This is a genomic window from Psychromonas antarctica, assembly GCF_022267535.1.
GTDB classification, from domain to species: domain Bacteria; phylum Pseudomonadota; class Gammaproteobacteria; order Enterobacterales; family Psychromonadaceae; genus Psychromonas; species Psychromonas antarctica.
Window position 1 is genome coordinate 1 of record NZ_JAHNZV010000017.1, and the last position, 57,671, is coordinate 57,671.

At 38.9% G+C, this 57,671-nt stretch carries 48 protein-coding genes, 1 pseudogene and 1 riboswitch (1 of these 50 running past the window's edge); of the genes and pseudogenes, 29 read left to right on the top strand and 20 right to left on the bottom strand.

The annotated features are described in order from the left end of the window. Window positions 1-134 precede the first annotated feature (134 nt). On the bottom strand, window positions 135-965 hold the full coding sequence (locus KSO91_RS06465) for a DNA ligase (RefSeq protein ID WP_238742144.1): 831 nt from the start codon (window positions 963-965) through the stop codon (window positions 135-137). A 65-nt stretch (window positions 966-1,030) separates the two neighbouring features. Further along, window positions 1,031-1,882 carry a carboxylating nicotinate-nucleotide diphosphorylase gene (gene nadC, locus KSO91_RS06470; RefSeq protein WP_238742145.1) on the bottom strand — a complete coding sequence of 284 codons (852 nt, stop codon included), beginning with the start codon at window positions 1,880-1,882 and terminating at the stop codon, window positions 1,031-1,033. A 118-nt stretch (window positions 1,883-2,000) separates the two neighbouring features. Between nadC and coaE the strand changes: the two genes are divergently transcribed. From coaE to KSO91_RS06490, 4 genes are all read left to right on the top strand, one after another. Next, window positions 2,001-2,606, top strand: a complete 606-nt coding sequence (coaE, locus tag KSO91_RS06475; protein ID WP_238742146.1) for a dephospho-CoA kinase — start codon at window positions 2,001-2,003, stop codon at window positions 2,604-2,606. Window positions 2,607-2,682: 76 nt separating this feature from the next. After that, on the top strand, window positions 2,683-3,414 hold the full coding sequence (gene zapD, locus KSO91_RS06480) for a cell division protein ZapD (protein WP_238742147.1): 732 nt from the start codon (window positions 2,683-2,685) through the stop codon (window positions 3,412-3,414). 8 nt (window positions 3,415-3,422) lie between these two features. After that, complete coding sequence (gene yacG / locus KSO91_RS06485) at window positions 3,423-3,593, top strand: DNA gyrase inhibitor YacG (RefSeq protein WP_238742148.1); 171 nt, start codon at window positions 3,423-3,425, stop codon at window positions 3,591-3,593. Between the two features lie 13 nt (window positions 3,594-3,606). Continuing rightward, complete coding sequence (locus tag KSO91_RS06490) at window positions 3,607-3,951, top strand: HopJ type III effector protein (RefSeq protein WP_238742149.1); 345 nt, start codon at window positions 3,607-3,609, stop codon at window positions 3,949-3,951. A gap of 33 nt (window positions 3,952-3,984) precedes the next feature. On the opposite strand, the gene yciH is transcribed toward KSO91_RS06490, so the two are convergent. Further along, window positions 3,985-4,311 carry a stress response translation initiation inhibitor YciH gene (gene yciH, locus KSO91_RS06495; RefSeq protein WP_238742150.1) on the bottom strand — a complete coding sequence of 109 codons (327 nt, stop codon included), beginning with the start codon at window positions 4,309-4,311 and terminating at the stop codon, window positions 3,985-3,987. A 167-nt stretch (window positions 4,312-4,478) separates the two neighbouring features. On the opposite strand from yciH, the gene KSO91_RS06500 reads away from it, so the two are divergent. The 15 genes and pseudogenes from KSO91_RS06500 (at window position 4,479) to KSO91_RS17855 (ending at window position 20,589) form a co-directional block, all read left to right on the top strand. Next, entirely contained in the window at window positions 4,479-4,709 is a 231-nt protein-coding gene (locus KSO91_RS06500) for a FeoA family protein (protein WP_238742151.1), read from the top strand. Next, window positions 4,706-6,991, top strand: a complete 2,286-nt coding sequence (gene feoB / locus KSO91_RS06505) for a Fe(2+) transporter permease subunit FeoB (RefSeq protein WP_238742152.1) — start codon at window positions 4,706-4,708, stop codon at window positions 6,989-6,991. The genes KSO91_RS06500 and feoB overlap by 4 nt, the downstream gene beginning before the upstream one ends. Then, window positions 6,988-7,218, top strand: a complete 231-nt coding sequence (locus tag KSO91_RS06510) for a FeoC-like transcriptional regulator (RefSeq protein WP_238742153.1) — start codon at window positions 6,988-6,990, stop codon at window positions 7,216-7,218. Before feoB ends, KSO91_RS06510 begins: the two co-directional genes overlap by 4 nt. Before the next feature lie 115 nt (window positions 7,219-7,333). Then, window positions 7,334-8,452, top strand: coding sequence for a dual-specificity RNA methyltransferase RlmN (gene rlmN, locus KSO91_RS06515; RefSeq protein ID WP_238742154.1), 1,119 nt, complete (start codon window positions 7,334-7,336; stop codon window positions 8,450-8,452). Between the two features lie 190 nt (window positions 8,453-8,642). Next, window positions 8,643-9,425 carry a type IV pilus biogenesis/stability protein PilW gene (gene pilW, locus KSO91_RS06520; RefSeq protein WP_238742155.1) on the top strand — a complete coding sequence of 261 codons (783 nt, stop codon included), beginning with the start codon at window positions 8,643-8,645 and terminating at the stop codon, window positions 9,423-9,425. After that, window positions 9,412-10,362, top strand: a complete 951-nt coding sequence (locus tag KSO91_RS06525) for a RodZ domain-containing protein (protein ID WP_238742156.1) — start codon at window positions 9,412-9,414, stop codon at window positions 10,360-10,362. Before pilW ends, KSO91_RS06525 begins: the two co-directional genes overlap by 14 nt. Before the next feature lie 231 nt (window positions 10,363-10,593). Then, a complete protein-coding gene (gene ispG / locus KSO91_RS06530) occupies window positions 10,594-11,703 on the top strand; it encodes a flavodoxin-dependent (E)-4-hydroxy-3-methylbut-2-enyl-diphosphate synthase (RefSeq protein ID WP_238742157.1) in 1,110 nt (369 codons plus the stop codon). Window positions 11,704-12,341: 638 nt separating this feature from the next. Then, the gene (locus tag KSO91_RS06535) at window positions 12,342-13,559 is read left to right on the top strand and encodes an ammonium transporter (protein WP_238742158.1); all 1,218 of its coding nucleotides are present in this window, start codon (window positions 12,342-12,344) and stop codon (window positions 13,557-13,559) included. A gap of 186 nt (window positions 13,560-13,745) precedes the next feature. Next, a complete protein-coding gene (upp, locus tag KSO91_RS06540) occupies window positions 13,746-14,372 on the top strand; it encodes a uracil phosphoribosyltransferase (RefSeq protein WP_238742159.1) in 627 nt (208 codons plus the stop codon). A gap of 37 nt (window positions 14,373-14,409) precedes the next feature. Further along, a complete protein-coding gene (locus KSO91_RS06545; RefSeq protein ID WP_275113927.1) occupies window positions 14,410-15,693 on the top strand; it encodes a uracil-xanthine permease family protein in 1,284 nt (427 codons plus the stop codon). A gap of 254 nt (window positions 15,694-15,947) precedes the next feature. Next, complete coding sequence (locus tag KSO91_RS06550) at window positions 15,948-17,303, top strand: NfeD family protein (RefSeq protein WP_238742160.1); 1,356 nt, start codon at window positions 15,948-15,950, stop codon at window positions 17,301-17,303. A 35-nt stretch (window positions 17,304-17,338) separates the two neighbouring features. After that, a complete protein-coding gene (locus tag KSO91_RS06555) occupies window positions 17,339-18,106 on the top strand; it encodes a slipin family protein (RefSeq protein ID WP_238742161.1) in 768 nt (255 codons plus the stop codon). A gap of 75 nt (window positions 18,107-18,181) precedes the next feature. After that, window positions 18,182-19,219: a CNNM domain-containing protein gene (locus KSO91_RS06560; RefSeq protein WP_238742162.1), complete on the top strand. Its 1,038-nt coding sequence runs from the start codon at window positions 18,182-18,184 to the stop codon at window positions 19,217-19,219. A 399-nt stretch (window positions 19,220-19,618) separates the two neighbouring features. Further along, window positions 19,619-19,987 carry a hypothetical protein gene (locus KSO91_RS06565; RefSeq protein ID WP_238742163.1) on the top strand — a complete coding sequence of 123 codons (369 nt, stop codon included), beginning with the start codon at window positions 19,619-19,621 and terminating at the stop codon, window positions 19,985-19,987. Window positions 19,988-20,257: 270 nt separating this feature from the next. Beyond that, a pseudogene (locus KSO91_RS17855) lies at window positions 20,258-20,589 on the top strand (oleate hydratase). Here the strand turns inward: KSO91_RS17855 and KSO91_RS06570 are convergent. Further along, window positions 20,581-21,909, bottom strand: a complete 1,329-nt coding sequence (locus KSO91_RS06570; RefSeq protein WP_238742164.1) for an HD-GYP domain-containing protein — start codon at window positions 21,907-21,909, stop codon at window positions 20,581-20,583. The pseudogene KSO91_RS17855 and the gene KSO91_RS06570 overlap by 9 nt on opposite strands. A gap of 292 nt (window positions 21,910-22,201) precedes the next feature. On the opposite strand from KSO91_RS06570, the gene ydiJ reads away from it, so the two are divergent. The 4 genes from ydiJ to KSO91_RS06590 all read left to right on the top strand — a co-directional run bounded on the left by ydiJ (window position 22,202) and on the right by KSO91_RS06590 (window position 28,014). Continuing rightward, on the top strand, window positions 22,202-25,246 hold the full coding sequence (gene ydiJ, locus KSO91_RS06575; protein WP_238742165.1) for a D-2-hydroxyglutarate dehydrogenase YdiJ: 3,045 nt from the start codon (window positions 22,202-22,204) through the stop codon (window positions 25,244-25,246). Continuing rightward, window positions 25,247-25,675: a hotdog fold thioesterase gene (locus KSO91_RS06580; protein ID WP_238742166.1), complete on the top strand. Its 429-nt coding sequence runs from the start codon at window positions 25,247-25,249 to the stop codon at window positions 25,673-25,675. 60 nt (window positions 25,676-25,735) lie between these two features. Then, window positions 25,736-26,569, top strand: a complete 834-nt coding sequence (locus KSO91_RS06585) for a CvfB family protein (RefSeq protein WP_238742167.1) — start codon at window positions 25,736-25,738, stop codon at window positions 26,567-26,569. A gap of 302 nt (window positions 26,570-26,871) precedes the next feature. Then, window positions 26,872-28,014 (top strand): glycosyltransferase family 9 protein, encoded by a 1,143-nt coding sequence (locus tag KSO91_RS06590; RefSeq protein ID WP_238742168.1) that lies wholly within the window; start codon window positions 26,872-26,874, stop codon window positions 28,012-28,014. Window positions 28,015-28,150: 136 nt separating this feature from the next. Here the strand turns inward: KSO91_RS06590 and KSO91_RS06595 are convergent, their stop codons facing one another. After that, a complete protein-coding gene (locus KSO91_RS06595; RefSeq protein ID WP_238742169.1) occupies window positions 28,151-29,527 on the bottom strand; it encodes an alanine/glycine:cation symporter family protein in 1,377 nt (458 codons plus the stop codon). 113 nt (window positions 29,528-29,640) lie between these two features. After that, window positions 29,641-29,738, bottom strand: a riboswitch (glycine riboswitch). 598 nt (window positions 29,739-30,336) lie between these two features. Here KSO91_RS06595 and KSO91_RS06600 point away from each other — a divergent pair. The 4 genes from KSO91_RS06600 (at window position 30,337) to KSO91_RS06615 (ending at window position 34,905) form a co-directional block, all read left to right on the top strand. Next, on the top strand, window positions 30,337-32,580 hold the full coding sequence (locus tag KSO91_RS06600) for a peptidase U32 family protein (protein WP_238742170.1): 2,244 nt from the start codon (window positions 30,337-30,339) through the stop codon (window positions 32,578-32,580). A gap of 84 nt (window positions 32,581-32,664) precedes the next feature. Next, entirely contained in the window at window positions 32,665-33,432 is a 768-nt protein-coding gene (locus tag KSO91_RS06605) for a DUF2189 domain-containing protein (RefSeq protein WP_238742171.1), read from the top strand. A gap of 24 nt (window positions 33,433-33,456) precedes the next feature. Beyond that, the gene (locus KSO91_RS06610; RefSeq protein ID WP_238742172.1) at window positions 33,457-34,113 is read left to right on the top strand and encodes a DUF2987 domain-containing protein; all 657 of its coding nucleotides are present in this window, start codon (window positions 33,457-33,459) and stop codon (window positions 34,111-34,113) included. Next, window positions 34,114-34,905 (top strand): phosphotransferase, encoded by a 792-nt coding sequence (locus tag KSO91_RS06615; RefSeq protein WP_238742173.1) that lies wholly within the window; start codon window positions 34,114-34,116, stop codon window positions 34,903-34,905. A gap of 197 nt (window positions 34,906-35,102) precedes the next feature. On the opposite strand, the gene KSO91_RS06620 is transcribed toward KSO91_RS06615, so the two are convergent. The 9 genes from KSO91_RS06620 to KSO91_RS06660 form a co-directional block, all read right to left on the bottom strand. Further along, window positions 35,103-36,122 carry a polysaccharide deacetylase family protein gene (locus KSO91_RS06620; RefSeq protein WP_238742174.1) on the bottom strand — a complete coding sequence of 340 codons (1,020 nt, stop codon included), beginning with the start codon at window positions 36,120-36,122 and terminating at the stop codon, window positions 35,103-35,105. A gap of 174 nt (window positions 36,123-36,296) precedes the next feature. After that, window positions 36,297-36,848, bottom strand: a complete 552-nt coding sequence (locus KSO91_RS06625) for a hypothetical protein (protein ID WP_238742175.1) — start codon at window positions 36,846-36,848, stop codon at window positions 36,297-36,299. A gap of 703 nt (window positions 36,849-37,551) precedes the next feature. Then, window positions 37,552-40,194, bottom strand: coding sequence for a tetratricopeptide repeat protein (locus KSO91_RS06630; RefSeq protein WP_238742176.1), 2,643 nt, complete (start codon window positions 40,192-40,194; stop codon window positions 37,552-37,554). A 54-nt stretch (window positions 40,195-40,248) separates the two neighbouring features. Further along, window positions 40,249-41,601 carry a PEP-CTERM-box response regulator transcription factor gene (gene prsR, locus KSO91_RS06635; RefSeq protein WP_238742177.1) on the bottom strand — a complete coding sequence of 451 codons (1,353 nt, stop codon included), beginning with the start codon at window positions 41,599-41,601 and terminating at the stop codon, window positions 40,249-40,251. A 26-nt stretch (window positions 41,602-41,627) separates the two neighbouring features. Beyond that, window positions 41,628-42,929: a TonB-dependent receptor gene (locus KSO91_RS06640; protein WP_238742178.1), complete on the bottom strand. Its 1,302-nt coding sequence runs from the start codon at window positions 42,927-42,929 to the stop codon at window positions 41,628-41,630. Between the two features lie 8 nt (window positions 42,930-42,937). Then, complete coding sequence (locus tag KSO91_RS06645; RefSeq protein WP_238742179.1) at window positions 42,938-43,699, bottom strand: AAA family ATPase; 762 nt, start codon at window positions 43,697-43,699, stop codon at window positions 42,938-42,940. Continuing rightward, on the bottom strand, window positions 43,696-45,261 hold the full coding sequence (locus KSO91_RS06650; RefSeq protein WP_238742180.1) for an XrtA system polysaccharide chain length determinant: 1,566 nt from the start codon (window positions 45,259-45,261) through the stop codon (window positions 43,696-43,698). Before KSO91_RS06650 ends, KSO91_RS06645 begins: the two co-directional genes overlap by 4 nt. Window positions 45,262-45,263: 2 nt before the next feature. Further along, window positions 45,264-45,869 (bottom strand): XrtA/PEP-CTERM system exopolysaccharide export protein, encoded by a 606-nt coding sequence (locus KSO91_RS06655; RefSeq protein WP_238742181.1) that lies wholly within the window; start codon window positions 45,867-45,869, stop codon window positions 45,264-45,266. Window positions 45,870-45,923: 54 nt separating this feature from the next. Continuing rightward, entirely contained in the window at window positions 45,924-46,172 is a 249-nt protein-coding gene (locus tag KSO91_RS06660) for an ATP-binding protein (protein WP_275113928.1), read from the bottom strand. Window positions 46,173-46,405: 233 nt separating this feature from the next. On the opposite strand from KSO91_RS06660, the gene KSO91_RS06665 reads away from it, so the two are divergent. After that, window positions 46,406-47,365 (top strand): IS110 family RNA-guided transposase, encoded by a 960-nt coding sequence (locus tag KSO91_RS06665; protein WP_238742183.1) that lies wholly within the window; start codon window positions 46,406-46,408, stop codon window positions 47,363-47,365. 15 nt (window positions 47,366-47,380) lie between these two features. Here KSO91_RS06665 and prsK read toward each other — a convergent pair whose 3' ends face one another. The 4 genes from prsK to KSO91_RS06685 all read right to left on the bottom strand — a co-directional run bounded on the left by prsK (window position 47,381) and on the right by KSO91_RS06685 (window position 53,523). After that, entirely contained in the window at window positions 47,381-49,210 is a 1,830-nt protein-coding gene (prsK, locus tag KSO91_RS06670) for an XrtA/PEP-CTERM system histidine kinase PrsK (protein WP_238742184.1), read from the bottom strand. A 52-nt stretch (window positions 49,211-49,262) separates the two neighbouring features. Next, entirely contained in the window at window positions 49,263-50,513 is a 1,251-nt protein-coding gene (gene wecC, locus KSO91_RS06675) for a UDP-N-acetyl-D-mannosamine dehydrogenase (RefSeq protein ID WP_238742185.1), read from the bottom strand. 28 nt (window positions 50,514-50,541) lie between these two features. After that, complete coding sequence (gene wecB / locus KSO91_RS06680) at window positions 50,542-51,678, bottom strand: non-hydrolyzing UDP-N-acetylglucosamine 2-epimerase (protein WP_238742186.1); 1,137 nt, start codon at window positions 51,676-51,678, stop codon at window positions 50,542-50,544. Between the two features lie 1,248 nt (window positions 51,679-52,926). Beyond that, entirely contained in the window at window positions 52,927-53,523 is a 597-nt protein-coding gene (locus KSO91_RS06685) for a fibronectin type III domain-containing protein (RefSeq protein ID WP_238742187.1), read from the bottom strand. Between the two features lie 306 nt (window positions 53,524-53,829). On the opposite strand from KSO91_RS06685, the gene KSO91_RS06690 reads away from it, so the two are divergent. Next, window positions 53,830-54,960, top strand: a complete 1,131-nt coding sequence (locus KSO91_RS06690; protein ID WP_238742188.1) for a GNAT family N-acetyltransferase — start codon at window positions 53,830-53,832, stop codon at window positions 54,958-54,960. 29 nt (window positions 54,961-54,989) lie between these two features. On the opposite strand, the gene KSO91_RS06695 is transcribed toward KSO91_RS06690, so the two are convergent. Both KSO91_RS06695 and KSO91_RS06700 read right to left on the bottom strand, forming a co-directional pair. After that, a complete protein-coding gene (locus KSO91_RS06695) occupies window positions 54,990-56,996 on the bottom strand; it encodes a heparinase II/III family protein (protein ID WP_238742189.1) in 2,007 nt (668 codons plus the stop codon). A gap of 9 nt (window positions 56,997-57,005) precedes the next feature. Further along, window positions 57,006-57,671 carry the final stretch of an exosortase C-terminal domain/associated protein EpsI gene (locus KSO91_RS06700; RefSeq protein WP_238742190.1) on the bottom strand. Its footprint extends 822 nt past the window's final position, so the window shows 666 of its 1,488 coding nt (coding positions 823-1,488); its start codon lies beyond the right edge, outside the window; the stop codon is at window positions 57,006-57,008.

Sequence of the window (57,671 nt, forward strand, 5' to 3'; positions counted from 1 at the left end):
ACTTTTTGATATTTAATCTAATTTCGCTTCCATTATCCAGAACTGAGGTTAACTATATAGGAGAACTTCTTATCTTTTTTGATAAAGCATGACTGTCTCGGGCTGCGTGATGGTTTATTCTGACTTAGAGTTCGTCACATCGACTCTCTAATACGCATAAAACTGGCAAAACGTGGTACATTATTGACGGTTTTACCGATATATTGATAAGTGATCCTTGAGCCTATTGGTGGTGGATTTTCACGTTCCGAATCAGAAAAACCACTGCCAATTTTAAAGATAATTCCCGCTTCCGTTTTTACCAATAAGGCACCGAGACGACCACTGTTTCTTCCTTTACCGGGAAGGTGCTTTAATACGATAGCCTCCGCATCTTGATATTTTTTTAATTTCATTAAATTGTTACTGCGTTTAGTTTGATAATAGGCAGTCCCTAAATGTAACATAAGTCCTTCACCGCCTTTGTTAATGACCTTATCGAGTAGTAACTGTAATTCACTATTACTGTTCAGTTGTTGCTGTTGGATCATTTTCAGGTAGGGCGAAGGATTGTTTTTTACAATTTTTCTCATCGATGTAATTCGTTCACTAAAATTAACCTTTGAGCTTGGAAGATCAAAAATCATAAACAAGATTTTTTGCCATGCTTTATTATCGTCTTTATGCTGGCGTACAATACCTGATACCTGTGCGAATTGATTACGTTTTATCCATAGCTCCCCATCCAGTGGAATAGCGGGGAAATCTTTGATAAACCAGCGGGGAGCATTAAAAATATTGCCTTGCCGTGAAATTAAGTTTTTACCGTCCCAATAAGCGCGTACACCATCAAGTTTCTCACTTACCCAATAAGCTTTGATATCAATATCTTGATGGTAAAGAGTGGCAAGTTGAATGGGGGGGGTGGCGGATTGAGTCAGAGGAGAGAACAGCAATATAAAAAAAAGTGTTAAAATAGCTGGCATAAATAATCACCCTAGAAAATAATTTGATTAAGAATGAGTCTAGGGTGTTTTTAATTTAATACCAATTATTCAACAAAGCGCATTGAAAGATCAACCGCCTGTATATGTTTGGTAAGTGCGCCGACGGAAATAAAATCAACGCCTGTTTCCGCATAGCTGAGAATCGTTTTACGATTAACATTACCAGAGACTTCCAAATCAGCGTTGTGTCCATTTGTATTGTTAATGGCAACCGCTTCAATCATCATTGGCACGGTGAAATTATCGAGCATCACACGTTGTGCTCCTGCATTGAGCGCCTGCTTTAGCTCCTCAATTGTCTCAACTTCAACTTCAACCCAGCGTTCAGGATGCTGTTCATTAGCTATCGCTATCGCCTGCGCGATACCACCGCAGGCAAGAATATGGTTTTCTTTAATTAAATAAGCATCAAATAATCCCAAACGATGGTTATAACCACCGCCACATAACACGGCATATTTTGATGCGTTGCGTAAGCCCGGTAACGTTTTACGAGTATCGAGTAGTTTACAATCAGTTTTTGCAATGAGATCGATATATAGTTTAACTTTGGTCGCAATACCAGAGAGTGTTTGTATGAAATTAAGGGCCGTTCTCTCACCGGTGAGTAATGTGCGAGCGGGGCCTTCAAGGGTAAAAAGCGTACTATTAGCTTTAACAAAATCACCGTCTTTTACAAACCAATTGATTTTGACGGCATCACCGAGTTGCCTAAAAACTTCTTGAGTCCACGCCTGGCCACAAAAAACAGCATCTTCACGTGTAATGACAAGTGCTTTTGCCTGTTTATCTTCAGGAATTAAATTTGCAGTAATATCGCCTTCAACTGCAGGTAATCCGTTTAAATCTTCATGTAAGGCAATTTTCACACTTTGTGCTATCTCTTGCGCAACCATAGTTAATTCCCATTAAGCAATAAAAAAACAAATATTACCTGTAATGCTTTGCTAATAGCAATGATCTCTGACGTGAACTCTTATAAAATATACAATCATTAATAAGCGAGAGGTGGTTATGACATTGATAATTGGTTTAACGGGCGGCATTGGTTGTGGTAAATCAACGGTATCCTCTTTTTTCTCGGAGTTAAATATTCGCATTATAGATGCAGATCTTATTGCTCGCTTAGTGGTTGCAAAAGGGCAGCCTGCATTAAAAAAAATAGAAGCACATTTTGGTCTCGGCATATTAACCGACGGTACTTTGAATCGTGGTTTATTACGGGACTTGATTTTTCAAGATGATCATCACAAAGCGTGGCTAAATAATCTTTTACATCCGCTTATCCGCACTGAAATTAAGAGGTTATTGGCTGCCGCAGAAGGACCCTATGTTTTATTAGAAGCTCCCTTACTATTTGAAAATAATCTCGATGATTTTAGCGATTACGATCTCGTGGTCGATCTTGATCCTAAACTACAACTCCAACGCGCAAGTGTGCGTGATGGTGTATCGGTTAAAAGTATAAAAGCGATAATGGACAGTCAAATACAGCGAGAGCAACGTTTAGACAAAGCTGACTTTGTGATAAACAATAATGGTGTTTCGCTGCAGACCCTGAAAAACAGGGTTGTTGATTTAGATAAGCAGTTTAGAAGCCTGCAAAAGAAACTAAAATAAGCAGCATTTCTTTTCCAGTTTAGTTACTTTTGCTGTACGCTTAGTGTTTTACTCTCAGATAAATTTAATATAAAAAATGATCGCTTTTGAATACCCATTAAATGAGAAAATCCGTAGTTATTTACGTTTTGAATCGCTTTTTTTACAGATTAAAAAAAGTAAAGATCTGACCACTGAAAACGATTCAATTGCTTTTTTTAAGGCATTATTTGAATTACTCGAATTAAGTGAGCGCTGTGATATCCGCCATGATTTGGTCAAAGATTTGCGGCAGTTATCTGAGCAGATGAATAGCTGGTTAGCGCTTCCTGAAGTCGATTATCAGGCTGTTTCTAAATTAATAATTGAAATTAACGAGTTGATTGATGCTGTCTTGAATATGCCCAAACAATTGCGTTACTTTAAAACGAATCGCTTTTTAACTTCCCTGAAACAGCGATTCTCGATCCCGAGTGGCTGCTGCAATTTTGATCTACCGCAGTTTCATTTCTGGTTGGCAAGTGACTTGGAAAAGCGTCAGCAAGACAGCCAGCGCTGGTTTAGTTATTTCGTCAGTCTGGATCTTGCTTTAGCACTCTTCCTGAAAATTAAAAGATCACAAGGCGTGAGCTCTGAGCTGAAGGCGAGCAATGGGGTTTATCAAGGTGAAGTTGAAAATTGCAGTTTTTTAATTATTAAACTGGAACAAAAACAAGCGGTTTACCCGATGATTAGTGGTCATAAAAATCGTTATTCAATTCGTTTTGTAGATGCTGAAGTTGATAATCAACTTTCAGAGAATATTGTATTTGAACAAATTTGCTGCTAGGAGTTTACATGAAAGTTAATTGTCCAACCTGCCAAAAAGAAGTGCAGTGGAGCAAAGAAAATAGCCACCGTCCGTTTTGTTGTAAACGTTGCCAGCTTATAGACTTAGGTGAGTGGGCGAGTGAAGAGAAGCGTATTAAAGGTGAGCCAGTTCAAGCTGATAATATGATGCAAGATTAAGCAGGGAGTTATTATGCTAATAACTGAATTTTTAGATAAATTATCGACACAACCAGAAAATATAGAGTTTACTGATACGATGGCGGTGATTGAACTGCATTATTCTTTTACTGACACCTCTTTTGTGAATGGTCTGCAGATAAATGCGGCGGGAGAAAATTCTGGCTCATGCAAACTGTTCTCTTTTGCACAGTTGCAAAATTTGAACGAGTCGAAAACCCTTGCTTGTTTTGGCCGCTACTACCGAGAGGATGTATTAGACTTCCCAAATGCGCAGGATCATCAAAACATCCGACAATTTATGATTAATGGTTGGAAAGGGCTGCACTTTGAAAGTCAGGCTCTCAATCAAAAATAAAGAATTAAAGGCGGCAGCTCTGGTCGCCTTTAACTAACCGCCGGCTAATTTGACTTTATAGCCTTTAATTTCTAATAGACTCTTCACAATTTCACGCTGATCACCTTGAATCTCAATCACAAAATCTTTGACACATCCCCCCGTTCCGGTGCGTTTTTTTATCTCTTTAGCCAGTGTTTTAAGCGCTTCGGCATCAATTGCTAAGCCTTTGATTAAAGTCACACCTTTACCTTTTCGTCCTTTCGTTTCGCGATGAATGCGCACAATGCCATCAACTTCGGGCGCCTTTATTTTCGCACTAGGTTTATCGATTTTTCCACGATCAGTGGAATACACAAGATTAAGATCGTTGAAGTCCATACTATTTTCCAGTAGTTATTTTTTCTTAGTTTACCAGAGCGTCATTATATATCGCTAATAAGATTGATTTAAAACATTGTATACCCCTATTTTTTGATTTATTATCAAATGCAAATGCGAATGATTTGCAATTGGGTTAGGTTGTAATTTTACAAAAGGAGCAAGCGATGCTGCTATCTGAACTTAAAGTTGGACAAAGAGCGTGTATTGTTAACATGCATGATATGGAGCCTATTATGCGTAAAAAATTGCTCAATTTAGGTTTTTTACCCAAAGCTCAAATTGAAATGCTGCGTCGAGCTCCGATGGGGGATCCCGTTGCGATCCGTTGTGCCAACAGTAGCATTGCGTTGCGCAAATCATTAGTGAGCAAAATTAAAGTGGAGTTAATTGCATGAGTTTGTCCATCGCTACCATCGGTAATCCTAATTCAGGGAAAACTACTTTATTTAATGTGCTAACGGGGGCAAATCAGCATGTTGGCAACTGGAGTGGTGTGACAGTTGAGAAAAAAACTGGCTATTTTACCTTAAGCGATAAAAGCGAAGTACAGGTTATTGATCTTCCTGGGATTTACAGTCTTGACTATGATGCGGATGGGAGCTCGCTTGATGAGCGTGTCGCTTTTGATTATATTATGCAAAATAGCCCCGATATTATTATTAATGTCATTGATGCAAGTTGTTTAGAGCGTAGTTTATACCTGACATTACAGCTTAAAGAGCTTGGATTGCCCGTTGTCGCTGTGATTAATAAAATGGATGTGGCTGAAAAAAAACGTTTAGTCATCAATGAAAAAGCACTCGCTAAAGGATTAGGCTGTCCTGTTATTAGCTTATCAACACATGATAAAAAATCTGTAGAAAAACTAACCTCACAGTTAACTCGATTAACACAACAAACAATTAATGAACCGCTTATTTTAAATTACGGTGATGTTTTAACGCCTGTTATTGAAATAGGTATAAGTTTATTGGATTCTGAGAGTCATCATTTACAAAATAGAGCGTTGGCAATTAAATTATTGGAGAATGATCAAAGCATTTTTATGCGTCTTTCTCAATCTCAACAAGCCTCTTTTTTGCAAGAAAAAAGTAAAGCCGTAGAAAAAAGTTTCGATATTGACTTGCAAATTGCCGATACTCGTTACAGTTTCATCTATCAACTGCTGCAAGATGCAGTGCGAGTGGAAGGTGTATTAGGGCGTTCAATTTCTGAAAAAATCGATGCCTTAGTAATGAACCGCTTTACTGGCATCCCTTTCTTTCTCTTCGTGATGTATTTGATGTTTATGTTTTCAATTAACATCGGCAGTGCCTTTATTGATTTTTTTGATATTGCGGGTGGGGCCATTTTTGTCGACACTAGCGCACAATTATTAGCTGCGCTATCTGCCCCTGATTGGTTAATTAATATATTAGCCTACGGTGTTGGTAACGGTATCCAAACCGTGATGACTTTTATTCCTGTTATCGCTTGTCTCTATCTATTTTTAGCCATATTAGAAAGTACCGGTTATTTAGCGCGCGCTGCGTTTGTTATTGATAAATCAATGCAATGGATAGGCTTGCCAGGAAAATCTTTTGTGCCAATGATCATTGGTTTTGGCTGTACTGTGCCAGCCGTAATGGCAGCAAGGACTTTAGAAAAAGAACGTGAGCGTCTATTAACGGTGGTCATGTCTCCTTTTATGTCATGTGGTGCACGTTTACCTGTATATGCATTATTCGCGAGTGCCTTTTTTCCTGAAAATGGCCAGAATATTGTGTTTTTATTGTATTTAATTGGGATCTTTGTCGCGGTTGCGACGGGATACGTATTAAGCCGTACAATATTACCTGGAAAAAGTGAAAGTCTATTTTTAGAATTGCCTGATTATGAGTTTCCGACACTGCGTAATACCTTATTAAAAACCTGGCAAAAGCTTAAAGGGTTTGTCGTTGGTGCTGGGCAAACGATTATATTGGTTGTTACTTTCCTTAATATTATTAACTCGATTGGTGTTGATGGTAGTTTTGGGCATCAAAACAGTGATCAATCATTACTCAGTAAAGGGGCGCAAATTATTACACCTGTTTTATCGCCATTAGGTGTGACACAAGACAATTGGCCTGCGACAGTTGGGCTGGTTACTGGGTTGTTTGCTAAAGAGGCTGTAGTCGGTACTTTAAATAACCTCTATTCTACGCAACTGGCGGACGATGAAGTTACGTTGACGCTGCTTGATAAAATCAATACTGCGTTACAAACTATTCCAGAAAACTTATTAGGCATAAATATTAGTGACCCGTTGGGTATTAACGTAGGGGACCTTTCTGATTTAACCGTTGCCGCTGATCAGCAAGGTGTTGATTTAACGATTTACACTAATATTAAAAAAGCATTTGTGAGTCAAGAAGCTGCATTTGCTTACCTGTTATTTATTTTATTATATGCCCCTTGTGCGGCGGCCATGGGGGCGATTGTTAATGAGGTTGGTGCTAACTGGGCGCGTTTTATTGCCTTATGGACAACCGCTGTGGCTTATATCGTGTCGGTTTCCTATTATCAAATTGGTACATTCTCAGCACACCCAGCCAGCAGCATGCTCTATTTAGCTTTTTCGGCATTGACGGTGTTAGTTGTGCTATACCTATTAAAGCGTAAAGGTAATGTGTTAGCGCAGAAGGTGTCATTATGATTTTACAAGCTATCAGCGATTACGTTAAACAAGCTGGCCGTATAGAGGAAAAAAAACTGCTTAAACATTTCCATCTAAGCAGTGAGGGGCTGATGCCAATGATGGCGGTGTTACTAAAACGCGGTAAAATCCATAAAACGATCAATCAACGTGGTGATAAATTGCCGCCTGAAATTTATTATAGTTGGACTGAAACAGTACAAATACCCGCAGTAAGCGTTGTTTAAATAAGCACAAGGGGGGTTCTTTATGGGCAACCCTTTTCTTTGACTAGCTATATACGTTTAACCTTTGTACAATCTCCCCCTATTTTTTGCCCCCCTTTGTTGTAATGAGGCTTTCATGAGTAATAAAAAAGTAAACCTATTAGATTTAAACCGAGAAGGTTTGCGCGCATTTTTTGTAGAATTGGGTGAAAAACCGTTTCGTGCCGAGCAGGTAATGAAATGGATCTACCATTTCGGTTGTGATGATTTTGAATTAATGAGTAACATTAATAAAACCCTGCGCGAGAAATTAAAACAGCGTGCAGAGATTATCGCGCCTGAAATTAAAGTTGAGCAGCGCAGCAGTGATGGCACTATTAAGTGGGCGATGACGGTTGGCGATCAAGAAATTGAAACAGTTTATATCCCAGAAAAAGAACGTGCAACTTTATGCATTTCATCACAGGTTGGTTGTGCTCTTGCGTGTAATTTCTGTTCGACAGCGCAGCAAGGATTTAATCGTAATCTAACGGTTTCTGAAATTATTGGGCAAGTTTGGCGAGCAGCTAAAATTATTGGTGTCAAAGGGGAAAGCGGTCAGCGCCCGATCACCAATGTCGTGTTGATGGGGATGGGAGAGCCATTATTAAATCTGAATAATGTAATTCCTGCTATGGAATTAATGTTGGACGATTTTGGTTATGCACTTTCTAAACGCCGCGTGACTATCTCTACATCGGGTGTTGTGCCGGCTCTAGATATTTTAGGCGATCGCATCGATGTTGCCTTAGCTATTTCATTGCATGCTGCCAATGATAAATTACGCTCTGAAATGATGCCGATTAATGATAAATATAATATTGCTGATTTCCTCGCCGGTGTGAAACGTTATATCGAAAAATCTAATGCCAATAGAGGTAAGGTAACTGTTGAGTATTTATTGCTGGATCACTACAATGATTCAACGGATCAAGCCCATGAACTTGCGCATCTTCTTAAAGATACACCGTGTAAAATTAACCTTATCCCTTTTAATCCCTTTCCTGGAAATGATTACGCTAAACCAAGTAACAGTCGTGTAGATCGTTTTAATAAAGTGTTAATGGAGTATGGTTATACTGTTATTGTACGTAAAACTAGAGGTGATGATATTGATGCGGCCTGCGGTCAGTTAGTCGGCGATGTGATTGATAGAACTAAACGCACCATGAAAAAGCGAGAAAAAGGCGAAAATATCGAAATCGCTGCCGTTTAAGAAAAAGATCAGATCTGACTCGCTACATATTAGCAGAATCTAGTTGTGCAAGTGGTTTAACACTAAAGCGAATGATCGAGGTTCAATAACCACTAAAAAACGGATGCAACTGGGGGCGATATCGTTCACAATGTGTAATACCTGTTTCATGCGGAATTTGCGTGAACAGGCTCTGTTAATTGAGGGATTTATGCGCCAACCTATTGTTATTCTGTCACTTATTTTATTGCTTTCTGCTTGCGTTTCAACGGAAACAACGGTCACTACAAAAAATGGAGGTGCAGGCAATAAAATGGCCTTCGATCCTCAAGGTGCTGCGGATACCCGAGTTAAGCTCGCACTTCTTTATCTGCAAAAAAACAACATGGAACAGGCCAAGCAGAATCTAGAAAAAGCCTTAGAATACCAACCTAAAGATGCCAATATCTATCGCATTTTTGCTTATTATTATCAGAGAGTAAACGAGAATAATAAAGCAGAGGAATTGTATGAAAAATCTTTATCAATCGATAATAAAAATCCTGACACTTACAATAATTATGGTACCTTTTTATGTGGGCTTGGACGCTATGAAGAAGCGGACCGGGCTTTCTTAACTGCAGTAAAGCAAGCAACTTATACTGCTGTTGCTAATACTTATGAAAATGCAGGTGTTTGTGCTGAAAAAGCTGGGTTGGCAGAGAAAGCATTGTTTTATTACCAGTACGCTTTATCTCATAACCCTAACAAATATTATTTAAACCTCTCGTTAGCTAAGCTCAATATCAGTAAAAAAGATTATAAAACAGCACGTTTAAATCTTTTTAATTATCAAAAAAATAATAAAGCATCAGCGGAAAGCTTATGGCAATGGATCCGCTTGAGTTATGCCACTGAAAAAAATGCAAGTCTGAATAAATACGCTGGGACATTATTAGAACAATTTCCCGAATCTCAACAAGCCTTAGATTATTTAAATCATGAATACTATTAATAACGAAGAGCCAACTATCGTCGCCCCACTGGGGAAAACGCTACAAGATGCAAGATTAATTGCCTCTCTATCTGTTGAGGCGGTTGCCGAACAGTTAAATTTAGGTGTAGGAACGATACGGGATATTGAAGATAATCTTGATGAAGTGATAGAAAATCAAAAATATCCGACCATTTATTTGCGTGGTTACCTGGTAAATTATGCAAAATTAGTGAAGCTAGGTAAACTTCAACAATTTATTGAGTACCAGAAATTAACACAGAAGCAAAAAAAACCAACTCATTTACGTTCCCCGATGATCATTCCTCCGGTCAAAAAACGCTCCAAGACTTGGTTGTTTTTATTACTTGTTATAGCAGCTGTCAGTGTTTTTTTTATGTTGGAGCAACAAAGTGTTTTGCTGGAAACAGGGAATGAAAATGCGCCAATAGAAGAAACAAAAATCGCTGTGGAAGATAATACTTCGGACTCGCCAGTGGTAATCTCTGAAACAGATCTGTTTGACTTGGAAGCTGATGACATTACACCTAGCACTGTGTTGATTGAAGAAGATGAAGCTGTGCTTGATGAATCTGCTGATACAGAGATGTTGGTTACACAAGAATCAAGTGAACAAGTAACGTCTGAGGCCGCAGAACAATTTGTTGCAGTTGAAAATGAGGCGAATGAAAACGCCGCAGTTGAGCTGGATGTTGCTATCACAGAAGCTTTACAAATGACTTTTAGTGCGGATTGTTGGACCGAAATTGTTGATGCAACAGGTAAGCGTCTCGCATTTGATCTCTACAAAAAAGGGGCTCAACTGACGGTTAATGGTGTGCCGCCTTTTCATTTAAAATTAGGCAAGCCGAGCGCGGTTGAAATACTCTATCAAAACAAAATAGTTGAACGTGATTTTGGGCCTGATCAAATTACACGATTTAGCATCCCGCAGTAGTGAAGCTCTGCACGGCATATCAAATTGCTACAATGTCGTTATTTTTGTGTGTTTCTGCATTAAATGTCTACCAATAGGAAAATCTTGACTCGGTTATTTTTTCGAGGCCACACAAAGCTAATAGCAAGGTATAAAAGCTGAATGATATTAAATACTATTATGCTTTCATTGTCCGAGTTGATATTATTTTTTCTACTAAATATAGATTGAATTACAAAGAGTAAAAATATTATGAGTCATTCTTCTTCAATTATCCGTCGTATCTCCAAACAAATCATGGTCGGTAATGTTCCTGTCGGCGGGGATGCACCAATCACAGTACAATCAATGACCAATACATTAACAACGGATGTTGCCGCAACAGTTGCGCAAATCAAACAGCTAGAATCGGTCGGAGCTGATATGGTCCGTGTTTCAGTACCCACCATGAATGCGGCTGAAGCATTTAAAGAGATTAAAGCACAGACCAATATCCCGTTGATTGCCGACATTCATTTTGATTATCGAATAGCTTTAAAAGTGGCTGAATATGGTGTTGATTGTTTACGTATTAATCCTGGTAATATAGGTAATGAACAACGTATTCGCAGCGTTGTTGACTGTGCGCGGGATAAAAATATTCCTATCCGTATTGGTGTCAATGGCGGTTCGCTGGAAAAAGATATTCAAGAAAAATATGGCGAGCCTACCGCACAAGCACTTGTGGATTCTGCGTTACGTCATGTTGATATTTTAGATCGCCTTAATTTCGAACAATTTAAAGTAAGTGTTAAAGCATCAGATGCACTCTTGGCCGTTGAGTCATATCAGTTACTTGCTAAACAGATAATACAACCACTGCATTTAGGCATCACTGAGGCGGGGGGGCTGCGTAGTGGTTCGGTAAAATCAGCCGTGGGTTTAGGGCTTTTACTGGCGCAAGGGATCGGGGATACGCTGCGTGTTTCTTTAGCGGCTGATCCTGTGGAAGAGATCAAAGTTGGCTTCGATATTCTAAAGTCGTTACGAATCCGTAGCCGCGGCATTAACTTTATTGCTTGCCCAACCTGCTCTCGACAAGAGTTTGATGTTATTGCCACCGTCAACGCACTAGAAGAGCGTCTTCAAGATATTATTACGCCAATCGATGTTTCCATTATTGGTTGTGTCGTAAATGGCCCCGGTGAGGCATTGCTTTCAGATATTGGTATAACAGGTGGTAACAGTAAAAGCGGTTACTATGAAGACGGTGTACGCCAGCGGGAGCGTTTCGATAATAATAACGTGATTGATCAGCTTGAAGCTAAAATACGCGCACGTGTGAATCGCTTAGATCAAAATCAGCTTATATTAAAAGTTTAGTGGTCAGTTAGTTTCTATCTAAAAAGCCAGTTATTTACTAATAACTGGCTTTTTAGTATCTATACATATCTTACTTCAATACACAATTTGTCCCATCCAGTGGTGACTCCGCTCGAAAACAAGTACGGCGCGACAGTATTTGATAAGGGAGCCATCTTCATGCCGTGCCTTATTCGGGGCTCCGATCTGAGTCTTGAGAAAGCACCTTTAGGTATCATGGGTATATAATCAGGCTATTAAAAAATAATACACAATAAAGAATATCTGTAGGTGAGCTGTTAAAAACCGCTTCTATCAGAGTAATTTAAAATACAAATCCACTTATTAAATGCTCTCTTTAAGCCTATAAAAATGCTTGGGATAAAAGTAATTATTACGCTAACAACTTGTTCTAATTAATAAATGAAAATCAATAACGCAAAAATTATGTGTGTTTAGCTAACCATCTCTTTAATATGTACAAATAAATAGTGAATTGTTGTATTTGCCATTTATTTCCTGATTTTGATTTTGTAGTTTGTTGTTCTTTGTCATGTTTTATCGCGTTTTGTCGTGTATATAACTAAAAAAATATTAATTTCAGTGTTGATCAGTTAAAATCTCGGCCAATTTTAATTTAGTTTGTCAACGAGGAAATAATGGAGTCTATTCAAAATCACGTGACAGCGCTGGTGAGCAGCGCCGATACGCTATTTATCTTATTAGGTGCTGTAATGGTTTTTGCTATGCACGCCGGTTTTGCTTTTTTAGAAGTGGGCACTGTGCGCCATAAAAACCAAGTTAATGCCCTAGTTAAAATCATGTCAGATTTTGCTGTCTCGGCATTGGTCTATTTTTTCTTTGGTTACTGGTTCGCTTATGGGGTTACTTTTTTCGATAGCGCTGCCGTACTAGCACAAAACAATGGTTATGAACTGGTAAAATTCTTTTTCTTGATGACTTTTGCTGCAGCCATTCCCGCCATTATTTCTGGCGGTGTTGCAGAGCGCGCACGTTTTAACCCGATGTTAGTCGCAGCCGCGCTATGTGTGGCTGTTGTTTATCCCTTTTTCGAAGGACTAGTATGGAACGGCAATTGGGGTTTCCAAAACTGGTTACTGGTTAATTTTGATGCGGGTTTCCACGATTTTGCTGGCTCTATTGTTGTACATGCTGTGGGCGGTTGGATTGCGTTTGCTGCAATTGTGGTCTTAGGTAGCCGAAATGGGCGTTATCGTGGTGGTAAAGTAGTCGCTTTTGCTCCTTCTAATATACCTTTATTAGCATTAGGAGCTTGGATCCTATCTGTTGGCTGGTTCGGTTTTAATGTGATGTCGGCGCAGGCGATTGAAGGTATTAGCGGTTTGGTTGCGATGAACTCCTTAATGGCAATGGTCGGTGGTATTATTAGCGCCCTAGTGGTTGGTAGAAAAGATCCCGGCTTTATTCATAATGGCCCATTAGCGGGACTCGTCGCAGTATGTGCCGGATCTGATATAATGCATCCCATTGGCGCGCTAGCGACTGGTTTAATTGCAGGTGGATTATTTGTTTGGTTATTTACCTATGTACAAAATAAATTTACAAGCTTCGATGATGTCCTAGGTGTCTGGCCGCTACATGGTGTCTGTGGTTTATGGGGGGGGATCGCCGCGGGTATTTTCGGTCTGCAACGTCTTGGTGGGTTAGGTGGAGTGAGTTTCACCAGTCAGCTGATTGGATCAATTGCGGGTGTATCAGTCGCGCTAATTGGTGGCTTCATTATCTATAAATCAGTAAATTACTTTATGCCTATTCGACTTACTGAAGAGCAAGAGTTTAATGGTGCGGATCTATCTATTCATCAAATTGGTGCGACCAATTTAAATAATAACTAAAAGTATTAAATGCTGCTGTAAAGGGGGGTGTGGTACTAAACTATCGCCCTTTTTTTATGCCATTAATTTATAGAACATGTATTCTACGATTTTCAACATGCTGGTGAACAATAACAATCTTGGGATAAACTGCACTCTTAAAGTGTGTTGTCTGGTTTTTAAATTTGTATTAATTTGGAGAAAAAAATGAAAGTAATTGAAGTGAAACATCCATTAGTTCAGCACAAACTTGGTTTAATGCGAGAAGGGGATATTAGCACTAAACGTTTCCGTGAATTAGCGCGTGAAGTCTCAAGCTTATTAACTTATGAAGCGACTAAAGATCTGGAACTTGAAGACGTTACTATCCAAGGTTGGGATGGACAGATAGTCGTACAACAACTTAAGGGTAAAAAAGCCACTGTAGTGCCCATTTTACGTGCTGGATTAGGAATGATGGACGGTGTGCTAGAGCATATGCCAAGTGCAAAAGTGAGTGTCGTCGGGATTTACCGAGATGAAGAGACGCTTGAGCCTGTTCCTTACTTCTCCAAATTAGTTAATCAAATTGATGAACGTCTAGCGCTTGTTGTTGATCCCATGCTGGCAACGGGTGGTTCAATGATCTCAACATTAGACTTAATTAAGAAAAATGGCTGTACGAATATTAAAGTCCTTATTCTGGTCGCTGCACCTGAAGGATTAAAAGCACTGGAAGCCGCGCATCCAGATGTAGAGGTTTACACTGCATCAATTGATGATCACCTCAATAAACACGGTTACATCGTCCCTGGGCTTGGTGATGCTGGTGATAAAATATTCGGCACTAAATAACGCGCTTTAAATAAATAATAGATGGATGGAGAATAATATGCAGACTAATTCAGGACAAGAATTAGATTTGGATTTAAATAAACCTGTTGAAGATATCACTGCAAATTTGAATTTACCGCAACAAATTTTAGCTGGCTCACAAATGTTATTCGTGGCATTTGGTGCGTTAGTTTTAATGCCTTTAATTACAGGGTTAGATGCGAATGTTGCTCTGTTTACTGCTGGTATTGGTACGTTGCTCTTTCACTTGGTTACAAAAGGACAGGTACCGATATTTTTAGCTTCTTCATTCGCATTTATCGCACCAATCGCTTACGGTATCCAAACTTGGGGAATCCCCGCTACCATGTCCGGTCTATTTGTTTCGGGTATAGTATATATGGTGATGGCGTATGCAGTAAAACTGCGTGGTGTAGAGTTTATTCATCGTTTATTACCGCCTGTTGTGGTAGGACCTGTCATTATGGTGATTGGTCTTGGGCTGGCTCCGCTTGCCGTCAATATGGCAATCGGTAAAGCAGGTGATGGTAGTTTTGTGATTATTGAGCAAAATACAGCGATGATCATCTCTTTTTCTGCATTGCTTACAACGTTATTGGTTTCCACCATGGCTAAAGGTATTTTCAAATTAGTACCTATTTTTTGTGGTGTGATTGTTGGTTATCTTCTGTCTCTGTTCTTTGGTGTACTTGATTTCTCGCCAATCACAGCGGCACCTTGGTTTAGTTTGCCAAATTTTGTCGCACCAGAATGGAACTGGCATGCAGTATTATTTATGATCCCTGTTGCTATTGCCCCCGCGGTCGAGCATGTGGGCGATATATTAGCTATCAGTAATGTAACAGGCAAAGATTTCCTCAAGAAACCTGGTCTACACCGCACGCTATTTGGTGATGGGCTTGCAACTAGTGTTTCGTCCTTATTTGGTGGGCCACCAAACACCACCTATAGCGAAGTCACAGGGGCGGTCATGTTAACGCGTAATTTTAATCCTAAAATTATGATGTGGGCAGCTGTGATTGCAATCTGTCTTGCATTTGTCGGTAAATTTGGCGCTATATTACAAACCATTCCAACTGCCGTGATGGGGGGCATTATGATTTTGCTCTTTGGTACAATTGCATCAGTTGGATTAAATACCTTAATTCGTCATCAGGTCGATCTTTCAAATGCGCGTAACTTATGTATCGTGTCCGTGACATTAGTATTTGGTATTGGTGGCATGGCATTTGGCTTTGGTGCATTTAGTTTACAAGGTGTCAGTCTATGTGGTCTGGTGGCCATTAGCTTAAATCTACTGTTACCAAAAATGAAGAGATAGTTTTTGTAAATTGTAAAATAGCCGTTGGTTTTGGTCATCATTATAGTTTACAAGGTGTCAGTCTATGTGGTCTGGTGGCCATTAGCTTAAATCTACTGTTAGCAAAAATGAAAAGATAGTTTTTTGGAGGCATTTTATTCAATTAAAATATAGCACGCACTGTTTTGTTTATTCGGACAGTGCGTTTTTGTTTTTGGGGAGAGGTAAAACTGTACTATGCTTAAATAATAGACAGGATTTGTGGAGGGCTGTTAATGAAAAATTTAGCTGTCTGTTTACTGTTCATTTCCGTTTTTTTTTCTTCTACAAGTATCGCCAAAGAGGTATGGGTTATCCCTGTACAGGGGGCGATTGGCCCTGCATCTTCTGATTATATAAGCCGTGAACTGATACTAGCCAAGCAACAAAATGTTGGTTTAGTGATCCTTAAAATGGATACCCCGGGCGGATTAGATTCGTCGATGCGAAAAATAATTCAGGCTATTACAACCTCTTCTGTACCTGTTGCGACTTGGGTGGGACCTTCTGGCGCTCGTGCTGCCAGTGCAGGCACCTATATTTTACTGGCGAGCCATCTTGCAGTAATGGCCAATGCAACAAATTTAGGGGCGGCAACGCCGGTTGCAATCGGAATGCAAGAAAGTGAACCTGAGCCTGAAAAAGAAGCGGGCGCAAAACAAGAACAATCAAGCCACGATTCAGCCGTCAATAGTAAAAACGTCACAGCTAATACAACCCATGAGAAAAAAGCGATCAATGATGCGACAGCTTATATTAAAGGGCTGGCAAAGTTGCATGGTCGTAATGAAAAGTGGGCAGAAACTGCAGTGACAGAAGCCGCTAGTCTGGACGCACAAGAGGCATTAGCAAAAAATGTCATTGATTTTATTGCTGACGATCTAGATCAACTGATCAGATTTTCTGATCAGCGACAAATAAAACTCAACGGGGAACTCACTGTACTGGCATTGACGGATGTTGAAATTGTAACACGTGTACCCGATTGGCGTTTTTCCTTTTTGGCTACCATTACCAACCCTAATATTGCTTATATTCTAATGTTAATTGGCATCTATGGACTATTACTTGAATTTTATAATCCGGGTATTGGTTTACCGGGGGTGCTAGGGGGGATTTGTCTCTTGCTCGGCATGTATGCACTGCAGATGTTACCGTTAAATTATGCTGGATTAGCGCTTATCCTACTGGGCATCGCATTATTTATAGCGGAAGTATTTAGTCCCAGTTTTGGTATTTTAGGCTTTGGTGGGATTGTCTCATTTATTTTTGGATCAATTTTTCTAATGGACAGTGATCTCCCCGCTTTTCAAATAGCAAGACCACTTATTGCAAGCTTTGCCGTTGTTTCTATCTTCTTTACTTTTGTTATTCTCACTTTGCTATTGAAGATTCAGGGCAAAAAGGCCAGTACGGGCGTTGATTGCATGGTTGGGAAATATGCTATCGCGATTGATGATTTTGATTCGGGGCGGGGATGGGTGCGTGTTAGTGGCGAAATCTGGCAGGCAAGTAGTAGCGAAAAGATTGAGGCTGGGCACCAAGTTACGATTCAAAAGGTATCTGGTTTATGCCTGCAGGTGCACTCTTAAGCTGATCAGAATATAAACTTATAAGGAGTAAAAAAATGATGATTTATAGCGTGATAAGTGTGCTTATTCTTATTGTTGCACTGTTGATGAGTATGCTTAGAGTATTGCGTGAATATGAACGTGGTGTGGTGTTTTTTCTGGGCCGCTTTGAGCGCGTGAAAGGTCCTGGTTTAGTTATTCTAATCCCAGTTATTCAGCAGATGGTTAGAGTTGATTTGCGTACCATCGTCTTAGATGTACCGACTCAGGACTTGATCACGCGTGATAATGTCTCAGTGAAAGTTAATGCTGTTGTCTATTTTAGAGTGGTGGATCCGCAAATGGCCATCATCAATGTGGAAAGCTATTTTGAAGCAACTAGTCAGTTATCGCAAACCACACTACGGTCTGTATTAGGGCAGCATGAGCTTGATGAATTGTTGTCCGAACGGGATCGATTAAATAAAGATATTCAAGTTATTTTAGATAAGCAGACCGATAACTGGGGGATAAAAATAGCCACGGTTGAAGTCAAACATGTTGATCTGGATGAAAGCATGGTCCGTGCATTGGCAAAACAAGCTGAAGCGGAGAGGGTTAGACGAGCGAAAGTTATCCATGCAACAGGAGAATTGGAAGCCTCTGAAAAATTAAAACAGGCGGCGTTGGTATTAAATCAGGCTCCTAATGCACTACAACTAAGATATATGCAAACACTAACAGAAATAACTAATGACAAAACATCAACTATCATATTCCCGATGCCGATCGATCTGTTAGATAATATGAAAGGGTTAGTGCAAGAGAAAATTACCCCCAAATAGTGATACTGCGTGGAGAATAAAAAGTTTAGCTACAGATGCCTGTAAATCACTTTATAAAAGAGTAGGCAAAGTATAATGACATTACTCGTTATCTATATCATGATTGCTATTGGTGTGTCGTTTGTATGTTCGGTATTAGAGGCGGTTTTATTGTCTGTCACGGCAACCTTTATTGTGCAAACTCGACAAAAAAATCCCCGAGCAGGTGAGTTGTTAGCTAAGACCAAGCTGAATCTTGATCAATCCATCTCCAGCATTCTTATTTTAAATACGATTGCACATACCATGGGGGCCGCTGGGGTAGGGGCTCAAGCTGTTCGTGTTTATGGTGAGCAATGGGAAACTTTAATTGCTTTTTCGCTGACTCTGGCTATTTTGTATTTTTCTGAAATTATCCCAAAAACACTCGGTGTAACATTTTGGCGGCAACTTGCGCTACCCTCTGCCTACTGTATCTCTTTCTTAGTTAAAATAACCTTTCCGTTGGTTTGGTTAGCTACGCGTGTCACATCGCTATTTCGCCGCAATAAAAATGAAACCATTAGTCGAGAAGAAATCTTGGCATTTACCGCCCTGAGTTATAAAGAGGGGGGGATAGTGACTCAAGAGAACCTATTAATAGAAAATATTTTTAAATTACGAGATACCAAAGTAGAAGATATTTTAACCCCGCGCACGGTAATGCATGCCTTGCCTGAAACAATGACGGTGGAGGAAGCATTAAGCGCCGCGCAAACCGCAATTTTCACCCGCATACCTGTCTATAGTGAGAGTATTGATAGAATTACTGGCATGATAATTAAAGGGCAATTATATGAATGTGAACGACATGGGCAAGGTGATAAACAACTGCAAGATATCAAGCAGCCTTTTTATCGTATCTCAAAAGAATTCCCTGTATTAAATGCGTTAGATCTATTTATTAAACGCCATGAGCAGCTTTTCTTGGTGGACGATCGTTTTGGTCAAACAGTAGGGGTTGTTACTTTAGAAGATGTCATGGAAACCCTGCTCGGGCGTGAAATTATTGATGAAAGTGATCAAGTTGCCGATATGCAAAAACTTGCAAAAGAGCATTACCGAGAGCGTTTGCGCAAGCAGACTAAATTATAGATTTTAACTAGCGAACATTATTAGCCGTGTATTTTCTATTAAAAATAGCGCTATATAAATTGCTCTATGATGACAAAATAAATTTCTAAGCTTAGCTATATTGGCCATTTCCAAGGATATAAAGGTTAGCTTGTATAGGTTCGTCGCTTTTTGTCTCTTGCTTAGTTCATTCTGAGACTAAGTCCGCACCTTCTGCTTCCTTTATTTAAAATAATCTGGATCTGTCACAAAGACTATAATTTGACTATTTTGGTATGGCTATTGTTGATGTAAATATATAATCTATATGTATTGCTTTAGTCAACAAAAAAAACAACAGCAGCAGCATCTGAAGAACGGAGCGACGACATGGATGTAAACGTTTCGCTTTTGTCATTGAAATTAGAGGAGACATTGATAATGTCTAACATTCATACTACTAATATTTTACCAAACCAGAAAACGATCAACTCGTTAGCCGCACTGAGCGCTACATTTAAAGCTAAACAATCAGATACAACTGCGCTACTGACGCATTTAAAAGAGACTATTTTAGAAACCAAATTTATGGATACACATGATGATCCCATATGGATGGCGACGTGCGGATGTGATTTTATCGCCAATCCCAAGCTATTTGCAGTGGCACCACTGACCTATATCTGCGTATTTTTAGGTGAGTTATTTAATAACTTAGAAATCGACGAGATCCAAGAAAGGGTTTCATTTCAAGTGATTGAACAAGCTTTATTACGGTTAACCGCTTTCAAAATGAATGAAATAAATTAAGCGATTGTAGATCTCCATATCCGCATATGGAGATAATATTTTTTCGCTTATTTACGGCCTAATCTATTCCTCTTTTCATTCCCTTAGTATTAATCTTATTTAATCATTCTCACATAGCGATTATTTACAGGTGATGGCCATTTTTGATTTGCCAAAAATAGCGATAAATAGAAAAGCAAACGCATTTTTTAGAGCAAGAATAAGAGGATAATAAGTGTGCTGGGGATATAGATTGTGTCCAGGTAGAAAGGGGAATTATGGCAATAAAAAATGTCCGCGTGTAGTGGTACAGAGATACTCGAAAAATTATGGTTTCACCTTAATATTCAAGACGTAATGAAACCTCTAGTCGAATCAGGCAAAGTTATTTGTATTGCGATTTTAATGCCATTTATCGATAGTCTATTTATGCCATATGCAAGCGCTGACTCGCTGCATATATTACCAATAGAGATGCTTTTATTGGTTGTTTTGTATACGTTCCTGAAGATTGTGCATTTACCGTTGAATACTCTGTGGACACTGCGAAAAACGCAGTTTATGGACTATTTGCAAGTGAGATCGGAGATGAAGACTTTTTCAATAAGTTTGAGTTACCTTAAACTGTTTTGCAGTAGATCAATCTTAGTCCGTAGAGTAATTAATTCCTCACTGGATGCTTTCACCTCAATTGCAATGGCTTTAAATATTTTAAGAAGTTGCTCAAATTGCCATGAAATTTCATTTAGCATCAACTCCGACTTTTGTATTTCTAATGCATCCTGTATGTTGAGATGGCTTAAATCTAAAGATCTCAACCAGTCGAGGAATAGAGCATCACATATTCCTGAGCGTGATAACATTTCTTGTTGCCGTTCAAAAAATTTTGTGGTGCTTTGTAAATTACAATTGGGATGCTTAGTTGCTAGTAGTTTATGAAACTGTAATGCATTCTCAAACCACCTGCTGATTTTAGGTTGTCGTTGCAATAGACTTTTTCCTAATTGAATTGTTTTAGCATCAATTTTCATTGTATTTGTTGGCGTTGAATAGGCGCTAATTAAACGCAATGCGGCCTGCGTGTTTTGATGCAAATTTACGCCGGAATTTATCTGTAAAATAGGTATCAAATCACTGATAGAACGACCATATTGAAATATATGCTTTTGAAAAAGAGCGACAAAAGTATCTGCAAAAGCAACGATTTGCCCTTCCAATGATAGTTTGTTTTCAATTTTAGAAAGAGGATAACCAAAACCATCAGTGGTCTCATGGTGTTCTAGCACTGCCCTAGCGACTTCTTTAGCAAGTCCTGGAATTAATTTTGCGACATTGTAACCAATAGGAACATGCCCTTGTAGTAACTTCCATGACTGTGCACTTAATTTCCCTTTTTCATCGACCACCATGGCATCAATATGCAATAACCCTAAGTCTCTAAATAATGCAGCAAGAAAAGTATTATTGCTGATGTCATAGGATAATTTTTGTTCGTAACAAAGGCACAGTGAAAATAAAGCGCCATAGATGGTTTTGCGGTAGTGAGTAGGAAAACGAGCTTGCAGTACAGTTAACTTTTGTAAAAGCAATGGGTATTCTTGTAGTTGCTGGCAGTGAACCATAAATTTATCAATATTCATTTTGTTACAAAGAATACTTTTTAGTTCGGAAGATAACGTTAAGGTTGTAAACTGCAAATAAATTTTGTCTGGAGTGAGCGTGTTATCAAGCTGTATGCTGTTTTCAATTGGCTTTTGTAATTTATGCTTAATTATTATTTGATATGCATGAGCCGAAATTTCAGTGCCTTTGGCTACTATTAAGACGCCTAAATTATTGTAAATATTTTCAGTCGTTGTCACTGTATTTACTTTGTTGATGACGGCTAAGTTGGTCGCATAGTGATCCGGTTCGTTTGCTGTTTGATTGGTTGCCCTATTCATCTATATTACTATTCCTTTATTTGAAATATCCTTTGGGATGCATCATCACTTATAGCTTATTAATTTGATAATGAGCGGTTAGAATCAGTTGCCTAAGGCATTATGTTCTAACCCTAAATCATTTCAATTACTTTTATTGATATTCATGATCTTTATCGACTGTTTTTATAGCGAATATCAAGCTGTAACCGTAAAAATTTTTCTCGCAAACCTTTATTTAAATTGTGCTATTATTCACCGCTATTTTTAGTGGCAAATTTCACCTTCAACAATGGACCAGGATGCTTTAGAGATGATTCCAAAATTAACTCACCAAGAAAATATTAAGCAAGATTACTTTGAATTTTTAAACGCCTTAAGCGAAAGTGATTATTGCGGTGAAATCGAAAAAAGTTATGCCGGCCGTTTAGCGGTAGCTACAGATAACAGTGTTTATCAATGCTTACCACAAGCGGTTATTTTTCCTAAATCGACTCAAGATATTGTTGCAATTTGCAAGTTGGCACAATTAGAAAAATTTTCTGAAATTCGTTTCTCTCCGCGCGGTGGCGGTACGGGCACTAATGGGCAGTCTTTAAGCAATGATCTTGTTTTAGATCTTTCTCGCCATATGAATAACATTCTCGAACTAAATGAAAAAGAGGGATGGGTACGAGTACAGACGGGGGTGATTAAAGATCAGCTAAATGATTATTTACGTCCTTATAATCTATTCTTTTCGCCAGAGTTATCGACCAGTAACCGGGCAACAATTGGCGGTATGATTAGTTGTGATGCATCTGGTCAGGGGTCTCTTGTTTATGGTAAAACCAGCGATCATGTTTTAGCTTTGAAATCGGTATTAGTTGATGGGGTGGTTTTAGACAGTACGCCGATTAGAGGTGCTGAATTAGTTGAACAACGAGGACGTCAAGATAGTATTGGTAAAATATATCGGCAAATCCTAGAAACTTGCTCACTTAAACAACAACAGATTGAAGATGGTTTTCCAAAATTAAACCGTTTTTTGACCGGTTACGATTTAAAACATGTTTATGATGCAGAAACAGGTACCGTTGATTTAACGCGTATTTTATGTGGCGCAGAAGGCTCATTAGCCATTATTACCGAAGCTAAATTACATATCCAAAAAATTCCGACTTATCGTACGTTATTTAATATTAAATACGATAGTTTCCAATCAGCCCTGCAAAATGCGCCATTTTTAGTGAAAGCAAATGCTTTATCTGTGGAAACGGTTGATTCGACTGTCTTGAACTTGGCCAAAGAAGATATTATCTGGCATAGCATTAAATCATTGATTAGTGATGTACCAGGGCAAGTTGTTGATGGTTTGAATATTGTTGAATTTTCTGATGATGACGTGGATATTCAAGCTAAAAAAATAGCGGCATTAGCTAAAAATTTAGATGCCTTAATTGCCAATAAAGAAGCCGGTGTCATTGGCTACCAGATTTGTGATCAACTTGCGGACATTAATAAAGTTTATGCTATGCGTAAAAAAGCGGTTGGTTTATTAGGCAAAACATCAAGTAAAGCTAAACCCATACCGTTTACTGAAGATACTTGTGTGCCACCAGAAAACTTAGCGGCTTACATTATTGAATTTCGTCAGTTATTAGATGATAAAGGCTTGTATTACGGCATGTTTGGTCATGTTGATACCGGCGTATTACATGTGCGTCCTGCATTAGATCTGTGTGATCCAAGTCAGGAGAAACTGATGCGGGAGATCTCAGACAAGGTGGTGGCGCTAACCTCTAAATATAAAGGCTTAATGTGGGGAGAGCATGGTAAAGGCTTCCGCAGTGAATATAGCCCGGAATTTTTTGGTGAGGAACTATTTGCCGAATTACGCAAAATTAAAGCCGCATTTGATCCCTTTAACCGAGTTAACCCAGGCAAAATTTGCACGCCAATGGGATCGAATGAATCATTAGTTAGTGTCGATGCAGTTAAGCGTGGAACATTTGACCGACAAATCCCCATCCAAGTGCGAGAAAGTTACAGCGAAGCATTGGACTGTAATGGCAATGGTTTGTGCTTTAACTATGATACAACATCGCCTATGTGTCCTTCGGTTAAGTTAACGAGCAATCGTATTCATTCGCCAAAAGGGCGTGCTGGATTAATGCGTGAATGGCTGCGTCAATTAGCCAATAATGAGATTGATGTGTTGCAGTTGGAAAATGATCTGTATGCCGGGAAAAATGCCGGTGTATTTAAAAAATTCTTTAATACGCAGAGCAAGCGTAAAGGAGAATATGATTTTTCAGATGAGGTGATGGAGGCAATGCAAGGCTGCTTGGCATGTAAAGCGTGTGCGAGCCAATGTCCAATTCAAGTTGATGTATCAAGCTTCCGTTCGCGCTTTATGCATATTTATTACAGTAGCTATCTACGTCCTATTAAAGATTATTTCGTGGCTTATGTTGAGCAATATGCACCGTTAATGGGTAAGTCACCACGTTTCTTTAACTTTTTTTTGAAGATGAAACTAACCGCTACGCTGACTGAAAAGTTTGTTGGTATGGTCGATATTCCTCTTCTATCTTTCCCAACTTTAAAATCGGCAATGCACAGAGAAGATATCAGCGAGTTTGATCTTGGCAAGCTGCAATCTTTAACGGATAAAGAACGAGAATCTTATGTGCTGATTGTACAAGATCCTTTTACTACTTTTTATGACGCGGATGTGGTGCGTGATTTAATGCTATGTGTTAGAAAGCTGGGTTATAAACCCGTATTATTACCCTTTAAACCCAATGGGAAACCACAGCATATTAAGGGGTTCTTAACCGAATTTGCAAAAACGGCCTCTAGCAGTGCTGAGTTTTTAAATCAGATGAACGAGCTTAATATTGCGATGATCGGGAGTGATCCTGCGATGGTGCTTTGTTATCGAGATGAATATAAACGTGCTTTAGATGATAAACGTGGTGATTTCAAGGTATTACAAGTTCAAGAATGGTTAGCTCCACGTTTACAAGGTGAAGCTAAAACGGTTGCCGGAAAAGAGTACTTTTTGTTTGGCCACTGTACAGAAAAAACAGCTGAGCCACGATCGGCTGGTGACTGGGCGAGTATCTTTAAACATTATGGTGCTACGTTGACTGATGTTGCTGTTGGTTGTTGTGGTATGGCGGGGACTTATGGCCATGACGCAGGACATCTTGCCGATTCAAAAGCGATTTACAGTCTTAGCTGGGAAGAAGAAATCGCTAAGCGTGACCGCGCGGACTGTTTAGCCACAGGTTATTCATGCCGTAGCCAAGTTAAACGCATGGAAGGACAGACATTAAAACATCCAATACAAGCTTTATTAGAGATTTTATAGATGTCGATTTGGAAAAAAGATACCAACTTAGCGCGTTTAAATACCTTTAGTGAGAATACTCTTATCTCTCATTTGGGGATTGAATATACTGAAATTGGTGATAATTATCTACAAGGAACAATGCCTGTAGATCAATATACAAAACAGCCCTATGGCATATTACATGGCGGCGCATCGCTTGTTTTAGCCGAAACGCTGGGTAGTGTTGCAGCTAATTTAGTTGTGGCACAGGATAAAATTTGCGTCGGGTTAGAAATAAATGCTAGCCATTTACGCAGTGTAAAAAAAGGCGTGGTGACCGGTAAAGCGACAGCAGTGCGCATAGGGTTAAGCGCACAGGTTTGGCAAATAGATATTAGCGATGAACGGCAACAGCTCATTTGTACATCGCGTTTGACCGTCGCCGTGATTGATAGACCCAAAGATTAAAAAACAGATCGTTTTAAGATTAAAAAACATAAATAAGAATTTAAAATAAAGAGAAATCATATGATTAAAATTGGTGCTTATAATGAGCTGACTATCGTGAAAGAAGTAGACTTTGGTCTCTATCTTGACGGTATCGAAGAAGGCGAAATATTGCTACCACGTCGTTATGTAACAGACGATATGTTGATTGGCGATAAAGTAACTGTTTTTCTTTATTTTGACTCGGAAGACCGATTAATTGCAACAACACAAAGAGCTAAAGCCGAAGCGGGTGAATTTACATCGCTTAAAGTGATTGATACTAATCAGGCCGGTGCATTTTTAGATTGGGGCTTGCCAAAAGATTTACTGGTTCCCTTTAACCAGCAAAAAATTCCTATGAAGTTGGGTTATGGGTATGTCGTTTATGTTTATCAGGACGATATCAGTGACCGCTTAGTCGCATCTTCTAAGCTGGATCGATTTTTAGATAGAGAGCCCGTTAACTATCGAGCAGGTGAAAAAGTAGATCTATTGATTGCAGATAAAACAGATCTTGGCTTTAAAGCAATTATTAATAACAAGCACTGGGGTGTTTTATTTGAAAGTGAAGTGTTTGGTGAAATGGGCATTGGTAAAAAATGTAAAGGTTACATTCGTCGAGTGCGTGATGATGGCAAAATCGATTTAAGTATGACCGAAGTTGGTTACAGTAAAATTGATGGCATGGCAGATCGTATTTTGCAGGCGCTTAATCAGCATCAAGGATATCTGCAACTTTCAGATAAAAGTGCGCCAGATAAAATTGCCAAGATTTTAAAAATGAGTAAAGGGAATTTTAAAAAAGCAATTGGTCAGTTATACCGTAAAAGCCTGATTGATATTGAAGACAACGGTATCCGCCTAAAAGAGTAGTCTCTTTGTGGTGAGTAAATAAATATATAAAAGATGGCTTTCTAATAAATTAGATAGCCATTTTTTTTGGCTTGCTGATAGCAATTTCATTGATTATTTAACCTGCGGTAGAAAAGTCACATATTCACCCCTTTAAGTTTCAATTCAGTAACTCTTAAGTGTTTCTTAAGTTTAAGTTGCTGTAATAGGTAAACGTTATTTTAGACTGAATCTTGTGATTCCCAGTGATAAAAAAATGTAACCTGAATGAGTTAGACTCCGAAATGCTTATTCCATAACATGATACTTGAGGACATTTGAATATGATTTTTTTTGTTAAAAATAAACTAAGAAATTTTGACAAAATGCGTCGCCAAAAATTGCATTTACTCGAAAACTTGATGTATAGATTAATTAAAAACGATTCTGCATTAGAAACAGCACTGGTACCTAATGATCAAGTTAAGCGAATTTTACTGATGCGCAATAATAAACGCATCGGCAATATTTTATTTTTTATTCCTCTTGTCCGGCAAGTAAGGCATGCCTACCCAAACGCCACAATTGATTTGCTATTATCCCAGCCTTGGCAGGGGCAATTTTTTGATGGTCTAGGAATGGATCGTATTTACTATTCTCATTTTTCATTTATGGGCATTTTAAAATGGCTAAAGGCCATTGAACACCTTAATCAAGTCAAATATGATTTGATCTTGGCTCCCAATTGCTGTGCAAGCGATGCAACGACAGCGGCTATGATTGCTGCTAAAAACAAAGTTTCTTCTTACAAAGAAAGGCGTATTTTAGCTTTTCCTCATTCACTCAAGATCTCTTTATGCAGGCCACATGCAGCTTATGGTTGTTTATCGTTATTAGAAGCGCTAGGGCATCCGCTAGATAAGCCATTGAATCATAATCTCGCTTTTAGTAATGATGAGCTTAGTCAAGGAATAATAGCGAGTCGTAAATATACCACCCAGGATGACTCAATAGATTTGGTTTTTTTCAGAGGAGCACGGGGCGCTAAACATTTACCGCCGGCAATATGGGAAGCAATTCTTAAAAAATTTGAGGTTGGAATTGATAAAAAAATAAATTGGATAGAAGTGTTAAGCCCGGATGTAAACGAAACACTAAGAAAAAATACAGCAATATTCGAGACTAAAAACCTGCGCTTATTAGGGGCCTTTTTAAGGAACTTTGATGGTTTTATATGTTGTGACACTGGCCCTTTGCACTTGGCGGATGCATCTGGAGTGCCTTGTGTTGGATTATATACACATACCACCCCAGGTAGTTTCGGGCTTTTAGGAGAAAAAAGTGTTCATGTTACAGACATCAATAATTTTAACGCCAGTGAAGTCGTTCGTAAATTAGGATTAGTTATTAAGCAACGATTAACATTGAAGAAAGATTATAAGCGCTCTCCTGCTTTACTTCATGATGTATACCCTGCTGCAGTGTGAAAATTTAGCTTCGTTATCAAGTTTCATATCCGTAACTGAGTGTGCTTTAGGTGGTTTTATTGACGTTGATTGATACGGGGGAAGGGATAAAAAAGCCTTTGCGGGTAAATAATACTCGTAAAGGCTTTTTTGACGTTTAGTTTTGTGGCTGTGCTTCCCGCTCATCCCCAATGCTCTGTTCACCATTAAAGTATTGCTTGGTTTCGGCAATAACAATATGGCGTAAAGCGATTAAGCCGATCAGGTTTGGTACTGCCATTAGGCCATTAACAATATCGGCGATAACCCAGATCATATCCAGCTTTAAAAATGCGCCAGATGCCACCAATGCGACGAAAATGAATTTGTAGGGCAAGATTCCTTTTGTGCCAAAGAGGTATACCACACAACGCTCACCATAATAGTTCCAGCCTAAAATGGTTGTAAATGCAAAGAAAATCAAACCAATAGATACCATCAATGGACCTAGGGTGGCAGAGTCAAGACCAATAGCAAAAGCATGTGTGGTCATTTCCGCGCCCGCTAAATCGGTTTGCCAAGCGCCCGTCAAAATAAGCGTCAATCCTGTCATTGTACAAATAATAATGGTGTCGAAGAAAGTCCCTGTCATAGAGATAAGGCCTTGTCTTACACAGGAATGGGTCTTCGCTGCGGCCGCCGCCATTGGTGCACTGCCTAGACCTGACTCATTAGAAAATACGCCGCGTGCGACACCCGATTGAATTGCGAGCATGATCCCCGCCCCTAAGAATCCACCAGTTGCAGCAGTGGGGGTGAAAGCTGAAGTGATCACCAGCTCAAGTGCACTACCGAGGTGCTGCGCATTGGCAATAAGCACACTTAGACAGGCTAATATATAAAATAACGCCATAGTTGGCACTACTTTCCCCGCAACATTAGCAATAGATTTAATGCCGCCAAGGGTAATAATAGCAACCAGTAGCGTGAGTAGAGTCGCCGAAATTTCGCGTGGTATACCAAAGGAAATTTGTGAGGCATCTAAAATGGCATTAACTTGCGGGAACGTACCTATACCAAAGCAGGCGACTCCAAGTGCTGAAACGGCAAACATTATCGCTAACCATTTAGAGCCGACGCCGTCTTGCAGATAATACATTGGGCCGCCGACCATCTCGCCTTTCTCATCGGTTTTACGATATTTAACGGCCAATAAGCATTCTGCATATTTGGTTGCCATACCAAAGACCGCGGCTAACCACATCCAAAATAGTGCGCCAGGACCGCCAACTTTAATCGCCGTAGCAACACCTACAATATTACCTGTGCCAATGGTTGCCGAGAGGGCGGTACACAATGCAGCAAAACTAGAAATATCACCACTACCTGTGCTGCCTTTGCTAAATACCATTTTAAGTGCCGTTGGCAGGTAACGAAATTGCGGTAAACCTAAGCGAAGAGTGTAATAAGCACCTGTGCCGACTAATAAGATAAGAAGTGGTGGGCCCCAGACAAAATTGTCTATAGCTTGTAATAAAGATTGAATGTCGTTCATGGTTTCCCCTTTAATAATAAAATTTAAGGAGAAGAGCGAAAGGGCAATAGATCCATAGAAAAATTCTATAAATGATAGCTAAGCTTATAAAAAGAGCATTAGTTTTTGTAGCTTTCCACTCCTCTGTCCTTTTACCTGAGAGTTTCACCCTAATTATCTAGGGTTTGCTCCTTCGGCGGCCGATTTAACGGCTCTCTCCAGAGGTTCCTCCAACTACAGTCCTCGCTTTATTCATTACGTTTTAACGTTATTTGATATGAATAAAAGCACCTGAAAGTTTTACTTCTTCGGCGGGCTTTGTTTATTAAGGTATAAACCTAATATAAACACCACTCTCCTGCAGTCTTCATCGGAACAAACATTTAGCACGGCTAAACATTCTGTCGCGTGCATCTTAATGGAAAAAAATAGTGCTGTCAGTAATGAAAATTCTATTTAAGTATGTTTCAGGCTCATTAGTACAGTATTGAATTTTATAATTAATATTTTAATTACAAATATCTGCTGGTAGTGCGTTTTTAAAATAAAGACAAATTATTGATTTTTTTCTGTGTTTTCTGTTTTGTTTATAGAGCCCGTTACACGGGAGAGATAGAGCACAAATACTTTATTTATGCGGATGGTAAATTAATTTACCTAAATACTCAGACCCGCAATCTTAATGGAAAAATAGTGCTGTTAGTAATGGAACCTATTTTATAAATGCGTGCAGCCATCAAGCTTAACTGTTTAAATGCCAATTACATAGACAGTCAGCAAGGGTGTCGGGTAAAATCCGCGTCTTATAAACTAAAAGCGGTCAGTCGACGATGAAACAGCAATTTGAATTATTAGCACCGGGTGGCGATCTGGATTCTATTAAAGCGGCAATTGCAGCTGGTGCCGATGCAGTTTATTGTGGGCTAGATAGTTTTAATGCGAGAAAACGTGCTGTCAATCTCAGCTTTGATGAATTAAGCGGGGTCATAAGACTTGCCCATCAACACCGCTGCCAAGTTTTTCTTACACTTAATATTATTATCTTAGAAAATGAGCTACCGGCGTTGTTGCGTTTACTTAATCAGCTGGTCAACAGCAAGATTGATGGACTGATTGTGCAAGATTTGGGGCTCTTTTATCTGTTATCTAAGCACTTTACAAGCCTTGAAATACACGCATCGACTCAGGTGACAACACATAATGAAGGGCAAATATTATTTTTAAATAAGCTCGGTGTTTCGCGTGTTAATTTATCCAGAGAGTTAAATATAAAAGAGATAAAAACCTTAACGATGTTAGGTCATCAACACAATATTTTATCGGAAGTGTTTGTCCATGGATCTTACTGTATCAGTTTTTCGGGGCTCTGTTATTTTAGCTCTGTAGAGAGCGGAAATTCGGGCAACCGTGGTCGATGCAGCCAACCTTGCCGTGACAAATATGAAAAAACGGCGACAGGCTTTGACCATCCGCTTAATCTTAAAGATAATTCTGCTTTTTTCGATCTAGCCACCCTCGCAGATGCAGGCGTGGACTCCTTAAAGATTGAAGGACGGATAAAAGGCGCTAGTTATGTACATACCGTGATTAATAGTTGGCGAAAACAGTTAAATAATTTTTACAACCAAGGACGTGTGTTAGATGATAACAGTGACCTTTATAAAGTATTTAATCGTGATTTTTCAAATGGATTTTTAAAAGGGGATATTAATAAGCTGATGTTTATTGATAACCCCCGTGATAATACGCTTAAACATATTGAACAACAAAATGCCGAGGCTGGCGCTGAAGAAATAGAACAAGCAAAACAAACGCTTTATAATGAAAAAATAGCCATGGTGAGAACAGTTGAAGAGAATATAAAAGATCTCACTATCGCTAAAACTCCTTTGATCATTGCCATATCTGGTGAACTTAATCAAAAATTAGTCGTATCTGTTAGCTCCCCGAAGGAAAGTTTTGTGGTGCATTCACAAAGCGTATTGATGCAGGCTGATCAAGCAACGATTAATCTCAGTGCATTACAAAAACGATTTAAAAGTTTAAATGATGGACAATTTGTGATTGAAAAGCTGCTTGTAGATGATCTGCAAAGTGATCTATGCATCCCTTTTAATGAGTTAACCCGTATAAAAAATAGTATTGCATTTTTGCTTAACGGCGCTGTCGAGCTGGTTAAGCCCGTGCTGATGCCTATTTTAAAAAAAGCGGCTGACAATAAGACTGATCCGCGACTTGCTGTACTGATCGCGAGTGAAACTGACCTGCATCTTTGTCAGTTAAGTTCGGTCGATATCTATTATAAATTGCCCGACAGCTTTAAAAAGGGATCTTCTCAGCTTGTCGATCTGTTTTTAAATAACGGCAAGTTGATCCCTTGGTTCCCCTCGATTTTAATTGCCGAGGACTATCTCGCTGCCGCTGAATTTCTTAAACAGTTGCAACCCAAACTGATTGTAACCAACAATACTGGTATCGCCTATTTGGCTTCAGAGCTTGGCATAAATTGGGTAGCCGGACCCTACCTTAATATTAGTAACTCTTTAAGTTTGCTTGCGCTGAAAGAAACGTTCAATTGCAGTGGTGCTTTTATTTCCAATGAGCTTAATAAAGCGCAGATAAGAAAGATTGTCCGCCCAGATCGTTTTAAACTGTTTTACAGTCTTTATCACCCCATCTTACTGATGGCTAGTCGGCAATGTTTCTTTCAGCAAACAGTCGGTTGCAAGAAACTGAGTATAGATGCGCAGTGCATACAAAAATGTAAAAAGTCCGCCTCTATTATCAATCTTAAAGGGATCGCCTTTAGCATCGATAAACAAAAAGGGGGATACCCCAGTATCTATAGCAGTCAGCCTTTTTTAAATACTGAGATTGTTAATGAGCTGCCAGATATGTTTACCCATTTCCTCATCGATTTAACGGATATTGGTGGGGGCAGGCATATTACAAGGGATAAAAGACGACTGATTGAATTGTTTACTGATCTTGTCAATGGCTGCACAGATGCGGGCTCAGCTTTGAAAGAGGTGATCACGTGCTCGAGTAATGAGCAATATAAAAAGGGCTTATAGGCGAGTAATAAACTTGAAAAGCTAATGGAACTGCCTACAATGTCCCGTTCTTATTAAAGATAATATTAAGGCCATTCGCTTGTTATGAACAAAAAACATTTTATATTAGGCGGTGATATAAAAAAATCACTGACCGAAGGTTACCGACTTGATTTGAAATCAATTTTAAAGGATGCATTTGTTATTAGCAAAAAGCATTATCTCACGTTGATCCTTGCCTGTTTGCTTACCTTCGTTATTTTAGCTAGTAGTTATACGCTTATGACACAAGCATTCTCTGGCCTTGGTGACAACGGGGCAATGATTGTTAATTATATTATTACGCTGCTAGTTGCACCGCCACTGTTAACTGCTTTGCAGATGATGGGCGTTCATCATGCTATCGGCTTGAAAAGCAAATCAAACGATCTGTTTCATTACCTCAATATGACCTTAAAGCTATCATTAGCGACTATGATGATCAGTTTAATCACTAATGTTATCAGTGTTATTTTGACGCAGACCCTAGGCGATTTGGGGTTTAAGTTGTCAATTGTTGTATTACTGTATCTGAATATGACCTTTAGTTTGGTGTATCCCCTCATTGCAGAGAAAAAAGTGCCACCGCAAATGGCTCTAAAACTGTCCTTTAAATTGGTGAACAAAAATCTCGGCCAATTTACGCTGTTGTTTATAATCTTAGTTTTGCTTGCGGTTATTGCGCTTGTTCCCTACGGGCTAGGGATGATCTTTTATATTCCATTTTATTTTAATTTAATGGGTATCGTATACCGTCAAATTTGTGGTGTAGGCGTAGTTGCGACTGAAGTTTCGGATAAGGATGATACGCCCAGTGATGAATTTGAAGCTTAGCTCAGTCGACAACAGGGCCTTATAATGAGACGTTTTTCTGTACTGCTAATTTTATTATTGAGTGTAAATAGTGTGTTTGCATCTCCGTTGAAATTAAACTATTCACTATTTTTTGGTTATATGAAAACCTTAAAAAAGCTGCAATATGGGCATGTCACCAGTGCTTTTTATCTGCGTGATAAAAACACTGGTTCGGCGTGTTTAATTAAGCAGGCTGACATGGTTGTTGATCAAAAACGTGAGCCTATAAATTTTGAGAAAACCGGGCGTTTGTTACCTTTTTATTCAGATCAGCACCGTAAAGATGGGGCCATGATTGAAGTTGACCTGCTTGCTGGGCAAGCGAATTACCAGTGTGATTTACAGGTAACAGTGATGGCGAAAGAGTCTGAGCTGGACAGTTTATCATCGCAAAAATTAGTTTTGATCAGCGAGCAACTTGAAGGTCTGTTAAAAAAAAATGCCGGTATGATAGGGAAATATTTTTTACCTGATTTCTCCGGTGTGCATCTACACCTAGCTGCACCTTTAAACTCATTACAACTAAATGCTATAGACAAGCAAATTCTCATCGCACAAAATGGTGATTTATTGATTAGTAAAAAACTACTTGCTAGCCTTGATTTTACATCGCTTAGTCAATTCAATATTGTACGGGTTAGTCCTTGGTTGAGTAAATAATTGCAGTTATTAAAGATAGATGAGTTAAGTTGGTTGGCGGAACAGCATATTGGTGAAATTGTTACAGTACAAGAATTTATCGATAGCCGGACGAATCAAGTTTTTTTATTAGAAACAGACAATCAGCAACATCATTATATTTTTAAACGGTTAAATAGAAAAGCGCGCGATCGCCGTGATCGGCAAAGTGAATTATTGGTGCAAAAATTAGCGAGTGATAGAGACTTAAGCCCGAAGATACTGGCTAGCTGTGATGACTACCGCTTGCAGGAATACTTTCAAGGGGAAACCATAGACTGCAGTGCCACTGAACATTGCACTGAGTTGCTCGCTTCGCAATTGCATCGTATCCATCAATTACCCGCTTTGCATGCACAGCGGCAGCATTTAGCCATTGAATTACAAAAATTAAAAGATCAATTAACACAGGCTATCGATGAGCCAAGGTTTGAGCGTTTTTTACAACAGGCAAAACAATTAGATAAAAGCTGTTGCGCTGATGTCTTATGCCATGGGGATTTGTCCTTTAACAATCTCTTGCAGAATAAGAATCAACAAATCAAAATTTTAGATTGGGAGTATGTGGTGCTTGCCTGTTCCGCTTACGATCTCGCGGCTTGTAGCAGCATCAATGGACTTAACCAAGCACTGCAGATGCAGTTAATTGAGCACTACTACCTACTAAACCAAGAAAAGTTGTCACTTTCATTATCACAACTTAAACAGCAATATGCTTTATACCTTTCCCTATTTACCTATCTTAATGAATTATGGTTGCTTGTTTTTCCGTGAAACTGCGGAGTGCTGAAATGTTGTCGGCATAAGGGGTCTTTAATTGGCCCTGCACGGATTCAGCCAGAAAACGACTTTGTGGCAGCCCTCAAGATAGAAACCATCATCCCCTTCATAGTGCGGATTATTATGGCCTCTGTACGCTGTGGGACGTATAGAGGCTGTACTAACGTCAATGTTATTACACAGAGCCATGTTTATGCATTTTTAAGGTGTTTAAGATCTTGATAGGTGATGCATTTTAATTCTTTATGGGCTTTGATAAAACTTTCTAACTTTATCAAAGAGTAGGGGGATAAACTTTTGGGGTGGCCCATTACATTAAAAATGCGGCCTTCACCTGCTAGTTTTAAGTGCTCTTTAAACGCACTTTCTAACTGTCCTGCTTTTGAACCATCAATCATCACAGGACCGTATGTTGTTTTGGTTAAACGTTCAATATAATAACTGCGACTAGCAACCATTGCCTGCCCATCACTGAAAGGAGTGAATAGCTTGGTGGCAAATTTCTTACGTAATGCGAGTTTCCAAAAAAACCAAGGTGATGTTTTAGTGGCGCTGATCGGCAGCTCCGTAAAATAGCCATTTTCTTGCGCTATTAGTGGATCCTCATTAAAATGCCAGTAAGCCTTGTCTGGCGTGGTATTAAAATCAAACCAGCGGGTTGGATCATCGGAATGGCCTTGTGAAAAAACCGTGCTATCTAACCAAATATCATTCTCTTTGAGTGCTCTTTCAATTTTTTCGAAGGGTTGCAGACACCATCCGCCAGCTCGAAAGGCAAATATGGCTTGCTTACTGCATGATTCAAGCTCTTGTTTATAACTTTTGACTATTGCGCTGATTTCTTGCGGATTGAAATCGTGGAGTCGATAGCGTTGTGTATTAATCACCCAAGTCCGCCCATCATAATAACTATCTTGCCAATGCGGGTGAATATGTAGTTGTATATCATGGCCTTGTTCGGAAAGTGATTTTAGTTGTTGTTTAATCGCCGTATATTGTTTGCCCAAAATTGGAAATTTATGTGATTCTTGTTTTAGTTTAACAAGAAATCCGGCATCAACAAACAAACAGACTTTATAGTTGTACTTGTCTAATAGTGTTAATAATAGTTGCGTTGGCTGGATCACACAGTTTTCAACACTGCCGCAATAGTCACCAAAAAAGAGCTCGTAATCCAAGCTGAGCAATAATTTTACTTTATTGTTTTTCATTCACTCATTCCGATTAAAGAGGGGGCTTGATTATCATAACGTATTTTATATTACTGAGTAAGCAACGATTTATACGAGTGTGCAGAGAATTTTGCTTGGCGCATAAAAAAGCCCATGAGCAGTAAGTGTACTTATGGGCTTGTAGGGTGAAAATAGTAAAAGTCTTGCTTGTTACTATGCTTGTTTGTTACGACGAGCAAAACCGAAACCTAAAAGAGCTAAGCCTAGTAGTGCAGTCCCTGCAGGTGAAGGAACTGCTGTTGATGAGAAAGACATTTCATCTGAATTACCATTCGCAGTGATTGTCCACGTACCTTGGGTATCTTCGAAGGCCGAGTTAGTACTACTGATAATACCGTTACCACCAAGCAGCGCAAAATTTAACCCTAGACCAGGAATAGATCCAAATGAATTTTGAATGATGCTTGTAATCTGAAATGTAAACCCACCTATAGTCCAAAGACTATATGGAGTTGGGGCTGCAACATTTATGTCGGTAAATGATGCGGCTACGCCTTCTAAACCATTAAAATCTCCTGTTACTAGTGTGTCAGAAAGATTCGCAAATGTATTATTAAAAGCCACTGCGGTTACTTCAGTGGGTGTGTGTGTCACAGTTGCACCGCCAGTAAAATTAATTACTCCCGTAATAGGTATTGCAGAAGCATTACTGGTAGCTAGTATAAGCACAAGTGATGTGGCTAACAGTGATATAAATTTTTTCATTTTCATTTCCTTATCATCAATAAAACTGAGTATCTAAAACAAAGCTAAACGCACAATCAAACTGAGCGACGTTCATGTATGGTTATAAGCATATTATATGCCAAAGAATATTAACCATTCTTTTCAGTAAGTTACCATCGTTACTGGTGAGATGTTTTATTTCCCCTGTAAGATTTTTCGGCACTAAATAATTTTTTTTAGGTTTTAAATGATCTTTGGTTGCTTATTATTTCACTATTTTAATTGCTGGGGGGGCAAAATAAAAGTGCTAACTCTCTGATATAATTATAAATTCGGAAGAAATTCGCATATACGTTAAGGTTTTATGTCAATGCGCTGGCAATCGTATATCCCAGTCATTTAAAAAAGTGGTTTTCGATCTGCTCTGATAGTCTAACTTACAGTGTAAATTATTTCGACGTTACTAGATTTATTGCGCGTTATATTACCTTTCTGGCATTTACTAACCAACATGACTTGGATTGTAAGCGGCTATAGGAAAGTGCAGTAAAAAAATTAGCTTCTTTATAAATAACGGCAAGCGTTAGACTACTATACCAATGTTACTATTCAAGCGTAGGGGGAATGGAGGAAAGCAATGAGTTGATTTGTTGTTCTTTCTGATGCAATTTATCTTGCGTTATCGGACTAGCTCGAAAGGCCTTTATTATAGACCCCGAGCTAGCTTATTGAAGCTATAACTTTAAGTTTCATTAACAATATTAAAATGATCATTAATGCTAGCATCTTCAGGTGATAATTTTATTGCTTGCTCAATAAGCGCTTTACCACGCTTTTTATCACCTTGATTAAATAATATCCAACCATATGTATCTGCAATAGCCGCATTATTTGGCATTAATCTATATGCTTTCTCTGCCAGACCAGCCGCGCGCTCATCGCCTTGCTCGAAATACAGCCAGGCTGCATTATTTAAGCTGATGATATCATTCGGAGCTCGTTTTAGTAGCGTTTCATAGATTACTAAAGCTTGTTGTTTATTCCCTTTATTTTGTTGATAAATCGCTTGATAACGCTGCGCTGCTAAACTGCTGGGTAATGCTTTTTGCCATTCATTAAGAAAAGTGACTGCTTTCTCTGAATCGCCCATTTTCAATTGTTGATATAGCTGTTCAGCAACACCTTCATCTTTTGTTTTTTGCCAGTATGAATCTAATAGATTGATCGCTTGTTTTTGTTTTCCTTGTGCAATTAAGATATCTGAATTCAATTGTGTGGCTAACGAGCTCTTTGGCAATAGCCGACTTATTTGTTCGGTTATTTTTTGAGCTTCATTATATTGTCCAGAAGCTATTTCTATCCGTGTTAATAAGCTTAAAAGGCGAATATCTTTTGTGGCTTTTTTAATTGCAGGCATGAGAATCCCCCTTGCTTTGGGATAATCTTTTTCTACCATTGCGGTAGATGCTTTTGCCAGATTAAGTCGCAATATTATTTCGTCAAGGCTCGCTTGGTACTTTTGTGGTAGTTCATTTTCTGCTTCTTTCGCATAACCCGTTGCTAAGTCGATTTTATTCTGTTGTAGGGTTAAATTAGCCAAGGTTAGTGCTAAGACGCTAGCTTCGTAATTTTTAGGGAGATAATCAGCTGCATTCAACGGATCTTGTTGCAGCTGTATCATGGCCAGCACAATGCCACGATAAGCAACAATTTCAGAAGGGTAAAAGCTAATTATTTTTTTATAGTCAGTCAGGGTGAGTTGCCAGTTTTTGTTTATTATATCGATTTTAGCTACGCTATAAAGTGCTTGGATATTGTTGTTCTCTAATGTCAAAATGTTTTTTAGTATTTTTTCTGCTGCATCCAACTTCCCCTGATAGATATAATAATTTGCAACAATTAATTGTGTATCAGTACTCTCGCTGTATGTTTTCTCTAAACTGGCAACATAGTTATTTACTTCTATTTTTTTATTGAGACTGAGAAGTTGGCGAATATGGAGTATCTGTAATTTTTGGTTTTCGGGATTGGCAGCCAAAGCGGCAGAAACTGATTGTAGCGCCATTTCTGGTTGTGGATCCGGTAAGTTGTTGTAATAAAAGTTTTCAAGTAGTGCAACCCCCACTGAATTGGGGGCTAAGGATGCTGCTTTATCAAGGGCTGTTTTAGCTTTCGAAAATTCTTTTTGCTGAATTGCGGCACTGGCATAAAGAATCCATGTTTCAGCATTTCGGCTTGCTTCTGGCACATATTCAAGTAAGGCTAAAACCTCTTCTGATTTGTTCTGTTGCAGCTGTGTTGCTACGTAAAGCTCAGTAAGTTTGAGCGGGGATATTTCAGGATCAATTACATCTGCAAGATATTTTCCAGCATTTTTAGGATCACCTTCCTTATAAAGGATGAGTCCTAATAAAGTCGCTGACTTTTTGTGCCCCGGAGTGCTATCTAGAATCTCAAATAACAGTTTTTTGGCAGCAGCAAACTGCTGATTTTCAAATAATTCAAGTGCACGAGTATATTGCAGAGAAAGCGATTCTGTCCCAGGGAATTCATCGGATAAAATATGTGTGTAGATCATCGCTTCTGCAACGCGACCCTGCTGCGTTAATACATTTGCTAAGCTCTGAATAATTTGAATACGTTGGGTGGTAAAAATATCAGCAGAGGGCAAGGTCGTTAATGCCAGTGAAAGAGATTTTTCAGCTTTATCAAGTTCACCCATGTTGATATAAATTAAGCTTTTTAAGAAGATACTTTCAGTATTTGTAGCATCAAGTTCGATGATTTCATCAATAATATTAATTGCACCATCTGCATTGCCGGAGGCTGCTTCAATTTTTGCAAGGGCGAGCTTACTGTCAATTTTAAAATCTGAATTTTTTAGTAATTCATTAAAAGCGGTTTTGGCTTGTGGCAATTGACTGTTATAAAATAATTGCTGTGCAATTGCTAGCTGCAAACGTGGTGCTTGAGTGGATAGCAATACCCTCTGTTGATCAATCATTTTTTGTGCGGAAATAAACTTTCCTGACTTTTGATAAGCTTCAAGAAGTGCAAAATAGTACTCGGCATTTTTAGTACCAGTAAATGCTTCAAGCACTTTAATGCTATTTTGAGGTTGCCCCGATTGTTGATGTATTGCCGCCAAAATGAGGTATCCATCAACGTTAGCAGGGGCGGCTTTAATTGCTTCGCTAGCTGCGTTAAAAGCGGCTTTAAATTGATGCATATCGAGGTATGCTTGCCCTTGTTGAATGTGTATAGCAGGATCGTTGCTGATTGCCGAATCTGCGGAATCACTGCAAGCTGACAGTAACATCGCGCCAGTAAGCGTGATTGCTGAAAGTATATCTTTTATTTTAATATTAAAGCATGCTGTTTTCATCGATATTTCCTTGCTTAAAATTACCTTTAAGGCACTGAGTATCCGCTTTCTTACTTAATTGATACTTAAATTATGTTTTTTCATTAAATCGTACAAAGTAGGTCTGGTTACACCGAGCAATTTTGCCGCCGCAGATATATTGTTACCTGTCGCATTTAGGGTTGTTTTTAGTGCATTTAGCTCTGCACCTTCACGAATAACTTTAAGATTTAGTGGTATTGGATCAACGGATTTTAAACCCAAGTCTTCAGCCGATATATATTTCTGCTCGCACATAATTGCTGCACGAGTGACTTTATTGCCAAGTTCACGAATATTGCCTGGCCATGAATATTCCTCTATGGCGCTGATAGCATCTTCAGTAAAACCGACTATTTTTAAATTCTCTTCCTGAGCATATTTTTTTAATAAGTAACGGGCCAGCAGAATTTTATCTGAACTCCTGTCTCTTAAAGGCGGAATATCAATCTGTATTTCTGCAATCCGGTAATAGAGGTCTTCCCTGAATTCACCTTTTGCCATCATTTCTTCGAGGTTTCTATTGGTTGCGCAAACAATTCTGGTATCCAAGTAGATTAACTTCCTACCGCCAACGCGTTCTATCACTTTCTCTTGTAAAAAGCGTAGTAATTTAGCTTGTAATTGGAGAGGCATTTCCCCTATTTCATCAAGAAAGACTGTACCGCCATCAGCAAGCTCAAATTTTCCGGGGGTACTTTTTACCGCGCCAGTAAATGCACCTCTTTCGTAGCCAAATAGCTCACTTTCAAATAGGTTTTCAGGTAGAGCGGCGCAATTAATCGCAACAAAGGGCGCATCACTACGCGCGCTTAGCGAATGCAGTGATGTTGCTAAAACTTCTTTGCCCGTACCGCTTTCACCAAGCAGTAAGCAAGCTGCATTAGTCGGGGCGACTCTTTCTATCAACTTGCATACCTTTAACATTTTATCATCGCCAGTGATCAATCCTTTAAGATTGCTACTTTTAGATAAATTAAAAGCTCTGTTTTTTGCCTCCAGCTGATGCATGTGAAATGCGCGCTGGACGATAAGTTCTAATGTATCGGGATTGACTGGTTTGCTGTAAAAATCATAAGCGCCTAGGCTGACCGCTTTGATCGCATGCTCATTACAATCATTACCGGTCATAACAATGAGTTTCATGTGCGGATTTATTTCCAGGGCTTGCTGCACTAAAGCAAAACCTTGCGTCACCCCATCTGGATCTGGTGGCAAGCCAAGATCTTGTACCATGACTTGTGGCTCATGCAAGCGTATTGCGATAATCGCATCATTTAAATTAGATGCCACGACAACATTATAATCGGAAAAATGCCATTTAAGCTGAGTCAGCAGTCCTACGTCGTCTTCGACAATTAATAAAGTTTGAGCGTTATTTTTCTGCAAAAGATCCCCTTAAATTTAATAACACTTCAATACCTGAAAGCGATTCTGGTCGAATAGTGTTGTTCTTGATAACCTGGTGTGACCTGAATATCTGTTTGTTTTTCAAAAGTAGCGGAGCACTGTATATATAATGAATCATTTATATTATATCTTCCATATACTTTCGCTTCTGTATACTTCTTATTGTCTCCACTATTGAGCTCTTCCTTGTAATAGTCTGCAGAGATACCGGAACTGAATTTTTTGGTTACCGACCATACCAGTTCACCGTAGGTACCATATCTATTTTTGTCCTCAGTGGCGCCACTGTTTATCATCAATATATTATCATCATTACTAAAATATAAGCGTGCTTTACTTACTAACCGCCCGTCGAGCATAGTGTATTGATAGTCTAATGAAATTTTAGAACGCCAAAATACGCTATTTCCAGAGAAGTCCAATTCATCAGGTTCACCAACTTGTTGCGCTGAGTTTAGAAGTGTTCTGGACGCACTGAGCTGCAACAGATGTGCTCGCATTAGCGCGTTAATACTTAGACCGTAATGCTGGCCATTGTAGTCATAATCTGAACCTTGAATCCAAGTTTCACCCATGCTTAGTAAATAAGTCCCTAATCTATATTGTCCTGTTATCTGTGCATCTAAATTATGCTGCCGATAATCACTATCTAGACCATCAAATTTATGTTCACTGCCCATATAGCTTAATTGTAGTTGCATTGTCTTACTTAGCGCATACTGCCAGCTTGTTTGCCCTGTATTTGAATTGCTATCATTGTTATTGCTGTTGTCAAACCAGATCTCCTCGTGCGCAACGGCAAACACAAACGTTGTGCGTTGCGAAAAGGGGAGCAACCATTTTAAACCTAAATCGACAACATCTCTTTCATCTTGATTTCCAGCGAGGTTTGTTTTGTTTTCATCAATAATATATCTTTGCCGGCTATGCGCGAGGTTAAACAATATGTTTTTACTAAATAGCTCCTGTGTGAGGGCTGATTTACCTATCCAATAGCTACTGTTTTCAAGTGCATTTTCACTTTGACCTTCATATTTTGTATAATAATTAAGTACTATTGTGTTGCTGGCCGACTGCTGTTCGTAGCCCAGTTCAACATCGCCTATAAGGGTAGAGCCACTTTGCTCATCGTTGGCAATTTTATAGATATTGTCGCTATATTCATATTCAGCACCCACCTCTATAAACTTGCTCCTACTAAACTGCTCATCGTCGTTATTATCGACAGCTTTAACACACGTCACAGATGACAGCGTTGTTATTAAAATGGCAGAGTATATTTGCTTACATAGATTACTAATATTCATAAGAGTTATCACTTATCATTAAGAATGATGCCTGCAAGTTTTCCGTTACCGATCAAATCAATACCCACCTGCACTTGTGATGGGGTTGTTTTACCATAACGAACGACTAAAATTGTCATATCACAAATTGATGCTAAAATTTGACTTTCTGCATAACGGCCAATGGGTGGGGTATCCAGAATGATAAAACGATCTGGGTAGCGTATCTTCACCATCGAGATGAAGTGTTCCATTTTCTCTGATGAAAAATTCTCAGCTGCATGCTGTGTGCGAATACCTGAAGGAATAATTCTTAAGCGAGGAATGCCCGATGAATAGATAATATCTTCTATTTTTTCTGTGTCTCCCTCCAGAAAGTGTGACAAACCAAATTTGGGAGGGTGGTTGAGATAGTTATCTAAACATGATGTATAGCTATTACAATCAATAACGAGGGCTGTTTTACTATGATCTAGGGCAATGCTTGCAGCCAGGTTCATGGCGATATGACTGGTGCCTGCTTGAGGAGTCAGGCTGGAAATCATGCAAACAAAATTTTCATTATTTGCCGCTTTTAATATCTTGGTACGTAGTTCACGGTAATCATTAAGTGATTTATCATCTTGGCAGCCAGGATAAATAATTTTAAGTTCGTCGAGTTCCTGAGCTGTTAGCAAATATTCATCGTTCATATTACGAATTTGTTTACGTGCGTCAATGTCGATATCAGCAGCACTCAGATGAGTATTTTTATTCACATCTACAGGATAATTCAAATTGCTTTGTGTCATTTCAATAACTCCATTAGCCGTGAATGCAAGGGAGTATACACTTCCAGTATGGGGGTTTCATATTTATGGGCTAGCGCAATCGCCATATAAAGAGTTACTGCACAGAACAGAAATAAAGTTAATACGATATTGCTCAGACGTCGTTTTTTTCTTTCTGAGCGATTCATATTATGGTTAATTCTGACCAGAAGTGGCACTTGGGAGAAGGCACTTAATTGCGAAGCAAATCTGATTTTATTATCCAACATTATTTTAGCTGTCGCCACTCCAAGTAAAAAGAGCAATCCGATAATCGGTCCTGCGATGAAAAAGTGCAGTAATCTTGGTCCCGAGGGCACTGTTGGATATACCGCCGGTTCCTGGACTTTATAATTTACTCCTTGTCCTTCGATATCGAGTACCATCGAAAGCCGCGCTTTTTCTTTATTCGCAAGCATATCTTCATAGAGCTTTTTAATAACACTGTTATCACGGTTTAACTCCGAAAGCTCTGCTTGGTTATTGGCTATTCGTTTACGTCGCTGATAAGCTTTTTCGAGCAAATCATCGAAGGCATTAAGCCTGTTTTTGATGGTGTTATGCTCTATCTGAGCTGTTGATAATTTACTGCTAAGCTCTGTATAGAGAGGATTAAATTCGTTAGCAAAGCCCTCTTTCTCATTTTTTCTGTTTCCTAAGTCCGCGATGCTTTTTTTGGTATCACTAATCTGATATTTTACTTCAACTACTTCAGGATAGTCACTTTTATAAGACAGTAGCAAATTATTAAGTTGTTGTTGTAACTGGTTTAGGCGAGTGTAGTAAAGCGCCGCTTCGTAATCATTTGACGAGAATTTATCTTGTGAGCGCAGTTGGTTTTTGAGTGATGAAATTCGTGTTTGACTCTCCATTTCTTGAATTTTCATATCTTCAATATCATTACGTAATGTCGAAATTCGTGACTCCACCTCGGTTTCTGTGCCGTCTAAGTGCGTTGACTTAAAGCTCTTTAATTTGTTTTCTGCTAGTAGTAATTGCTCTTTATAGCTGGAAACCTGTTGTTCAATAAAATTAAATGCACCACGGCTTTCATCTCTTTTTGTATTGGCGCTATCTTCAATGAATAAACGTACTACTTCATTTAATAGTCTAAATGTCAGATCCGCATCGTTATCCTGGTAGGAAATTTTTAAATAGTTGCCATTCAGTCCTTCAACTTGCAATGCTTGACGTAATTCGGCAATTTTTTTATCGCGACTTGAGGGCGCTAGAAAAGCTGTTTTCCCGTAAATACGGACAATGACTTTGTTTAACTGTCGAGGTGAGTAGATAATATCTCGCACTTGCGACGTCCGACTTTCTTTTACCTTAGTGACCGCTGTCTGATCACCCAGCAGCGGTTTAATAATATTTTGGGTATCGGCATAAATAGTCACTTCACTATTAAACACTGAAGGTTTCATAATCCCTATTGCTAAAATACCAAAGCTGACTAACGTTGCAAGTAATGCCGATTTTAATTTGCGCAGAGATATTTCATGCCAGACGGCAATGATATATTTATAAATTTCATTAAGTTCCATATTTAAAAAACACTCTCTGGGACTATTAGGGTATCGGATGGGCGTAACTCATAGTCAGTCGCTATGTCACCCTCTTTCATTATACTATCGAGTCTTACTGGGTAACGTTTTGTACCTTCATTTGTTTTACGGTATAAAATGGCGTTATCGCCATCGGCAAAAACGCTTAATCCACCCGCCTGAAGAACTAAATCAAGTATAGTCATGCCCTGACGATAGGGAATAGTCTGTGGTAATTGTACTGCACCGGTGATACGCACACGGGTTAAAAATTCAGAGCTAATGGCTGAAGTTACGATGACGGTGACTTCGGGATTACGGATGAATTTATCGAGCTGATCGCTGAGGTTGGCTGCCAAGTCTTCAGCTGTTGAGCCAACAGCTTTAGCATCACCTATTAAAGGAACTGAAATTTTTCCATCCGGCCGAACTGCGACACTTAGAGATAAGTCAGGGTTTTGCCAAACATTAATATACAACTGATCGCCCGCGCCTATTTTGTATTCCGGGATCTCTTGTATTGCGATCCCTTGCTCAGGGCTATCAAGTGGTGTGGAACAGCTGGTTAGAAGACCAAAGCTTAACGCCAATAGTATTAATTTTCCCATATTACCCTCTCAGTTAGTTATATTAATATATTCTGATAGTGATTCGGACTCTTTTTATGATGGTACCACATGAGCTAATTTTTCTTCGCCATTCAAAGGCAAATAAACAGAAAATTTAGTCCCTTTCCCGATCCAACTCTCAACAAAAACTTCGCCTTGTAATGAATGTATTAGCTCTCTTATTTGGTACGCGCCGATCCCCATTCCCTTATTTTTTTTTGTACTGGAAAAGGGGGCAAACAATTGTTCATTAATAAAAGATTTATCCATCCCACAGCCTGTATCTTTGACTTCTAGCCACAATGCCTTGTATGGATAATAAACCCATTAATTAATAATAATTAAACCAAGTTCGGGTAAAGTGAGGCCCAAGCTTTGGCTGCAACCAAAGCCTTCTTATACAACAGTTCGATAAATGCCAGGCTCCTCATTTGAGAGACCGTTAACAAGAAAGAACGTTGTATAGGACTCCAAGCATTAAACTCGGATAGTCAACTGGGCCTCGAGCCCGAATAGCAAGGCGGAGTCAGCTTATTATGAATTGCACAATTAATCAAAAAGAAATCACCATTGGTGTCGACACAGGCAAGCTTCAACTCGACATTTATATCAGACCGCTCGATATTTACTTCACGGTCACTAATGATGAAAAAGGCATTAAAGAAGCCATTAAAATAATCAAACCTCATAAACCAACACGTATTGTCATTGAAGCAACGGGTCGACTCGAACATGCATTTATCATGGCATGCTCAGAGGCTAATTTACCCTTTACAGTCGCAAACCCAGCTCATGTCAAAAAGTTTGCTGGCGCGATTGGACGTAAAGCTAAAACCGATAAACTTGATGCTCAACTGATTGCTCATTATGGTGAGGCCATCAAACCTACATTATCCACATTAAAGCCCGAAAGCATGCAGTTAATGAGTGATTTATTGTCCCGAAGAAGACAACTCATGACCATGCAAACCATGGAGAAGAACCGCCTTCAAATTATGCCAAAAGAAATATCGGGCATCATAAAACCTATCTTAACGGCGATTAAAAATCAGATAGAAAAAGTCGATGGAAAACTCAGTAAACTGATTGAAAGATGTGATGAATACAAAGCCAAAAACACGATCATTCAGAGTATGCCTGGCATCGGCCCAGTCGTTGCTTTCAACTTACTCAGTGATATGCCAGAGCTCGGTTATTTAACCAATAAAGAAGCAGCTTCGTTAATTGGAGTAGCACCATTTAATAAAGAAAGTGGCAGTTATGAAGGTCAAAGAAATATACGTGGTGGTCGTCACAAGATACGAACAGTAATGTACATGGCAATGATGTCAGCGATGCAATGTAATCCAGTTTTTAAAGCAACATATCAACGATTAGTAGCAGCAGGAAAACCAAAGAAAACAGCCATTATTGCCTGCGTTCGTAAGATGATTATTATATTAAATTCAATGGTTAGAGATGGTGTCACGTGGGATCCTGAAATGAATCAGAATTAGTAATTGACACCATAGTCACTTGTTATCTGAGGTCAATTTTATTGACACTCGGCCATTATCTTCTGTGGCGTCCTGTGCATTTTTGATTAAATGATAAAGTGCCATCTGTAATTTATCTTTATCGGCTACGACAAAGGCATTATCACCTTGCATGGATAATGTTGGAACTGGAAAACTAGACGCATTCATTTCAAGCGCATTTACTAGAAGCTCGTTCACATTGACAGGCTCTAGTTTACCATGAGGATTCCCTTGCAGCTTGACTAATAGTTGATCCATTTTTTCAACTGAATTAGTGATAGTCAATATTACATCATTGACAAATTCAGGCTTGTGCTTGAATTTTTCGGCATTGTTAACCATTAAACTCTGTTGTGCAATGAGGTTTTTGATATCGTGTATGGCGAACGCTGTGATCTTATTAAATAGATCAAACTGTTGATTTTGAATTAGTTTTTTTGATGCCTGATAATGACTCAGATAACTGCCTATTTGCCTACCAGTTAGCTTTAATATGTCCAAATCTTCCCAGTTAATGGCTGTATTGATTGATTCTTTGCAGAGAACCACAAAACCAATTAATCCTTGGTGATCATTTAATGGGACTATGGTCCATGCATTAGGTGTGTTAATAAACCACTTAGGTAAGTATTTGTTGTTCTTTTTATCATGAACGCCGCTATATTTTGGCGCTTGAAATATCCATTCGTTTTCTGCCATAAGTTGTATAAAGTGGCTGTCATTTACTTCAATTGCGCGTGAGGGGGGTAATGTAAAGTTTTTTAAAGCCACGGGGGAATAAAACTGCTGGCCTTTAAGCCAAATACCGCCGCTATGACAATTAAATAAAGTGGTGGCAGCTGAAAGTGCTATTTCATAGCCGTTATTATCTTTACGTTTTTGTGAAAGGAGGGCATCTAAATTTATCCATTGTTTTTGGTAATCGTATTTATTGCTAAAGAAGTTTTTGCTAATCCAAACAGTCACATATTGGCGATATCTCTCAACAAAGGAGAGTGCTGTTATGGCAAAGATGGACATGACATAAATAAGTATTTGTGACACTTCTACCCATTCAATATGGAAAGAATTAACCACTACGCCCAAGAGGGCCATGCATATTAGGAATATTCCCGCCAATATAAAGCTGGCATTAAAAATAATGATTGAATGAGATAGTTTGAATTTACTCTCTTGTCGTTGCAGAAAGGGATAAATAATAATTCCCAATGCTAATATTAACGAGGTTGCAGTGCTAATAATGCCTCGTGCATACCAAAGGTGACTGCTTTCGCTGCTAAATAATAACAGATTAGAAAAAACAAACATGTCATAACCCAGTTGCGTAAGTGCAACGAGTGCCACTAATTTACTGACGCGGTTTGATTGGTCATGCCTAAGCAGCTGTTCGGCTATTACAATAGCAACTAAGCACGCTCCGATTTTTATATAGAGCCATGATTTTGGCTGTATAAACTGAGCTAAGGCACTATTTAACCCTAACACCCAGATAGTTACGACGACAGTAATACTGACGTATATAAGCGTTGACCAACGCATCGGCAGTCTGGTTGACTGCGAATACATTAGTAAGTAAACAAGCACTAAGCACCAACCCATATAACGTAATATTTCAAGCAATTGGAATTGATAACTTGATGATATATTGTAAAAAGGACTAGGTGTTAACGTAATATGCCAGAGGGCCGCGAACAAAGCTAAAAAACATAAACTAATCTTTATTTTAACGTCTTTTATTTTAACCAATGCGGTCAACGCGAGTGCAATCTCGACACTCCCGATTAAATAATCAAACAGGGTTAGTTTTGAGTAATAATCCATCATCGATGTTTCACTATCCTTATCTGTGCATATGCAATATTTACGTATCGAGGTTCTATAATATTCCGCGTGTATCGATCACCACTTTTGTTGAAAACTGGGTTTTATCTGCCATTTTAAATTGTTTATGATCTACAAGTATGACAATCACATTAGCAATCGCTAAGGCGGTTTCTAAGCTTGTAAACTCAACACCTAATTGTGTTAAATGTGCAGGGTATGATTTCACATTTGGTTCTACTGCAATTAGTCTTCCTATTTTTTTACTGGCAAGGTGCTCAACAATGTGCAGTGCAGGGCTTTCTCGAAGATCGTCAATATCAGCTTTAAATGCAAGCCCTAAGCAAGCAATAACGGGACGCTTAAACTCATCAGCGGCGTGCATTATTTGTTCAATTACGTGGAAAGGTTTGTGATCATTGATCAAACGGGCTTGCTTGATAAGTTGTGCTTCTTTAGGACAACTATCAACAATAAACCAGGGGTCAACTGCAATACAATGTCCACCAACACCAGGGCCTGGATTTAAAATATTGACGCGGGGGTGACGGTTGGATAATTTTATTAATTCCCAGACATTTATTTGCAATTTATCGCAAATGATAGAGATCTCATTTGCAAATGCAATATTTACATCACGAAATGAATTTTCAGTGAGTTTAGACATTTCAGCAGTACGTGCATTAGTCACTATGCATTCACCGTGCACAAAAGTACGGTACAGCTCAACAGCTTTAGTACTGCAGCTTTTGCTCATCCCACCAATCACGCGATCATTTGAGACCAACTCTCTTAATACATATCCAGGTAACACACGCTCTGGGCAATATGCGACATTGATATCTGCCGCATCGCCTCTATTCTGTGGAAAGGAGAGATCTGGGCGTGCTTTTGCTAGCCAAGTAGCTAATTTTTCAGTCGTGCCAACAGGCGATGTCGACTCAAGAATGACGAGGTTACCCTTTGCAAGTACGGGGGCTATTGTGTTGGCTGCTGATTCAATATAACTGAGATCTGGTTGGTGGCTATCATCATCACTATGAATAAAAGGGGTTGGCACAGCAATTATAAATACGTCAGCGGGTTCAGCCGTGGTTACTGCGCGCAAATTGCCAGTAGAAACAACACTGCGAACAACAATATCGAGATCTGGCTCGACAATATGAATTTTCCCAGCATTAACAATATCAACTGCATTTTGATTCACTTCGACCCCAACCACATTCATACCACGAGAAGCAATAATTGCAGCTGTAGGGAGCCCTATATAACCGAGGCCAATCACTGATACTTTTTTCAACGTCATAATTATTCCCTTTGAATTTTATTAAACCTTAGTTATGCGCTAAATAATGCTTTATTTTCCTAATTATTTTCTGACAAGCTTGGCCGTCTCCATAGGGGTTATGCGCGCGACTCATTTGATTATAGAGTGTCTTATCTTGTAATAAACTTTCTATTGCATTAATAATTTTACTTTTATTCGTACCAACAAGCAGAACAGTTCCTGCGTTTACAGCTTCAGGCCGCTCAGTCACATCGCGCATTACTAAAACGGGTTTACCTAAACTTGGTGCCTCTTCTTGGACGCCGCCCGAATCAGTTAAAATAATGTATGCTTTATTCATTAAATACACAAAAGGAAGGTAATCTTGTGGTTTTATTAAAAATACATTATTAAGACCAGATAATATGCGATTAACGGGCTCTCGCACATTGGGGTTTAGATGCACAGGATAAACTATCTGAATATCTGGATATTTAGTCGCGATCTCTGCGAGTGCTTCGCAGATTCGTTCAAACCCATCGCCAAAACTTTCGCGGCGATGCCCTGTTACCAAAATTAATTTTTTATTAGCATCTAGTTGAGGGAATTGATCTGCCAATGCCGAAGATAGTTGGCTGTTATTTTTTAATTTACTGGTTACCTGCATCAATGCATCAATAACAGTATTACCTGTTACTTCAATATCCTCAGACGGAATTCCCTCATTGAGTAAATTCATTTGAGAACAGGTAGTTGGAGCAAAATGGATCTTTGCAATCGCGCTAGTTAATTTTCGATTGCCTTCTTCTGGCCAAGGCGAATTTAGGTTGCCAGTGCGTAAACCAGCTTCGATATGTCCTATTGGGATTTGTTGGTAAAATGCGGCTAAACTAGCTGATAATGTAGTCGATGTGTCCCCATGAACTAACACCAGATGTGGCTTGAACTCTTTGAGGATAGGCTCTAATCCTAGTAATATGCTCGTGGTTACCTGGGAAAGGGATTGCCCTGGTTTCATTATGTTAAGATCATAATCGGGAGTGATAGCAAATAACTCCAGCACTTGATCAAGCATTTCTCTGTGTTGTGCGGTAACGCAGACTTTTGCATTAATGCCTGTTTGATTATTCAGAGCGTCAACAAGAGGGGCCATTTTAATAGCTTCCGGTCTGGTACCAAAAACAGTTAATATTTTAATAGGCATAATTATTTCAACATTTCCCTATGAATTATAAAATTTAATAACAAGTGCATTGAAGATGATATCTTGCAGTGCATAGACAAATTTAACCTTAACAAGGTATGGGTCACAGGGGGTAGTTATTCTACGTTCAAAACTCATTATACGGAGGTGCTGAGTTTGACCTGCAAGGCTGATTGGCCACTGATGTTTTTTAATATAGTTTAAATACATTGTGTTAGCGATACTGAATGAGTGATTTCTGAATAATAATTGGAAAATCAGCCTTTTTAACATGAATAATTCCCACTTGTTTCACACTTTTTCTATGTTTATAGAACTTAGGTTCAAATTATAAGGCTTATAACTTATAACTTATAAATTTAGAAAAGTAGCCACCTGCATCTATGCTAATCGCATCTTTTCAAAAAAATCTAACAATAAACAACTAACCGATGAACCATGAAGCTTCGACTAAGACAGTTAAGCGATATTTAGCTGCTTATAACGCCATTACAACGATAAAAACTATGATTGATGTAATTGACTCAAAATTAAAGAAATAGAGTCTAAACTTGTTATTGGAGGGCTTAGGGCAGATCAACGCAATGTTATTAGCTAATAAACTATTTGTCAGCGCATGTGCTTTAAAAGTCAATTTTTTGGGTAATTAGCCAATACTTGTGTAGAAAAGGATGCGTTTATCAATTACACAGCAAGGATAAACAAGCCCTTAGATAGTTTGTTAATGAGCCAGTAAGTGTTGACGGGCGCCTTAAGTTGCTGATTACTAGGCATAATTTATTGATTCTCAATTGATCTAATTGGTTGTGGCTAGTACAGTGAAGCGTGGGGTAAACAGGAAATCAGTTTTACCGTTTTGAAGCGAGTAGATGATCAATCAGCCCAAAAAACAGCGACAGCAGTAATGATTGCTTCACTAACGTATTCAGCAGGCGTAATAACGATACCAGCAGTCAATCGTTTCTTTACAATTGACTACTGACTTGAAAGTGATGTTTATTTTTCATTTCTCTATTTTTTGTTGCAATCGGGATTGGATGAAAAATGCTCTTTTTACGTAAACATTGATCGAAATCAAAAAAACATAGTAATTAGACTTTCAATGTGTAATAGTAGATTTTATTCAAAGAAAAAACAAAACTAGGCACCAAAATGTTAGCCAAATTAATGGCTACATATTTAGCATCATTATTCATTCAGTAGTCATTAAATTTAAATTTCTCAGTGTAAATATTTATGAATTATTCATTACAGAATAATATCGACAATACCACTAGCTTGGCTTTCCTGCCCAGAGTCGTTATAAGCGGTTACACAGAAATAGTAATGGTGATCTGGATCTAGTTTCTTAATATCATAAGAGGTTTGCGTCGGATCACTAACTACGATTAACGTATTAAGATCTGCTTCAGACTCTCCATAGTATATATTATAGCCAGCTAAATTAGTTATTGACGAACCATCTTCATTGATTGTAGGTGCTGTCCAACTTAGCTGAGCAGTATATTGCGTACTTTCTGCTAATACGGTTATCGCTATTGAATCAGTATATTCTATACCTTGGCCGTCAGTTACGATAAGTTGAAATTCTAATGAATCATTTTCAGTTGCTATAAACGATATGTATGGTTTGTCATCTTCTCTTAGTGAGATAGTATTTCCTGATGTTTGTATCCATTGATATGTCGCTAAATCCATATCTTTTAGATTGATCTGTGCAGTTAATTCAACGCTATCACCGAGACTGATGCTTAAATCATCTCCCAAGTTAAGATTAACGGCGTTGTTTGTTTTTATATCAGAAGATGAGTTCTGATTACATGCCGTTAAAAGTAATAGGCACAAACAACAGATTACAGTAATCGGATGGAACTTATTAGAAATAGCTTTTGATGTTAAATTAATCATTTTCGTCAGTTAGTAAATATATTGATTTTGGATTTTATTCAATCTTTATTGAAATTGAAAATCAAATTTAAATCGATAAGAATGATTTGCTTTTACGGGTTATTGATGGTAAATGTTTTGTTTTCTCAATGATGCAACCAGCGAAGTTTTTTTTGCAATGCAGGCATTTATTAGCGGGCTAAATTATTTTTCATGATAATATATTAACTTTTAAAAGATGTTTACGACATTGAGATTCTGGTCATGCGAATTGAAATAAAACAATCAGCTAGCGTTAAAGTGATTCGAGAATGGGATGATTTTAAAGTGCTGAAGGTTGTGTGGGAGAAGCTCCTAAAACAATCAGATGCCGATAACATTTTTCTGACATGGGAGTGGATTAATTGTTGGCGGAAAACACAAAAAAAATCAATTAAACCTCATATACTGGTCATTTTGAATGGTAATAAAATTATTGCCATAGCCCCTTTTTATATCCAAACGTATCGTCTTGTGAATTTTATTCCTTATCAGGCATTGCGAATTCTTGGCGATCAGGGATCCGGTTCTGAATACGCCAACTTTATTGTTGAAGCGGCGGATAGTTTGGCCCTTAAACGCATGTTGTGGCAGCACTTGCTTTCTACTGCGGTTAAACCTATTTGGGATTTTATCTGGTTTACCAATATATCGGCATGGACGGAAGGGGGGAACTCTTTACTGCAAGCATTGGCCGCAGAAAAGCGACTGAACTGTAATCAGCGCACGGTAGAATTTGCTCAGACCTCTTTAACTACATTGACTGCAGATATATTGCCGAGTTTATCAAAAAGTTTACGCACTAATATTCGTCAAACTAGTCGCCGTCTCGATAAGCTTGGACCGTGGCATATTGAAATGTGTGATAACCACTCTCGCATTACAGAACATATCGAAACATTGTTTTCGTTACATAATAAGCATTGGATAGATGCCGGTCTCGGAACCTTTGAGCGACGTCCGGAACTGGCCGATTTTTACCGAACATTTGTGCCAATAGCCTTACAAAAAGGTTGGCTCCGATTGCTCCGATTGGAAAGCAATGGTGAAACTCAGGCAATGCAACTTGGTTATGTTTACAACAATGAATTTTTTGCTATTCAAGAAGGTTATAACCCTGATTTTTTAGGTGGAACAGGGCAAGTATTACGTCATTATTCATTTCTAAATTGCCGTTCTGAGGGGCTAAAGTGCTATGATTTTTTGGGGGGCTATACCGATCATAAAAGGCGTTGGCTTGCTGACAAAAAATTAGGTGCCAACCTTTTTATTTGGCATAACAAGCCTAAAAACATTCTCTTTAGTTTCAAAAAAATTTGGCCGACGGGGCGCTACCTTAAACCGCTATCCAAGTAACGTGCACTGTAGGCCGCGTGCGGGTTTTATTAAACCCAGTCAATTGACGTAGTAAATAGTTGCTCTCTAGACACGCTTCCCTTCACGATTAAAGTGGTAATGGCTGTGCGTTGATGATAGCCACGACTTATCCAACCTAATGAGGGGTGGTCTGGATCTTTATGCCATTCACCGTGAATGCTTTCTAGTGTTAAATTATCAGGGAAAGAAATAACTACCTGGTTTTCACCTAAATTTAGCCGACAAATTTGACCATCAATCTTTATATCAGAGCAATATTCAGACAGATGAAAATAAAGTGCGATATCATGATCGCCTTGCGTTAAAATTTGATCGCTAATTTGTAAGCGTCTTTTTTGTGAATCCAGCGCCAGTGATCGTTGATGTACGAGTGGTGAGCTGAGTCTTTTATATCCGCTATGCTGGCCTATGACCTCTCCACCAATATCAGAGGCATGCCATTTTAGACACTGCGCCTTAGCATGCTGTTCCCACATAAAGGGGCCAGTCATAACCGATTGATCTCGTCCATCTACTTCTAATGTATTATGTGCTTGTGTTTTTCTAAACTGATCTCGCCAATTTGGGAAACTATAATAATCGTATGTGCCACTGTCGACCAATAAATCTAGACCATTAATTCGCATCACCAAACTCAGTGCATCTGCATGGCCATGAGCTGCAATTGCGGTATATCCAAGCTCCGCACAATCGAATAAAACACTCACTTGATCCTGCTTTTCTAAACTTCCCGCCTGTAGTAAATAATAACCTGAAGCACTGAACTTATGCGAACTTAAAGAGACTGTGGATTGTGAGGTAGTTTGCTGGCGGCGTTCAATACGTTGATTAAAAAGCCAAAAGGCCGACTCACTTGGCCTCTGAGTGCTGCTATTGAATATGTGATCGTCATAAAGATGCGCAGCCAGATCGCAAAGTGCATTAATGTTATGTACATGATCGCCTAGATCCAGTGCGTAACCATCATCTTGATCGCCCAACATAGGGTAATCGTCACCTCCTTGCGCGATTAAGGCGATGAATTCTGCTATTTTATTGAGTGTGTGCTGATAAGCAGGTGAAAAAACATCTCCTTGCCAGTGCGCAATCTGTGATGAAAAAAGGTAAAACTGCCAAACAAAAAATTGATAGCTAAAACCGTGCTCTCTGCTGCAGCCATCAGAAAATGTTTGCGCCTGTATTTCTGTTTCTAACACTGCTTTGCTTTTCTGGCGCCAGTGTTGCGCATCTTTTAACATTGAAAAGTAACTGGCTGCAATATAAACACCAGCAGCTTCCCCCACTAGATGATTGTTAGCGGATGAGCCTTGTGAAAATTTTCCACTGACATCACGACAATGTAAATAAACGCTGTTTAATAGGCGCGCCTTAAAATCGCCAATAAATAGTCCCGAAGCGAGAATGAGATCAATAGCCCATACCCAGTTAATTATTCTTATACCCAATTCAAGTGGGTTGCGCCAGTTCATCCCATAACCGTATGGATTGGCATCTAGCCAACTGGTAAGTTGATTGACAACGCCCTGTGCATATTTCATTTGCCCCGTCACCTGATAAGCTCGGGCTAATACAACCAACTGGTGATGCCGGTTTGGTTCCCAAACTAATTTGCAATCCCCATTGATGCGAATATCACGGTAATTCACAGACATAATGGCGGCCAGACTTGTTGGCTGCCCCGTTGCATGATCTTTGTGCCAGTTTATCGGTGTTTCTAAATCGTGATCTTGAAGATCAAAAAAACTGAGCTTATGTTGCAGGATTTTATCGGCTTTGCTCAGTAGTGCAGGTTTCCATGCGGGATTGAATTTTCCGATATCCCCAACAAATACAGAAAATGCGGGAGAAAATTTTGCATTTTCTTGATAACTGGGAATAAATTTCGCCTTGGGCAAAAAATTTGTTTTTACCCGTAGATGCTCAATAAGTGATTTAGAAAGTGACGTAATACGCCAAATTATCTCTTTTGCTGACATCGTTTTAATACGTTTTACATACCAAGATAGTGCTTGCATAAACTCTTCTTATATCGCTCTGTTGATGCTGATAGGTTGTAAGGTAAAGGCGGTGGCAAAGTCAGCAATAGTTTTTAACGCGAACGTCTCATTTTCATTTTTGTAATCAAATGCAATTGCAATTAGCGTAGCGCCAGGCTGACCTTTAATTGCCGCTTGAATTTCATGCCATTTAGTCGTTTTTTTATCAGCACTAAACTGACCATCAACCAAGTACCAGTAAGCAATTAAACGGGAACGATGGCCATCCCGACGGAGCCTTATCAAATTAATCTGCTCCAGAAAAGGCGAATTTAACTGGATAGTCTGCTGTCTGACATCGAACCAGCGGTTTTCATCAAACAAGTGATTTTCAATAAAGATCATCTCTTCTCCCTGCCGCTGACGAATGTAATTTGCCAAGTAAACTTGGAGTAATTCCTTGCCTTGTAAAAAATAGTTAAACTCCTCGCTGCTGGCGCCATGTGAAACAGGATGCCAATTTGGGCTGGATGCATTATTTTGTGTCAATTGTGTATAAAGTGGGATAGTCGGCAGTATGAATTTATATTTTGAATCAAAACGAGAGGGAAGCAATACTGTCATTAGCGCAAAAAATAGCGTGATTGCTGATACTGCGAACAAATACCTGAGGCGAATTTGCGGTGTTTTTCTTATCGCCTTTGGGAGTTCGTT

Coding starts and splice junctions, on each gene's coding strand:
- KSO91_RS06465 (WP_238742144.1), bottom strand. CDS start 965: ATGCCAGCTATTTTAACACTTTTTTTTATATTGCTGTTCTCTCCTCTG.
- nadC (WP_238742145.1), bottom strand. CDS start 1,882: ATGGTTGCGCAAGAGATAGCACAAAGTGTGAAAATTGCCTTACATGAA.
- coaE (WP_238742146.1), top strand. CDS start 2,001: ATGACATTGATAATTGGTTTAACGGGCGGCATTGGTTGTGGTAAATCA.
- zapD (WP_238742147.1), top strand. CDS start 2,683: ATGATCGCTTTTGAATACCCATTAAATGAGAAAATCCGTAGTTATTTA.
- yacG (WP_238742148.1), top strand. CDS start 3,423: ATGAAAGTTAATTGTCCAACCTGCCAAAAAGAAGTGCAGTGGAGCAAA.
- KSO91_RS06490 (WP_238742149.1), top strand. CDS start 3,607: ATGCTAATAACTGAATTTTTAGATAAATTATCGACACAACCAGAAAAT.
- yciH (WP_238742150.1), bottom strand. CDS start 4,311: ATGGACTTCAACGATCTTAATCTTGTGTATTCCACTGATCGTGGAAAA.
- KSO91_RS06500 (WP_238742151.1), top strand. CDS start 4,479: ATGCTGCTATCTGAACTTAAAGTTGGACAAAGAGCGTGTATTGTTAAC.
- feoB (WP_238742152.1), top strand. CDS start 4,706: ATGAGTTTGTCCATCGCTACCATCGGTAATCCTAATTCAGGGAAAACT.
- KSO91_RS06510 (WP_238742153.1), top strand. CDS start 6,988: ATGATTTTACAAGCTATCAGCGATTACGTTAAACAAGCTGGCCGTATA.
- rlmN (WP_238742154.1), top strand. CDS start 7,334: ATGAGTAATAAAAAAGTAAACCTATTAGATTTAAACCGAGAAGGTTTG.
- pilW (WP_238742155.1), top strand. CDS start 8,643: ATGCGCCAACCTATTGTTATTCTGTCACTTATTTTATTGCTTTCTGCT.
- KSO91_RS06525 (WP_238742156.1), top strand. CDS start 9,412: ATGAATACTATTAATAACGAAGAGCCAACTATCGTCGCCCCACTGGGG.
- ispG (WP_238742157.1), top strand. CDS start 10,594: ATGAGTCATTCTTCTTCAATTATCCGTCGTATCTCCAAACAAATCATG.
- KSO91_RS06535 (WP_238742158.1), top strand. CDS start 12,342: ATGGAGTCTATTCAAAATCACGTGACAGCGCTGGTGAGCAGCGCCGAT.
- upp (WP_238742159.1), top strand. CDS start 13,746: ATGAAAGTAATTGAAGTGAAACATCCATTAGTTCAGCACAAACTTGGT.
- KSO91_RS06545 (WP_275113927.1), top strand. CDS start 14,410: ATGCAGACTAATTCAGGACAAGAATTAGATTTGGATTTAAATAAACCT.
- KSO91_RS06550 (WP_238742160.1), top strand. CDS start 15,948: ATGAAAAATTTAGCTGTCTGTTTACTGTTCATTTCCGTTTTTTTTTCT.
- KSO91_RS06555 (WP_238742161.1), top strand. CDS start 17,339: ATGATGATTTATAGCGTGATAAGTGTGCTTATTCTTATTGTTGCACTG.
- KSO91_RS06560 (WP_238742162.1), top strand. CDS start 18,182: ATGACATTACTCGTTATCTATATCATGATTGCTATTGGTGTGTCGTTT.
- KSO91_RS06565 (WP_238742163.1), top strand. CDS start 19,619: ATGTCTAACATTCATACTACTAATATTTTACCAAACCAGAAAACGATC.
- KSO91_RS06570 (WP_238742164.1), bottom strand. CDS start 21,909: ATGAATAGGGCAACCAATCAAACAGCAAACGAACCGGATCACTATGCG.
- ydiJ (WP_238742165.1), top strand. CDS start 22,202: ATGATTCCAAAATTAACTCACCAAGAAAATATTAAGCAAGATTACTTT.
- KSO91_RS06580 (WP_238742166.1), top strand. CDS start 25,247: ATGTCGATTTGGAAAAAAGATACCAACTTAGCGCGTTTAAATACCTTT.
- KSO91_RS06585 (WP_238742167.1), top strand. CDS start 25,736: ATGATTAAAATTGGTGCTTATAATGAGCTGACTATCGTGAAAGAAGTA.
- KSO91_RS06590 (WP_238742168.1), top strand. CDS start 26,872: ATGATTTTTTTTGTTAAAAATAAACTAAGAAATTTTGACAAAATGCGT.
- KSO91_RS06595 (WP_238742169.1), bottom strand. CDS start 29,527: ATGAACGACATTCAATCTTTATTACAAGCTATAGACAATTTTGTCTGG.
- KSO91_RS06600 (WP_238742170.1), top strand. CDS start 30,337: ATGAAACAGCAATTTGAATTATTAGCACCGGGTGGCGATCTGGATTCT.
- KSO91_RS06605 (WP_238742171.1), top strand. CDS start 32,665: ATGAACAAAAAACATTTTATATTAGGCGGTGATATAAAAAAATCACTG.
- KSO91_RS06610 (WP_238742172.1), top strand. CDS start 33,457: ATGAGACGTTTTTCTGTACTGCTAATTTTATTATTGAGTGTAAATAGT.
- KSO91_RS06620 (WP_238742174.1), bottom strand. CDS start 36,122: ATGAAAAACAATAAAGTAAAATTATTGCTCAGCTTGGATTACGAGCTC.
- KSO91_RS06625 (WP_238742175.1), bottom strand. CDS start 36,848: ATGAAAAAATTTATATCACTGTTAGCCACATCACTTGTGCTTATACTA.
- KSO91_RS06630 (WP_238742176.1), bottom strand. CDS start 40,194: ATGAAAACAGCATGCTTTAATATTAAAATAAAAGATATACTTTCAGCA.
- KSO91_RS06640 (WP_238742178.1), bottom strand. CDS start 42,929: ATGAATATTAGTAATCTATGTAAGCAAATATACTCTGCCATTTTAATA.
- KSO91_RS06645 (WP_238742179.1), bottom strand. CDS start 43,699: ATGACACAAAGCAATTTGAATTATCCTGTAGATGTGAATAAAAATACT.
- KSO91_RS06650 (WP_238742180.1), bottom strand. CDS start 45,261: ATGGAACTTAATGAAATTTATAAATATATCATTGCCGTCTGGCATGAA.
- KSO91_RS06655 (WP_238742181.1), bottom strand. CDS start 45,869: ATGGGAAAATTAATACTATTGGCGTTAAGCTTTGGTCTTCTAACCAGC.
- KSO91_RS06665 (WP_238742183.1), top strand. CDS start 46,406: ATGAATTGCACAATTAATCAAAAAGAAATCACCATTGGTGTCGACACA.
- prsK (WP_238742184.1), bottom strand. CDS start 49,210: ATGATGGATTATTACTCAAAACTAACCCTGTTTGATTATTTAATCGGG.
- wecC (WP_238742185.1), bottom strand. CDS start 50,513: ATGACGTTGAAAAAAGTATCAGTGATTGGCCTCGGTTATATAGGGCTC.
- wecB (WP_238742186.1), bottom strand. CDS start 51,678: ATGCCTATTAAAATATTAACTGTTTTTGGTACCAGACCGGAAGCTATT.
- KSO91_RS06690 (WP_238742188.1), top strand. CDS start 53,830: ATGCGAATTGAAATAAAACAATCAGCTAGCGTTAAAGTGATTCGAGAA.
- KSO91_RS06695 (WP_238742189.1), bottom strand. CDS start 56,996: ATGCAAGCACTATCTTGGTATGTAAAACGTATTAAAACGATGTCAGCA.